The following is a 54870-nucleotide window of genomic DNA, read 5'->3' as shown; positions in this document are numbered from 1 at the left end:
AAAGCATCCGCTAATCCTATCGTAACGGTTGATTTTCCTTCTCCAGCAGGAGTTGGACTCATAGCTGTCACTAATACTAATTTGCCTTTTTTCTCTTTAGAAATTCGATTAACATCAATTTTTGCTTTATATTTCCCATAAAACTCGATTTGTTCATCATTTAAGCCAATGCTTGAAGCAATTTCACGAATTGGTTTCATAACAGCTTCTTGAGCAATTTGAATATCTGATTTCATTTATACCCCTCCTTGAACTAACTATAACGTTGATATTTTCTTTTAAATGCATAATAAGTAATGGCTAATGGAACTAAGGAACCAAACCACGCTAAAGGATTAGCAGTTGTTAATCCAATATAGCCAAAAATTTTGGTTAACACTAATGCAGCAAAAACTCGCATCATTAACTCCATAATTCCTGCAATTGTTGGAATCACAGTTTTTCCTACCCCTTGTAATGTATAACGATAAATAAATAATAAAGACAAAATAGCATAGCATGAAGAATTCGCTAAAATATAAAGTCTGCCATATTCCACTACCGATTCATGCCCTACACCTACAAACATTCTCATAAAATGTGGACTAAATAGAATTAAAATAAAGCCTACACAAAAACTAAACGTAAGGGACAGTTTAATACAATCTCTAACACCTTTCCAAATACGATCATATAATTTTGCTCCATAATTTTGAGCTGAATAAGTCGCCATTGTAATTCCAAATGACATCATTGGTAATATTCCTAATTGGTCAATCTTTTGTGCAGCTGTATATCCAGCAACCGCTTCATGCCCCAATTGATTTAAAACAATTTGAACAGTTATCGTTCCAATCGCAATAATGGACGATTGAAATCCCATTGGAAAAGCAATATTCATATGATGGAGTAAAAAATCTTTTGTAAAATGAACTGAATCTTTTTCTATATGTAAAATTGGAATTTTCTTTTTAATATAAATATAACAACAAACAGCAGAGAATAATTGACTTACTACCGTTGCAAATCCAGAACCTCCAACTCCCATCTTAAAATAAACAATAAATACATAATCTAACAATATATTTAACATACAAGAGAGAACTAAAAAATATAGCGGTGTATTTGCATCACCAATTGCTCGAATAATGTTTGATAATAAGTTAAAAGCAATTTGAGCAAAAATCCCTGCAAAAATTACCATTAAATATTCATAAGCATAGTCAATAATTTCTGGAGGAGTTTGCATAATTTCTAATATTTGACGACAAAATAGCATACTGAATGTCGTCAATAATATCGTTGCTCCTATAGAAATTAAAGTAGAAACATAGAAACTTCTTTTTACTCCTTGCATATCTTTAGCCCCATATTTCTGGGCAAGAGGAATCGCTAATCCAGCGGTCATACTAATGGCAAAGCCAATAATAAAGAAAACAATACTTCCAGTAGAACCAACTGCTGCAAGTGCTTGTACCCCAATATATCTACCAACAAAATAAGTATCTGCCATATTATAAAATTGTTGAAAAACATTCCCAATTAATAAGGGTAACGTAAACCGAGAAATTAATTTCATCGGATTTCCAGATGTCATATCCTTCGCCATTGTACTCCTCTTTTCTATATACATACTCAATTTTATAGTATACTAAAATATGTAATTAAAATAAACATTGTTATTTCAAAGTTTTAAAGTGTTTAAAATAAACAGTCAACCAAAAAATCAACCAGTAAGACGGAATAGGTGCTATTTTTAGTAGCACCTTAATTTTTTATAATTATTTTAATCTATATTTGTTTTGTTTATCCATTCTAAACGATTTTATCTTCCGGCTGGTACTTTTTCAGTTGTTTTTAGGCATAAAATTCACTTCCATATCCGCCACTTCCCTTTAGGACGATTATACAAAAAAATAACCCTGTCCACAATATAGTGAACAGGGTTTAGTCAAAATTATAAACACATTATTTAATTAGAAGTGGATTCTGCCTTTTTCATCCACTTTAATATTGGCTTTTTCTAAACGCTCGCCATTTTCATTGAAATAGTACCACTCTCCATCGATTTGACGGCATTCACGGCTTACCATATCGCCATCATTAGCTGTTAGATAGTACACTTTATCAAAGTATTCTAGCCATCCCTCATGCATAGAGCCATCTTCATGGAAGAAGTACCATTTACCATTGATATTCTGCCAACCTTTTGCCATAGCACCGTCAGCTTTTAACCAATACCATTGATTTTCTTGAGCAATCCATTCATTTGTTAAAATGTAGCCCTCTGAGTCAAATTTATACCATGCTCCATTGATTTCCTTCCATGCATTAACTGGTATACCGTACTCATCACGATATGTCCATCCGTTCTCATCTTCAGTCCATCCAGTAGCTTCTTCTACTGTATCTTCATCAAATGGGAAGCTAAACCACCCGACAATACCGTCAAAGTTACGTGTATTGTATCGAGCCGGCGCTCCTACTTCTAAAGCATCGGCGTTACCATCGATATTTTGTTCGATTGTTTTCATTGTATAACCGTCGCTATCCTCAATCACTACTCCAGTATGACCGTATGGATGACCATACATTTCTCTAGTGTCCATAACGAACACATCTCCGGCTTTAGGATTGATATCATCATTAGCATTGTATTTTACAAAAAATCCGTTTGCGGAAGCACTATCCAATAAATCAATAGCATTGCCCCACAAACGAATTTTAAAATATTTTAATCCAATGTATACAATTAAATCCGCACATTGCATACCGGCGTATCCATCCGGATTAACTCCAATTCCTCGATTTGCTAAATTTTTACAATCATCTACTACTTGTTTTCTTGTTACCATTTCTTTTCCTCCTAAAATAAAATAGAGGCAGTTGCACCTTATGCATTTCTGCCTCTTTATTTGATTAGTGGAGCGTGTCCATTCTAATCTAATCCTATTAAAATTACGGTAAAACTGTAGGCCATTCATCTTCAGTAATATAATTTACCGCACTAACTCGAATATCTCCGATATCTCTGTCAGTTGGAATATTCTCATTGAATGTAAACTGCATATAATTCGAATCCGATTGACCGCCAAGATACCAAACACCATAAGGACGCCCACCATCATTAAATGTAGAACCTACTAAAGAAGCTTCACTACGGAATCCTTCAGGAATACCACCAACAGGTAATACTTTTGCCCCACGGTCACCACTACTACCGTGACCCACATATCCTGGACCATTTCGTCTACCAACACCGAACCAACCCCATTGAAGTCCTCCAAATTGATAAGTCACAAGGTTGTTTACTCGTCTGATTTTAATAAACGAGTTACCTGCTCTTGATACACTCTTTAGTGTTCTCCAACCAGTATCACCAATTAACACTTTCCAACCTCTGTCACCATCTCGAGATTGTTTAATCCATTTTAACGCCCCATTGGTCACTTCAGTATCGACATAAGTTGTCCCGATTGGAGCCGTTACTCGTCCGTTCGGCATTCCAGTACCATGGATTTCGTAACCTGCTTTAGCTTCCAAAGCCGTAATTTTGGTTGTTTGTTCGAGCATTTTCTTAGACACTTCACCGAGTGACTCGGCATTCACTAAATTCATGCTCGTTAATTCCTGTTTAGAAACTAGAGTGCTTGTATCTACTTGAGGTGGTAATTCAGACTTTTTAACATAACCATCTAGTGATTGGTTGTTAAGATACTGCTTTGCTTCAAGTTCTTGTTTCGTTACAAATGGACTTAAATCAACCGTCGGTTTATTTTCAATAGTCTGCACTCTAGCTTCAACTGCATTCACTTTAGCATTCGTTGCTAAATTACTAACATCTTGAACATAATGTTTAGAGTCTAATTCGTCTCTAGTTACAAAATGACTCGTATCAACTTCTGGAACGCTTATTAAATAGTGCTTATCCTCTAGCTCCTGTTTCGTCACTAGATTTGAAGTATCAACTGTTGGTTGACTATTACGGACGGCTTCTAATTCTTGTTTAGTTGCTAAGTGGCTTAAATCTACTGGTGGCTTGTTTTCAAGTGTTTGCACTCGACTTTCGACCGCCTCAACCTTTGAATTTGTCGCTAGATTGGTAATATCTTGATTGGTTAGATAATGCTTGTTTTCTAATTCATCTTTCGTAACAAGATTTGCTAAAGATTGATGAGCATTCAAAAAGCCTTTTTGTTCTAACTCCTCTTTTGTCACTAAATGTTCCAATGACTGATGAGCATTAATGTAGCCCATTCTTGCTAATTCATCTTTGGTAACGAGATGAGATAGTGATTGGTGTTCAGTTAGATATCTACTACTTTGAGTGATAAAACCTTTCAAACTTTCTTGCACTTCATGGATTTTGTCTAAAAGTGGCTTATCGTTATATGTACCATTAGCAATAGCTTTAGTTTCTAATGCATCAATACGATCAGTAAGTGGTTTGCTATCAAATTGAGGTGGAATTTCAGATTTTTTAGCATACTCAGACAAATCTGGGGCAGTGCTTAAATAGCCCTTTGCTTCCAACTCATCTTTAGTGACTAGTTTTGAAGTATCGATTTGAGGTCTAGCTTCTAAATTCTGTACTCTTTCAGTCACTTGAGTTAATTCAGCCGTTCTAACAACATCTTCAATTTCGTGTTTTGTTGCTAGATTACTTAAGTCGACTGGAGTTTTATTCTCAAGTTGCTGTACTCTACTTTCAACTGTTTCTACTTTCGAGTTAGTCGCAAGTCCGGTAATATCTTCTCTAGTCAGGTAATGACTATCCTCAATTTCTTTTTTCGTGGCTAAATGAGATAAGTCAACTGCTGGCTTTTCTGCCAACACCCTAATTTTTTCGTTGACAGCATCTAAATTAGGCACTACTGGAATTTCAGATTTTAAAGCAAAGTTATGAGTATCTGCACTCGTTAAATATCCTTTTTGTTCCAGTTCATTTTTAGATACAAGCCCCTCTAATTGCTGTTGTGTAGCCATTTTACCAATACTGGTTTCTATCGTCTGGAATATTGGTGTTAATTCACTTTTCGTTGAATATTGTAATAAGGCTTGTTTGTCAGCCTTTTCTTCAATCGCCTGTCTTAACTCAGTATCATTGTATACAGTATCGTTGTCAGTCTTGTTTTCTAACGTTTGTACTCGTTGGGTAATTGCTTCTACTGTCTGAGTATCAGCTTTAGTAGCTATCTGACCTCTAATTTCTGCATCATCATAGGTAGTACTATTACCTGAATTGTGTTCCAACGCTTCTACCTTGCTAGAAATTGCTTGAACGGTTTCTTTATCAGCTTTCAGCTCGATTTGTTGCTTGATTTCGGTATCATCATACAATCTTTCATTAGCAACAATCTTCTTCAATAATTCAGTGATTTCTGACTTCGTTACAATATCCGTCAATGGAACAATTCTTTTACTTTCCATTTCCATTACTGGTAAATCACGTTCTTTGTCAATCTCAGATACATGGACATCGAACATAAAACGGTACACATCGTTTGATTTTTCGCCATTTTCGTAATAGATATAACCGGCTACTTGCTCATCTTTGATAATCAAACTAGTATCAAAATTGACGATAATTTTATCGTTATCTACTCTACCTCTTACTTCCAGATGACGATTTGTGCGTTTAAAATGGAACAATACAATAATATCTTCGGTAGGAACACCATTTTCTACCGTGAATTCAAAAACTGCATTGTTCTTATCGTGAGAATAAAACTCCTCAAATAATTTGTTTCTACTATCCCTCTTCTTTGTGGTTAAGGAGATTGTTCTTTTAATAATCTTTTCCATTCAATCACCCCTTAAAATAAAAAAGGACGAGCGTTTAACTCGTCCTCAACTTGATTAATACTTAATTGCTTTGATTTCATTCATGCCATTTACAACAGACTCGATCAATGCTTTTTTAGCTTCAAAACTTAAGTGAATGCCATTTTTTTCTAACTCAGCTGTCAATCGTTGTTCAGCTTCATTGAATTTATCTCCACTTGCATCTTTCACATCTTTATAGATTTGTTCTGTCGCTTGCACGACTGTTTTAGCAATACTTTTAATTAATTCATATTGTTTAATATCCGTTTTAGCTTTAATGTGTTCCGTCTTTGTTTCTAAGAAAGTTTTCAATTCTTTAAAAGCTAAACCTACTAAAACTACTAATACACTAACTGCACCTTGAACAAAAACTTGTGTTAATTCATTCATATTCTTACATCTCCCTTAATTCTAGTTTCATAAATTGATTAAATAAGTCTTCAATATAGCCATTACCACCTAAACTTTGATACGACTTGTAAAGTGCCGTTATACGTCTTGTATCTGCACTTGTTCTATACCCCCGTTTGATAATAGCCGTCAAATCAACTTCTAAACGATATCTTTCCGTTTCTAAAATCCCACCACCAACAACCACAACATCATTATTCAATTGTTTTACATCCGATTTTAGATTTTTAATATCTTTATTTAAGTTGCTAACATCATTTTTTAAATTGCTAATATCAGAATTTAGCAATTTAATATCAGAATTATTTTTCTTCCCAATTTCAGTGATTTCATCAACTTTTAACTGAATTTTATTGACTTTTTCACTTAATTCATCTGTTGCTTTTTTACTTGCAGTTTGCATTCTAACTGTTGCGTACGAGAAAACCGCTGGTATCAACGTTGGAATTAATGCAAGTACAATTGTTTCATACATCCATCTACCACTTCCTTGCTAAAAAATAGGTAGAGGAATACTCCCCTACCTATTAAAAAAGGCTAAGCTTTCTTTTCGACTAGCTCGCCTTTTTCATTAATTAAAAATCCTCGGCGTTCTAATTCAGCACGAACGCCATTTTTTAGGAATGGTGGAACTTGGTTGAATTTACGACGACCGCCTAAAATTCCATCAACAAATAATAATACTAATGCCATGTCTTTCACATCCTTTCTACCCAATAGAATTGTTCCCGCTAATTGTAGTCTCTGCATTATGTTCTTCAACTTTTCCATTGCTTTCATTATTACCATCTCCTTGTACTGTTGTTGTTACTGCCGTTGGTGTTGCTACTGGTTGTGGTTCAGCAACTGGTGTTACTGTCGTATCAGCCACTGGTGTCGCTGTTGGTTCAGTAACAACTGTAGCTGTTGGTTGCGTTGCTTCCTCATGCTTTTCTTCAGTAGTTGCCACTGGTTGTGCTACTTCGTCATGGTGTGCTTCAGTAGTAGCAACTGGTGTTGTTTCATGATTTTCTGCTGTTGATGCAACTGGTTCTGTTGCTCCTTTGCCATCCAAAGCATGCAAACGTTCTTTAATTCCAGCAATATCAGCCGTTAACGTTGTCGTTAATTCCATCATCGCATCAGAATTAACAATCGTACGACTTGTTGCTTGTTCTAATTTATTTTGAGCTTCAGTAATGATATTTTGCATCTTCGCTACTGCACCGCTCGGATCTAACTCGATTAAAGCTAAATCAAGCACTTTTTTAATCAAAATATCATCCGCTTCATTCATTAAATCGCCTTCGAACTCACGTTCGTAAAACGTGTACGGTACATCTCGTTTAACGATGACGACTGTTCTTCCTGGTTTTGTGTATTTATTTGTTAAAATATATTCTTGCATTATTTGTTCCTCCTGTTATCTAATTCTCTTATAATGATTCACAACACTGTATCCGTTTAATGATGATAAGAACCTATCTCTTTCTGCTCTATTTTTAAAAGTTAATTGTTCACCATAAGTAACAGCATCATATCCATTGTGAACTATTAAGCTAGCTGAAGTGATATCAAAACTTTTTCCGCTTACTTCAACTCTCGTTACTTGGCTTAATTCATGTTGTTTATCTCTAAATATGAAGTTTTTACTGTAAAATGAAGCAACAGAATTTACACCGGTTTCTCTCCATCCATCTGCATCAACACTTCCAATAAAGATTCCTCGTACATTATCAGAAGATTCCTTTCTTTTTTTCCACACCAACTTATTACCAACATACCTCTCGATAATCTCATGACCACCTATATATATCCCTTCTCTTACCATTTGATTACCTCCTAACCTTCAGAACAATCGTAGACCGTGTTAGAGTCTTTATAACTTAAAGCATTGTACTGAGATTTTGTGCCATACCACCATTTCATTGGCTGGTTTCCGTTTTGATTGATAATTTTAGTGGTTACATCAACTTGATTGATATTCAACCCACTAGTATTTACACTTAATGTTCCGTAAGCATCAATATTAATTGTCGAACCATCCGGTTTTACTACCCCAACACTTCCACGAGTTGCGGTTTTAGCTTTGATTGCACCATTATTAACCTCAGTAGTAACGTTATCTGGTCGAACAATTCCGTTTGAGCTTGAGGTTGCTATTGAAATATTTTGTTGCGGTGTTGCAAATAATCGTTTTAACGTGGATATTAGTACTTTATTCAGTCTTGTTCCACTATGGATTACAAGCACATCATTATCTGATACGTTATTTAATTGTGGTAAATCAGGCACTTTTCTTACTTGATTACTCATAATTGCCATTTATCTATTCCTCCATTTCGAATTTGTATTTCCAATCTGCTACTACTAGATTATTGTTTTCGTCAGCAAGCAAGACATCAGCGTTGTCTTCAGCTTTAATTGGTACATAGAAGCTATTCTGCAATACCATTTCTTCCAATAATGCTAATCGTTGTTCTTGCTCGTTGAGTTCTTGTTTTGTAGCCTCATGGTCTGTATAAGTCGCTTGTTTTACGTTATCCACATTCGACAAGCCTACTTGGTCTTTAGTTACATTATGAGGATTATTAGTATTTCTAGTATGATTGTTTAAATCAGTTTTACTAGCTTGTTCCACATCTAAAACATTCCCTAATCCTACTTGAGCTTTTGTAACATTGTGAGGGTTGCTTCGATTATTGACGTGAGCCGATATATCACTGTTATTAGCTTTATTCCTCGTTACTTCGTCGATTTTTTCTGCTAATCCGTCAATGTCTGCAACTTGGTGACGGTGTTGTTTATCCGCCTTTTCTTCCCATCGTTGAGCATCTTCAGTACCAATAATATCGTTTGTTCTCCATTGCTTAACCATTCGTTCTCACCTCCAACTTGTACTTAAACCTAGTATTGGTTTCGATAGGTACATACAAGTCCATACGAGATAATACTTGAGAGGTATTATCTAATATTTCGATTTTGGAAATTTCTCTAATTCCATCCGGTACTTGAAAATCAATCAATACATTGTTGTCTGTTCTTTGCTTACGGATAGTAACAACGGTCGTATTATTCAATCTTGCTCTATCTATTTTGTTTATTACATTTTCAGCAACGTAATTTGTTAAAACATTTTGAAGCATTAAATAAACACCTCCTTTTCATTACTTTCATATTCAAGTGGCGTTACTCCAACTATCGCACTACCAGCTCTCGCAAATTCGAGATTAGATTTAAACAATCGTTCTTTTAAGAATAAATGTTCAGTTGCTGTTGGAACGTGAGTATATCCCATGTTTGCCGGTTTAATAGCGTTAATTAATACTACTGATTCTTTAAACAAACCACTCGTTTCTGCTCCGGACTCGACATACAATTCTTGTTGAGCAAAATCAACATGAGCAGAATACTTCCCCTTTCCGAACAAGTCATCCAGTTTATGAACTAAAAACCACCATGAAAATGGTGGTCTCATATTAATTCGTATTAAAATTCTTTCTCGTCGCCACTCTATAGAGTCGTCTGCACTAGCTAATAAGCCAAACATTTCCTCGTATTTTTGCAAAGTAGGGATATCGCACTGCATAATAAATTGATTTTGGATAAATCGTTGCAATGCAACTCTCCCATCTTTAAACAGAGGGTTTTCAGTCCTCATCAACTCTTTCATATCACGTACTCCATCGTAATAATCCGGAACGTATTTCTCTAACTTCACTTCTTTACTCATCGTATTGTCACCGTGCCTTTATACGGCAGTTGTTGTAACTGCCCTGTTAGCGTTAAAGTGATATCCTGATTTAGATTGTTTAGAGTCATGTTGTCGATATTTGCAATTCCATTGATTTGTAAGAGTTTAGCAGACAATTGAGAACGATAAATCTTTGAATGATAGGTATTTACATCGGAATAGTTACTCCAGTTTTTCCTTAGTTCTAGAAATTGGTCGTCAATTGCTTTTTCAATCGCCGTTTTCACTTGATCTAATCGATATCCAGTGATTAATTCCACGCTAAATGAAATATTAATAGGAAACTTTGTAGCCGTTCCTACTGTTACTCGGTGATTAATCGGTGCTAAACCAACACCTTTGCCCGTGTATTGCAATGGATCAAGGATATTCTGTACTTTCTGGATAGTCTCACTTGAAGCCGGATTAAGGTCATTATCTAAAACAACCACCTTAACCGTACCCGAGCCGTTCCATACTGGATAAACCTGTACTGCTCCAACACCGTCAATTTCACGAGTTTTCTGTACATATTCGATGAAATTACCACCAAATGGCTTTTCATTAACGTAAATCAAGAACCTTTTTCTTAATTCATCGTCGGTTTCTCTGTCTTGTCCGGACGTTACAATCTCTCCAATCGTGGCTACTGCTAAGTTACGGTAATTTTCTAATGGAAGAATATTCCCAAAGTATCGATTACCGACAACTCCAGCAGTTTCACACTCCACCTCATACTTACCAACCGTGTCAGTCGCTTTAACGACTTTATAAATCAATGAAGCATCATCAATTGTTGCAAACCTTGCTCCAATCGCCATAGGTACACCGTGGTGTTCTTCGTTTGAAAAAGTGGCGTATCGGATAGCTTTTTTAGCCGGATAACGGTGTAAACCAAATTCTTCAACCTTATAATCTAAATACTGACCTATAGCCGTTTGAGGAAACGTGTCTAGTAATAGATTTTTCAAGTCTAAATAAAAACCGGCTAACTCGTAACAAGCCGGTGCTAATGCATCATAAATAATTGAACCCTCTCGAGTGTCGATATTTTCGTTTACTCTTGAGAGGGCTTCTTTCATTAGATAATCAAATGTATATTTTTCTAAAAACTCACCTATCATCGATTTTCACGCTCCTTTCCACGTTAAATAATCCTGATATGGTATGAACCACAAAAGAACAATGTAAGCTATCTTTACTGACTTGATGCACTTCAAAATCAGTGACTTTCTGAATTCGAGTATCAACCAGTAAAGCTTGAGTAATTGTTCGTTCTAGATCCGACTTCACAAAATCATAGTCTTTACCAATGAGTCGCTCTAACTCAACGCCATAATTGGCTGAATAAATGACCCATTCAAAACGCTCAGTATTCAATATTTTTTCAACAGCTTGCCTCATAGCTTCTAAGCCATCAACATAACCATGAATACGACCGTTAAAAACTCGATATGTTTTAGATGGAAGAATGACTTGTTTGATATTTCTGATATCAGGCATTTCATCACATCCTTTGTAATATATAGTATAGTTGTCCGGATTGTCCCTTAATCATCAAGACTTTATCCCCAACTATTAAATCTCTGAAGACTACCCATAGCTTATTATCGCCATTTGTATCTCCAACTTTTAAATCTTTAACCATGGGACTTAAAACAAGAAAACTTTCAGGTATTTCAAGCTGATTATTGACCTTTACTTTCATCGGACTTGTTGAAGTCACCGTTCCAAATACTATATCTGTATTATCAGGATTATCTGTCATTCCTTTGAGCAATGCTCTTGCTAATAATTCGCCTGCCACTAGCTATTCACCGTCCTTAATTCTAATTCCATGGTATGAACCTTACCCCACTTGTGAGTACATTTTTTAACAATTGCTAAGCTATTTTTTTCTATTCCCTCGCTCTCTAAATCCTTAAAATCGAGCTGTACGCTATTTCCAGCACTAATCCCAATATGACCTAGGCACGGCACTTTAAACGTTTTTTTCGGGAAATTTTTAGCTTTAAGCAACATTTCTGCTTTTTGTTGAATTTGACTCTCATTCATTTTTTCATCGACTTTCTCGTGGAATTGTAATTTCCCCCAAAGTCCAACGTTTTTAGAGTCTTGAACAACGTAAACTTCTCTTTTTTTGGTCTTTTTGTTATCTTTTGTCAATTTTACATAGTTGTAACTGTCGTCAATCGAACCCTCAAAATCATAGTCAGTTGCTACTGAGTCGTCTCCAATGACTAAATCAGTGACAAGTGAATTAAGTGAAATATGTTCGAGTGTTCCAAAGTTATCACGTATGATATACCACATTCCCCCATGAATTAGCGTTAAATCTAAAGCGTTCTGGATCATAGCAAAGTACGTTTTCTTGTCTTCGATTTTCTCCGGACAAGTCCAGTTGCCCTCATCAACAACTTTATACTCTAAATGGTTGATTTCGCATATTTGAGCAAATATTTCGTTGCTTTTTGAGGCTTCAAAAACAATCGTATCTGAGTTTTTCAAGTATCTCATCTGGTCGTAAGCTGTTATTTTCCATTGCTTTTTCGATGAACGTTTCTTTTTGAAGAGTTTCCCATAAAAGATACCTTTATCATCTACTTTGAACCGGATGATATCGCCATAGTTACACTTCACTTGTTCATCAAGAACCATAGTAAATTCAAACTTACTAGGCTGAAAATCGATAGTGGTTTCCCACTTCAATTCTGTAGCCAAATCCGTAATATCGAACACTTTTCCATCATTTACATCTTGAATAAGTAATTCCATCATAGTACTTGCACCGAACTAGCCGTCACCCAACCACGCCAACCACCGTCCAAAGTAGTAACATGGTAAGGATGAGACCCCTCCATATTGATATAATTCACTAACCTAGTAGCATTAGACTCAGTTTGACCGGGTCCCTCTCCATAACTATCACGGTGTAATTGACCGTTTACCAGCACTTTACATCCAATTGTTACTTCTTTGTTCGTACTAGGCTCTTGTTCTTGTTGCGACTGACTGGCAGTTTCCGTTTTATCTTCAGTTACTTTCTTTTCAATTTTGACAAACCTTGCTTTGAGCATTTTGTATTCTTTAAACTCAATCTGATAATAGACATCTTCATGAATTCCGGCTTTTCTTGAATGCTCAAAGGACTCAATCGTTGCTAGGAAGTTAATACCAACGTCAGAAATAATCAAACGACAAGGCTCCTTGCCATCCATGATTTTCCTAAACATTGATACATAAGCATCCGGTGCTTGAGCCGTTTTTCCAATAACATAAGACCTGTTTGTGTCTCTCGGAAAAAATGATTGAAAATTGACATTAGACAGTTTTGGAAAACTCATTTGATTGATTTCCCCTAAAGAAATACTATGAGCTATCTCATTATCCGCACTATGTTTAATCTTCAATTCTTCCGGATTGACAGGTATTTGAGTGACTTGCCCTTTATATTCAACATAAATTCCAATTGCTATAATAATCACTCCTTTCAAATAAATTTATCCCTAATTAAAGGGCTAAACTCTATGCATAACCTAAGTCACTATTGACTAGATTAAATATTTTTTCCTCTACTTTACCAACTAGATCATTAATATCTTGTTCAGTAGCACTATTGTTAGACTCGTAATGTACGCTAACTTGAGGCGTTAACACTTGATAATCAACGACATACTGACGTTCCGCAATATCTCTCATCATCTTGATATCTTCGTCTTTCAATTTGATTTCATCTTCAACTTTACCGACATTACCAATATTTTTGCCTTTTCCTAGTTTATCTCCAACACCACCAACGCCTCCACTTCCTGGAACTAAAGCGTTTTGTTGGTCGAACTGACGGGCTAAGTCGTCGTAATGAGACATTTTATTAGCAAAATCCCCAAATTTATCTATAGCACTTTGACCTAAGCCTTTTGTGCTATCGAATGCACTGCTCGCCATTGACATCGGATTAGCGTAACCTAAGATTTCTCCCATTGGTTTAGGATTCATTTTCCAACTATCTAAAGATTCATAGTTATCAGGTTCTTCTCCGGCACTAAAACTATCCGCAAAACCACGAATAGCATTCCCTACGCTAACTCCACCGCCACTGCCAATTTCTGACATCGTGGATAGTGAAAATCCCGGAATTTTATTCAAGGCACTAATGACCCAGTTAATCGCTCTAATAGCCATATTCGCTCCGGTAATAAATGCTTGACCTATTGCGTTTCCGACTGCACCAGTTGCATCTACCACATTTGCAAAACCATTGATAATATTTTTAATCATATTAATAAACAATCGTTTTACAGCGTAAATAGGATTTCTCCAAACATTTAAGAAGAATTCTGCTACGATTACAAAATGATTATGTAACATTGCAAGAATACTTACGATAAATTGGAATAGCATCGCAAAAAGATTAATTGCAAAAGCTATCACATCATAAATAATCGTTCCTAAAAAGACAAAACCGGCAACAATTCCGGCGAGTACATCTAATGCTGAAATTCCAAACATTTGCATTAGTAAAATAATCCCCAATATTACTCCGGCAATAATAAGATACGGCAACAGTAATTCCCATGAAGCGACCATCATCGCTATATGAGTTGCTACCCAAACAGCCCCCATAATAGCTACTGCTATTGCTACGGCTGATAATACAGACATTACGACATCCATGTTGTTAATCATCCATGAAAAACCATCTCGAAACAGATTAAACAACCACAGGGCTACATCAGCTAGGGCAAACATTGACATTTGTAAAGCTTGCATAAACGTTTGACCCTCAACGCTAGAGATAAACTCTTGCCATGATTGAATCAATGGTTGAAATGCATACATCCCAACGTTTTTAATCTGAGCAACCATATCACCAAACGTCATAGGTAATCGTGCAAACTCTTCATTGGTTGCTACTGCCGAGCCTAACAAGGCGTTTTTCAGTGCATCTCCTGTCAATTCTCCCTCTTTAGCCATTCCCCTTAATTGCCCCACACTTACGCCTAAATGTTGAGCGAGTTTCTGAGCAACGAGAGGTGCATTTTCCATCATTGAGTTGAACTCGTCCCCTCTAAGCACTCCGGAAGCTAAAGCTTGAGTGATTTGTAATGTACCGGCTTTCTGTTGTTCTAAACTTGCACCGCCTAACTTATAAAGCTTGTTCAGTTGTTCAGCAAACGCAATAGCTTCATCATTATTCTTGAATGCTTCTCCAGCTTGGGAACGCAATTTCGCTACCGAGTCAGCCATTTCTGAGAAACCTGACCTCGAGCGGTTCGCTGCCGCCATTAAGCTATCTTGCAATTCTTGACCGGCTTTTGTCCCGTCAGCCACTGTATTCAAACGAGCCATAATCTGTATGAACGTATCGGCTTTAGACACCAATCCACCCATCATAGATCCAATAGCCCTCAATGCTTGAATTGCAATCTGAAAGTTAAGCAATCTAGACATGCTTGTTAATCTAGACAACATCATTTGACTAGTCGCCAAACCGGCGTTTAATCCAGTTGCACCGGCAGTTGGTAAAGAAGAGGGGGCTTTAGGTACGGTAACCTTTGGCACTTGAATTGACCTCGAGGCAGTCATACCTAAACGACGTAAACTAGCATCTAACTCACGAACTCTAGTCGTTGATTGGTTAAATCGTTCAAACTGATTGATTGTTCTATCAATAGAATTCCCGACTCTATTCAACGTACTAGTGAATTTATCTTTTAAAACGAGTGATTGTTCCAACGTTGCCATTATCTTCTGCCCCTCCTTGCTTTACTTTCCATTTTCTTTTGTTCTTTTTCTTCAGCTTCCCTATATACATCGATAAAAGCGTATATCATCGCCTTTTCTCGTCGAGGTAAGCTATCAAAAAAGGATGGTGTCCACCTAAATTTATGCAAAGCATAATATGCATAATTTAATTCGGCGTCGCCATCCATTAATCGTTTTTTACTTCTTCTACTAGATCGTTCACATCTTCATCAAAACCATTGATTAACTTAATTTCGTCACCTAATGTTGCATACTCTCCGGAACGTAACATTTTTTTCAATGTTTTAATTGCATCACCAGTTGTTCCATAAGCCTCTTGTAATTCAGCGTTATGCAAGTCAGGCGTTACCACACATTCAATAACTAGACTGTTAATGTATTGGTCTTGATTAAATTCAGAAACTGTAATTCCTTGACGATTTTTTGTTTTACGTGTTGCACGTTTCTTCAATTCATCATTTACACTTTCATCGATACTACGGATGACAAAAGGTGATTTGAAACGTTTGAAGTGTACTTCCTTTGTTTCATTTTGTTGAACGTTTGTTAATAAAAAATCTTGAATACTCATTAATTTTTCCTCTTTCCTTTACAAATTTACCCTAAAGTTGGTGTTTTGAAGCTTTCTAGTAAATCCACATCTTCAAATGTGAAGTTAACTTCTTCTTCTAAGAATTCATCTTCAACATTTAAATTAGCCATTACAACTTCATCTAAGTTACATTCTCTTAATACAGTAGTTTGACGACCAATTGAACTTGTTGCATCGTCATTCGTAATCTGAATATCAAAGAACGTATCTCGTCCGTTTTTCATGTAATCTAACATCATTTGTTTAAATTGTGACGTTACACCGTAAATCGTCATCTTACCCTCGCCCTCAAAACCTGTTGATTTGTTTTGAGTGCCTCGACGGTTCAGTGTACGCACTTTTTCTTTTTGTTTCTTAACAGTGGCTTTTAATTCTTTCACGTAAAACATGAATTCGTTACGACCGTTGATTTGAATAAACGCCGTACCCTCTTGACCACTGATCACGTCACGACCTTTTAAGTAAGCCATTTATATTCCCCCTTTACTCTACTACTACTGTCATGTAAAGTTTTTCCATGCTATCGATTGGTTGAACTTTTACATTGACAACCACTGCATCTTTGTCTTCGCCTCTTAGTACTTCGATATCTTCAACCGCAAAGTTTTCAATAGCCCCACGAGCTTCTAAATCTCGGAAGTATTTAATACGATTAGCTTTGAACGCTTGTCGTCCATCTTCATTGTTGTTTACTTTTCCTAAGAAAAATTCAGTGAATGCATAGTGAGTGTCGTTTACGATATCATCAAGGGTACGTAATACACGGTTTTTCTTGAAGAATTCGTTTTTCTCGATCGTGAACGATACTAAAGAGTTAATATCTTGTTCTACGACTGCACGACCTTTTTTATAAGTGAATACAAACTTACCTTTTAATAAGGCATCGATTGTTTCTGTATGAGTCAACTTACCGTCAACATCTACTGAGTCGTCGTATTTTGCATACGTTAACGATTTTTCGATACCGGCACTAGCACTAGCACTAGCTACCCATACAGTCGCTTTTGTTTTATCAATAACAGTGCCGTCAGCTAAAATAACGCCGTTTGATACGTTAATAACTGCCTCATTATCTGCATCAGAATCAGCAATAACTAACTGAGCATTTTTGCCCTCATCCTCACGCATACGTTTGATGAAGTTAATACCAGCTTTCTTAATCGTATTATCACTTGTTGGTAAGGCTAAGTAGTTGAAATCAGCCGTTTCTAATGCTTTAAAGTAGTCTGTATAGTCGCTTGAGCTTACAGTGCCGTTAGTACCGCCTGTTAGTTTTGCTCCGGCAACTTCAGTAAGTGTTCCAGTACCTGAAAACTCTACTAATGCATTCGGCTTCAACTCGTTTAATGTTTTAACCGTTTGACTGTTAATCTCAACTGTATCTAGGAACGTTAATACATCAAATGCACTTGAATTATCTACGTTTACTCGAACAGTAACCGTGATATCATTACCACGAACACCACCAAATCGAGCTTGAACAGTTACGTTATCTCCTAAACTAGCATTAGCTTTCTCACCGCTATTTAAACGATATAAAAGCACTTCGCTTGAGCGTTTAAATGCTTCATTCAATAGCAATAGCTCTTTTGCTTCTAATTCGTAACCTAATTTCTTGAATAAATCGTCACCACGACGGATTTTCATCAACTTTTTAGACTCTCCAAAGTTTAATTCAAGTGGAAAAGTCGCAATCCCATCGCCATTAGGTCTACGAGTATTGATATTCTTTGACTTTACGTTAATGTACGCTCCGGGTCTCACTTTATTTTGTGTTTTCCAAATTCCGCCTGCCATTAACCAATCACCCTTTCTTTTTCAATTTCTAATAATTCTCTTGTTTCTTCTAACGTGTACAATTCATTCTTTTTCAGAATTGCCGGAATCATATCTTTTTCAATATTCGTAAATTCTGAACTCATAAGAATGCTTTCAACGCTATATTTCACGCTATTTACTTGTTCTTCGTTCATCTTTCAACTCTCCCTCCACACGTTTTAAAATTCGTTGTTTCACTTCTTCGATATCCTCTTTAAGTCTTGTTGTTGCCGTAAAAGCGTAATGCAACACGTTGTCTACTACTTCAAACTCTTTGTTGAAAATATGAATTTCAGGCAATCTATTCATCTTGCAACTCAATTCATCGAGCATTTCATAACAAGAACTAGCTTTGTGTTTCTTTGGATAATAAGAAATCACTACTTGACTAGTAGTAAGTACGTAATGATGAGGCTCTGATTTGAACTTGGAGCTAATAACGTGTATAAAAAAACAAGGTTCTTCAAAACCTTGTTCCACATCATCAATTCGTATTGGTATATCGGGATATAACCCATCTAAAAATGTAGCTATCTCATCGATTAGATGATATTCATTTTTATTCATTCAACATCATCACCTTTCTTAAGTACTCTCTAAACTTCGCATTAATCCGGATAGGCATTCGTTGCCCAACCTCACTCACGGAAGCCCTCAGCATAAATCTGCCTCGAACTCTACCGCCATTTCTTGTTCTATGACCCCATTCAACGTGTTTTGCATAGTAAACATTGTTATAAACATCTTGCTTATACGTATTTCCGGAATGCTCTACCTTGCTCTTTTTCCATCCTTTTTGCAATGTTCCACCTTGTTTCCCGTGGTAACTAGCCCAAAACTTAACATGTTTTCCACCTTTGGTAGTGAATTCTACCCAATGGTCTTGATATACCCCAACCGGTGTACGTTCAATGACTGTCTTTTTGAGCTTTGTTCCCTCTTCATTTAAGGCTTTTGTCATCATGTTGCTAATCGCTTGAGGTGCCGTATTCTTGTGGTATTGCCTTGCAAAATTAGCAAAGTTACTAAAATCTAAATAGGCTCTACTCATTACGATTTTCCTTTTAAGTTGATTGCAATTTCTTGATGGTGCCAATATTGATTGATAGGCACGTTAGAACGTTCATATACTTTAATATGACCGTTTCTATCGGTTATTTCGATTTTGCTTCCAGCTGGAATATCATGCTCTAAACCACAAAATAACTTCATATCATAGCCGTTTGCTTGATAATCAGTACCATTCGTGGACTTATTGCCATTTTGAGAAATACGACAAGGTGCATTCTCGAACAAAACAACTTCTTTTTGACTTGTTATCCCTTTGTTTTTCTCCTTAACATACCCCGTAACCGTCATTTTAGAGTCGTATAAGAAGTCAAAGGGCGATTTTTTATTCATCATAGTAATTTACGATAACGATACAAACTCGTTTTAAATTGCGACAATTGCGACGGTGCTTGTCTGATTGCTTGTATCATTTCAAAAGGACTAGATTTTGCTATAGTAGTATCTCCCATCGTTACAGATTTGATATTGAAATCATCGGTATCAGTTAGATCTAATACCTTTGTTTTCGTTGTCGCCTCTTCAATATATCGATTTGTCAAATCTACCCATACCATTTCTAGTCCTTTCGGTACTTCCTCATCATGAATAAAATTTAAAATATCTTCTTCAGCACGTTTTAAAGCGTGGAATAGTACATTCTCGTCAATGGTGTTGATATCTGTACGCAAAGAAACAAGATAATTCACCAATCGTTCCTCATTCTCTGTCATATCATCTAAAATCATATCAACACCTCATTTCTACGCAACTTTATGGTTAATAGCGATAATACCAACGTTTTTAGGTTCGTAAACACGTTCCCAGTTTTTGATATTTTCTAAGTCGCTGTTAGATGGTGTAATGTTACCTGGAGTCACTTGAGCATTTTTCCATTTAACGCCGTAAGGGTGTAATACTAATGCTTGACGAGTGTAAATCATGTCGTTACCTTTTGCATGGTCACGAGCCACTTCAAACGTTGTTAATCCAGACGGTGTACCAGTATTACGACCAATAGCACCTTGACGGAATAGGTAAGTTTTGTATACCCCTTTAGCATCCGGTTTAATACCGTCATCCACAATTACACGATATCCTAAGTAAGTAGCAAAACCAGTATTTGCTTCAGTTGGTTGGATATATTGGATTAAGTTATCTTTTTGTAATTTTGTATATACTGCAGAGTGCATTGCAATTGCTACAATTTGACCGGCATAATCGCCTAATAATTGTTTTGCATCTAATACCATTCCGGCATCAAGTACTTTAGTAGACGCATCTAATACGTGTGTATCGTATAACGTACCTTTTGTTGTATCTTCAGCTTTATTAAACAGACCACCTAATACAGATAACAATACTTTTTGTTCTTGTCGTAACCAGTAAGCACCAATACGAGATAAGATAGCTTGTACTGGATCACTTCCGGCAACAACACCGGCTAACTCATTGGCACCCCATCCACGTCCACGGTACAGAACGCAAGCATTGTCGGCACCAGCAACGATTTTGCCTGTTTCTAAGGCTTTATCCCCGTCGCCTAATACTTCAGAGTCGCCTGTTAAATCATTCCAAAAAGGCATATGGACTTGTAATCCACCGGCAGTAATATTTGTTGAAACTCGTTCATCAGCTACTGCAATACCACTCTGAATAAAAGCAGAATGCTCAGTAGTATATTGTTGCATATATTCGTTGAATACCTCAGGGGTAACAACATCTAAAATTTTAGTTAATTCCATATTTATTCATCTCCACTTTCTTTTTTAGCTCTTAAGAATTCAGTCATATTGAAATCTTTTTTCTTCATTTCATCGGCTAGAGTACCCACTCCACTTTGGGCATTATTGCCACCAGTAGGCGTATAATTAGCCTGTTTATCGCCATTAAATAAAAATGGTCGGCTTTCTTTTTGTTCTGAAATTTGTTTAGTTAGACCACTTAACTTCCCATCTTTCAGCTCCACCTCATCTTTATTAATGATTGTTTTGAGTAACTCCACATCACGTACACCGGATTTTGCTAATTCAGCTTCAATTAGTCTGTCCTTTTGTTCGTTTGCAAGTTTCTTTTCCCACGCTAGATTGTCTTCTTGATACTTTTGCTGTAAGGCTTCAAATTGTTCTTTAAAACCGTCAGCATCAATTTTTGCATTCTTCAAAGTCTCTAAATCGGCATCTCTTTGTGTCAGCTGTCCACGCAAATTCTCCAATTCAGCAGTATTCTTCTCGGCTTCATCCTTAAAACGTTGAATATCAGCCCCATTTAACGCAAAGATTTGATTGATTTGTTCATCATTCAAACCTAGTTTTTCTAGCTGTTCTTTCTTCATAATTTCTCCTTTCACGCTAAGCTTTTATAGGTGTTCTCTATCACCAGTCGTTTCTGCCTTGTTAGGACTGCAGATTGTCCAATATTTAAACCTTTTTACGCCTTGTTCAGGGCAAACAAAAAAGCAACCATTAATTAAAATGATTGCTTGTTATTGTTTTTTTAGTTTTTCGGTATTCTTCTACCAATCTTTGGAACGCTTCTTCATCGCTGTATTTCAAATCATAGAACTCAGCAAAGGTTTTAGGCATGTTTTCCTTACCTAATACCTGTCTAAACTCAAGAAATTGTACTTTAGTACTTCTTACTCGTTGCTTTTCCTGTCGTTCTTCCTTGAGCTTATCCTCAATAGTATGAATACCATGTTTATCAAGCTGTTGCTGTCTCCACTGCTCGTAAGTAGTACCTTTTTTAACGTTGTACGTTTTTCCAGTCTCCACATCTTTAGCCGTTCGAGATCCAACATCTTCAATAGCCGGTACTGTCGTACATCGGCAATGAGGATGCATAGTAGGATAATTAATTCCCCTTTTAGCATCTTTCACTTTGAATATTTTTCCATCCAATTCGCCACAAATTGGGCATGTATGAACTTCCAATGTCGCTAGATACTTGTATCTTTTAACATTATCATCTTCATACTCTGCCATTGTCGCTTCAGCTTGAATATTATTTGTTTCCGTTTGAAGCACTGTAACTGCTCTATGTCTAGCTACTTGAAATTCAACTACTAAAACTTTGGCATTATCAGATGGTGGTATGTCTCTAGCTAACGAGTCACGAACCAAATGCTCAACCTTACCAACAACTCTATCCATATTCAAGCCCCAAATACGCTCTGAAAATCTCTTTCCGTCAAATGTTCTTGAGATAATGTCATCAATTACATTTTCGTCTAGCCGTTCAGGTTTTATAACTGGCTCTTTACCAGTCTCTTTCGCATATTTAAACTTTCGCTCTAAATACGTTTCTTGATACGTCCCTTTTAAATGCATTTCGATTTTATGATTGACTTTTTCAGTTACATCAATCATTGTCATCTTGTTTTCAGTCGTCAAAGCTTCAATTCTCGTTGGATTGGCAGATACTTGTACTTTTTCTTCATGTTCCGGATATTTTTTCTTGAATTTCTCCACATTATTAAAGAATTCTTTCTTTTCTCCAAAACTTAAAACAAAGTTTGCTAAAAACAAAGGTAATTTACCCTCTTTTGCATACTTCTCACTAAACGCTGTTATTCGCTCTGTAATCGTTTTGTACGCTCTTTGGTATATTTCATCAATATAACGCTCTAAACTCTCTAGAGTATCGATTTTTTCAATCTCTGCTAACAATAAGCTCTTTTCATGTTCACTAAGGTTTTCTAATGAATTGATGAAGTCAATCTTTTCTTGTTTCGTAAGCTTTCTACTCATTGATTACATCTTCTTTAGACTGCATTAACTGCATTTCGTACATACGTTCAGTTTGTTTTTGCTCATCTTCTTCTAGTAAACGTAATTCGTCTTCCCAATCTTCAACAATTGGATTAGATTTTGCGATATTCTCTCTAGAAGTAATAGCAGATAATGAAGAAACGACTTGAGCCATTTCTGTATCATTGTTGATACTGTTTCTTGTCCATGTTTGCTTGATTTTAACATCTTCTTTAGCTCCTAAATATCTTAAAATTAGCTTAACAAGAGTAGCATAACCACTTCTAAACTGAGTTTCCATGTTCCCCACTTTCAATTCAAGTAAAGAATACAAGAATTTTAATGCAACGCCTGAGCTATTGCCTAGTTTGTCAGTTTCCGGATTAACTCCCTGACCACTAATAAAGATTTGTTGTTTTGTTCTCTCTAGAATTAACGTTCTTGCCTCTGCCGGAATATCAATAGCTAGAGTCGTTACGTTCGACTGGTCGCCCATTCCATCATTGTCCATCTTAATTAGCTTGTACTGCTTCAAATCTTGTAAGAACTCTTGTTTATCTTGCCCACCGTAATTGGTAAGAACAAAGATAACTTCTTGCACATCGTCCGTGTCATTCACAAAACCACTATAAACCTTGTCGTATACATCGACTAAGTCCTTAATCGGCTTTAGGTCGTCCGTTTCTAACTCATTGTTTTTAAACGGAATAAACGGAACTACACCAAAGTCATGAGTAAACGTGCTTGAAATACTACTCTCTCCATTGATTGAGTCTGTATACATGATTGAGTTGTACTCTTCCAACGTTTCAAGGGACTTCCCTTTTTCATGTCGATAAGTAGTACACTCTTTGTCATTCCAGTACTCATACACTGTATAAACAAGTCCATTAGTTTCATCAATTGTATTGTACGTTCTTAATACTCCTAGCAATTTCTTATCCAATGAACGTGAATAAATAGGGATAATCTCCTTACTATCAACACAAGCATACTTAAATTGACGAGTTTCAGCATCAATCCATACATGAAGCCACGCCACACCGGCGTTACCGGCATTTAAACATAATTGCTTACTAATACGCTCGTAATCATCGCCTAACACATCAACAATTGCATCGTTTAAAGTCTTATCGTCCACATCAAATGTTGGTGGATAAGTTAACGCATAAGCCTTTTTCTGATCCAATAGTAATTGATGCCAATTATGACTAATACGATTATCAGCATTTCGCATGGCATTTTGTTCATCTTTTTTCTCGTTTTCGTCATTTTTTCTATCTGCCGGTCGTCGTTTACGTTTAATATCATTCTCGTTCAAATAATATAATTCCGCTTTTCTAACCTTTGATATAAATTGACGGTGTTTAGAAATTAAATTGCTAATAACCTTTTTCAATACTTCTATTTCCAAACTTCCATACCTCCAGTTTTAAACAGTACAGTAAAACAAAAATATCTAAGTGCATCCATTGCATGGTCATGTTGCTTCACTGGCTTATCTTCACCATGCAACGAGGCTTTCTCGTCCCACACATAAGAATGAAATTCCTTTAACGTATTCTTGCAATCCTCGTGTACTGCAATCTTATTCAAATTCAGCAATGTTCCAACAAATCGTATACCCTCAAGAACATTATTCCTTGCTTTCTTAATCTGATACCCACGTTTCTTCAATTCAGCAATGAAAGAAGAAGCCGATGGGTCGATAATGATTTTATCTATCTTTGTATCGCCTAGCCACGCTTCAAAATCGTCAGCATATTCACTGTTAGTTTTTTGTACGTGTTCATCTCTACCTGAATAGTAATACTCTCTAGTTAAGTAATATTTACCAGTAATATCACGTTCCCATAACAAAAAAACGGTAGCGTTCTGCATACCGTAATCGACAGAAACATATTTATATTTAGGGACTAATTCAGGTAACTCATTTACAACATGTTCCTCTTTTCTAAACATGTCATAAACAATTCCCTCAGCAATCGTCCATAACCCTTGTATATATCGTTGATAGAATACGCCATGGTACTGACTTCTATACCTTGCTTTGATATTTTCAGCAAGAGAAAGATTATCATCCATATCAAAATGTAAATAAACTAGCTTCTTCTCTTGAGCTTTGTCTATCCAACTCGTTTTAAACCAGTGATAAGGACTATCAGGGTTACAGTTAAACCACCATTTAGAACCAGTTACTGAGCAACGCCCTGTACCTTGATTGACGAACGATTCCGGCATTAACGCTACCTCATCAAAGAATATTCCAGCTAGGGTAATCCCCTGTATTAGATCCTGAGAACTCTCATCTCGTCCGCCAAAAATATAAAAATCATTGGTAACATTACCTTTTCTAATCTCCAGTAAATTATCTGTACGATGATAGTAGTAACTGAAGCCTCTCGCATCTAACATAACTAGAAGAAACTTCAATACGTTACGATTGAATGAGCCGATTGTTTTCCCACACATTGCAAAGTTTTGATGATTAAATGTTGTCATTGCCCAAATAATAAACGCCAAACTCATTGATACAGTTTTACCTGAACGGATAGCTCCATCCGCAATAATCCCCTCAGATTGATAAACTGGTGAGTTATCTAACCACCACGTAAGCACCTTTTTTTGTTTAATGCTAAACGGTTGAAATTTAAACAGTTGTTGTTTCTTTATTCTTGCCATGTCTCACTAACTGCTCCTTTCAATGCATCAACAAATCCGTCATCATATACTTCTTCATCGATACCCTCGCCTAACATCATAGCCTTACGTTGATTTTCTAACTTCAATGCTCTGATACGTTCTTTTTGCTCTTGCTTATCAAGCTTATCTTTCGCAACTTGATTACCTGTTCGTTCAATTAGCTCTACTGCTCTCAAATCGCCTTTCATCGCTTTTTGTACAGTCATCAATGCTATTGCCATTTCGTTTGTGTTGTCATAGCCCATCGTTTCTAACATTTCAGCTAGTTGTTGATTTTGAACTTTAGAACTTAAGACTATTTCCAAAGCTTTTTTAAATTCCGCTTTTTTTCTTCTTGCTTTGCCGGAAGCAACGCCGGCTTTTTTTGCACTTTCTCGGCGTTCGCTCGGCGTTCGATCTGATTTTTTTATTAAGTTTTCTTCATTCGCCATCGCCCCACTTCCTTTGTTCTATCTGTACTCATAAAAATATCCAAATTTCTTTGCATTCCGTTTCAACCATTTATCAACGGACTTGCTATAATCTGAACCACTTGTTTTCGCATTATTTACTGCTTTTTCAAACTCTTTAGCTTTAAAATTATGTAATTTTGTAATTCTGTACGCTTTTGTTTTGTTAGTCGCTACAGCTGAAACCATATCTTTCAAAGAGGCAAATGTTCGCAAATCTGCACCAGAAAATGCTCCACCACTAGGATGATTATGTATTACAGTATACTTTTGATTAATACCCAATACTCCCACTGTATCTTTTTCACCTTTGCCATAAGTATGAGCAAATCCTTGCGAGTCTACTGCGGTAGTATATTCACGTTTAGCATCACCATGTTTTTTAATAAATGTTTGAATAACTCCCTCAACACTCACACTTCTTCCTTGATTATTTAAATACGCAGGATGCAATGGGATTGTGTTTGCCTTTTCGCCATCTCCAGAACTATCTCCAAATAATTTAGAACCTTTCGAACTACTAGCACCACGACCACCTTGTAACTCAAATGTTATTTTTCTAATTTGAGAAATAATCTTTTTATCGTTATATACTTCCTCATAATCTTTATAAAAATAACTTTTACCAGTTTTCTTGTTATACAATTCTAAATCACTGAATAAAATATATTTTTCTAAATCAATACTATTCACATATTTAAAAATTTCTTCTAAATCAGTTAATACCTTTTTCATTACTTCATCCTCTTTACAATTTTGGGCATAAAAAAAGACACCTACCAAAGTAGATGCCGATAATAAATAGTCGGACGGAGTCGCACCGCCATCTCCTTTCTATTTCTAGAAAGGCGTCTTCCTTCTTGGACAACCGCCCTATTTATTGTCTCTATTATACCAAGTTCTTTTTACTCTTTCAACTATCGTTTGTTCTTTTTTAGTTAATTTTCTGTCTCCATTTTCATTATGAATGTAACCTTTATGTACATGAGGAAGAACTTTTTCCCCGTCAATAATATGAAAATTTCCCATCAAATCTATCTGCCGTCTTCTTTTATTTTGTCTATCAAAAAATGTAATATATTTTAATTCATCCTTTTCATTCACTGTAACATATATTCTCCCTTTCGTCATAGTTTCCATTGGAGCCTTTGCGTTTCCAGTAACTGATTTTACAAATTTTATTTTTCCTTTTTGAAGAACTGTATAGAATTCTGTCCCGTATGGTTTACCGTTTTTACTAACTCCAAATCTAGCACCACGACCACCCATTAATTCACTCTCTCTTTCATTTGTTTTATCGCTGTATTCTCCACATAAACCACTTCAATATCGCCATAATCATATTCAACTTGACCGCCATATACGATTATTCTTTTAGGTGCTAATCTCTTAATCATCTCATCAACACCATTCTTCCAAATACTAAACTGTTCATCATTCTTCTTTACGCCTATAGTGCTTATCGCTAGAGTTGCATTCTTTGGCAATCCATCAAAACAAAACTCAAAACTACTTTCCAAAGCCCATGAAACTGTAGGTATCACGACTAGTCCATAATCTTGCATAATCTGTCCAATCAATCTAGAACGATACACATTCCATACTTGCATAGAAACAGGCATATCCAGATATAAACTAAAATCAGGCGTTAACACACAATCAAAATCAGTCAATTTCTCAATGTACATGTCCGGTTTCTGCCAAACTCTCTCAAATTGATAATCATCTAAAAAGAAATGTACGCCTTTGTCCTTGTCAGGCTTATTCAATACGTAATTAAATCCTTGTAAACCACTAGGAATATGGTCTACTCCCTCTAATACAGGTATATCATATTTTCCCTCTACTCGTCTAGGGTCGTACTGGTCTAAATTATATTGATATACTGTTGCATCTCGATGGCTTTCCGTCACTTCTTCATCATCAATGAACGCTTTTACCTCTTTCTCATTAAAGGATGGTATTTCAAAACCAAAATCTGTCATATCAATATCACTAGCAGTTAAGGCTAATAATTCATGGAACAATGTTTCATCATCCCAACCAGTATTCATTGTTAGCTTATTATGAGCTAGTATATAAGCTTTCTTTTGTTCTTCAGTTAAATGACTCAATCTGATACAAGGTACTTTCTGTATACCCATTTCTTGCAAGGCGTATAGTCTACCATGACCCTCGATAACTGTATTGTTTTCATCAATGGCTATTGGATCATTAAAACCAAACTCTTCTATACTCTTAATAATCTGTTCAATCTGCTCTTGAGGATGAGATTTTGCATTATATCTGTATTCAATCAACTTATCTACTCGCATTAATTCTACTTCCATACAAAATCCCCCTTTCAAACACAAAAAAAGCGTTGAAAACAATCAACGCCAAACTACTGAGATAATAGGAGTCGAACCTATCCGCAAACGTAAAAACGGGCAATCCGTTGCTATCTCAAACCAAAAAATATATAACCTTAGAATAAGGTCGTTACAAGTGTTTCCGCAAATGTAACTCTTTAGAGGTGTAAACTCTATTATGCATATACCAATACCGTATTTCAGGTATTAAATAAAATAACTGGACTCGAACCAGTACCTACTTTCCAGTCGCTCTTCCAAATTAAGCTATATTCCGGCACATACACAAAACTAGCAACCGATGCACAAATAGATTGGGAATTTTAACCAGAAATTTAAAGGAGTTTTAATCAACAATTCATAAACAAATAACTTTCCGATTGCTAGTTTTCTATATGTATTAATGGAAATGGGAGGGAAAAATTATCAAAAAACCTCCCTATTCCACACTACTATAGTACCTCTTTCTCTCTAGCTTCTCCTTGCAATTTTCTAGCAAGTTCCTAGCAGTTTACTTTGTTAACTCTCCCAAATCTAGTAGTAATTCATCTATGTTTAGTCCGCCCTCAAAAACTAATAGCGAACCGTTACAAAAGCATTCTGCAAAATACAATAAACCTCTTTCTAGCTCTCTATAAAATTCTGATTCTGAAATATCTAATGTTACATAGATGGCTATATCACTATCATAATACTTACAGTATTTCATAATTAAGATTTGTCTTAAATATGCATTACTCATTCTATTAATGGCTTTCTCGATATCTTCCACCATTTTTTGAGCCGTTAGTTTTCTTTCGATATGTTTTTCTAGCGATTTATTCACTGCTCCAGTATACGAACGTGGCTCAAATGAGTACGTTGCTGTTACTTTGGATACATATTCTTCACCGGCAATTTTTTTCAACTGCTTGTAAGCAGATAACATCATTACGACTTTTTCTTTTGTTGCTCTTTTATCTAATTTTCTAACTAATATTGTAGCCACTCCCCTATCTTAATGTTATAATGTAATTAATCTAACTGGTTGCCACTTTCGATAAGGGAGTGGTCTTTTTTTATTCTTCCTTAGTATTCAACCGTTGCCAAACCATACTCCACCATTTCACAAACAATATCTAATGCAGTTCTTATATCTTTATACTTGCAATTAGCATTTTTATGAATCCTTGAGTCATCATCTCGCCATGGTAATATATCTATCACGACAGGGCTTATAAAAATTATTTCACAACCTTTACTAACACAAAGATAATAGCAATTATTTTTTCCATATTCACCTTTACATTTCTTAAATCCGTATTCTTCATAGGTTTCTATTGGTTTTGTAAGTTTTAACATTTTTATACCTCATATTGATTACTTTCGATATACCAAACTAATGTTTCCAGTTGCTTTATCGCACCACTAATTTCATCTATATCTGTCTTTGTGCTAAACATTCCTTGTTGTAAACACTTCTTTTTATGATGTAATTCTTTTAAAATAACATCCACTAAATCTTGATATTTTTTATCAATGGATTTCTCTATCAAATCACAATTTACTTGTGGTGCTACTTGTCCTTGACTTTTGAAATTATGTTCTCTTTCAAGTAATCTTAATTTTTCCAATGCTTGTTTAATCATTGTTCTCACTCCTTTAAATCAATCGTTGGGTCAATAGCTTCTCCCGAACCACTCTCATCTATCGTTAAAATTTCAGCAATTTCATTCAATAAATTTTGAAATCTAGCAATAAAATCTTTATCAATTTCCTCCCAAATATTCTCGGGAATATCTAAGTCCGTTTCTTCCTCAATATAGTCATAAATCAACTCTATCATTTCGTCGGCATATAACGCTGGCTTCCTTACATTTGGTACTTCATAAAATTTTCTATCATGAAACGACATACTATTCCATTTTTCTTTAATCTCTTTAACTTTGATCCATTGATTACTCTCTGTATTAAATAATTCTCCATCTTTTACATCGTTTATGCTAATCATAATCACACCTACTTACTTTCAGTAATTTTGAACGGCAGTATACTTTCAGGCATATAATTAATTTCATATTTGTATTGATCTACCGTTGCTCCATCTAAATCTTCAACAACATACATGTTCCAATTGGTTAATTTAACAATATGTTTCTTGTACTTATCTTTATCTGTTTCTACAACTATTGTTAATGTACTCGTTGAGTCTTTACTACTGGTATTATCATAAATTGAAATTCTACCAATCACTTCAAATTCCACTTTATCCGTCCTTGTATTAATGACTGCAACACGTCTAACCACATTAAAATTGTCTGCTTCTTTTGAAATGTTATTGGACACATGGTCAGCTTCTGTACATGACGCAAGCAATATTGTTAGAAAGGATAGCAATAATAATATTTTCTTATTCATTTCTCATCCTCCTAAACTCGGATTAATCGCTTCAAATCCAAAATCATCATATTTGATTGCATCATTTCGTATTACTTTCCCGTTAACAATGGTTATATATTGTTCAAACGCCATACCACATTCACTAGCATAGATATTAAAATCAATGTTATATTTTTTACTATGACTAGTTAACAATTCACCGACGTCTATATGCCAGGCTTGCTGTATTTCGAGATTCAAATAGCAATTTGCTTGTTCGTTATTATAAAAAGTGATTTCTTTATCTAAAAAGAAGAACCGACGACTATTTCTTAAATACAACTTTTGATTTTTCTCTTGTTTAAGAATATATTCATATTCATATTCATCATTTTCAAAAACAGCTTCGCTTGTTGTTAGACTATAAGTTTTATCATAAGTCCATATAGCAACCTCGTTTTTAAAAAAGTCTAAAACATCTTGTTTCTTACCTCGGATTTTCATCCATCCACTACACCAGTTTGGCATTTATTCCACCTCCACAAACAATCGTTTTATCTCATCTCCGAATAGTTCAAGGGCACGAGTTGCATCGTCAGAATTTTTGAAATAGCCGAATAATTCAAAACCATTTGTTACTACTAAGGTCGCAATAAATAATCCGTTTGAAACATAATCGTAACGAATAGAATAATTGCGTGTTTCATTATCTTTATTCCAATCGCCATTGCATTTGTCACGGAATTGTCTGAATCGTGTTAACAATTCACGTTTATCATGCTCACGTTCTGCTTCTTCTTTGGTTTGAAAAACATTACCTTGAGAATATCTTTCAAAGTCCAAATCGTGATTATCCCACATAGATCGATATAAATTGCCACCAGAACCAATCGTCCAATAATTTTCAAATTCTTCAAAATTGTATTCAAACTCTTCTGTTTTTTCTTGTTTTAACATTTCTATCTCTTTCATCAATTCTTTTACTTTGTCTTCTAGTTCTGCAATTGTACTCATTTCTCTTCCTCCACGAATAGACATTTGATTTCATCGCCAAATAGTTCGATAGCACGTTCTGCATCTTCTCGTTCTTTGAAATAGCCTAGCAAACGAAAACCATCAATGTGTCCCGAATTAAATATTGTAAAAGTACCAAAATTATAATTAAATTGAATACTATGTTTATCTTGTGACACATCTTTAAAATCTGGTTCCCAACCTCTATTACATCTATCTCTAAACATTCTGAATCGTGTTAGCAAGGAGAGTTTTTTCAATTCTTTTTCTGCTTTTTCTTCAGTTAAAAAAATATTACCTATCTCACATCTTATTTTATCGATACTATCGTTATACCACCAACTACAACAAATCTCCCCTCGACCGTTTATAATCCAATACTCCTCACGTAAGTTCAACGTTGGGTATTCAATTCTAGTTGGATGCTTTTCCAATTCCAACTCTTTCTGCAACTCTACTTTTCGTTCGTCTAATTCTGTTATCTGCTTTTCTAATTCTGTAATTCTACTCATATTCTCCACTCCTCATACTAAAATAGTGATTTTCTTTGACGAATCAAATGCCCGTATAGTCTGTCAATCTCATCTTCAAATAACTCAAGAGCTTTATACCCATCTTCCCATTCTTTAAAATATCCAAATAACTGAAATCCTAACCATATAGTCGTTTTTTCGACTTCCCAACGTGCGTGATCTCCATCAAATTGTATATAATACTTATCTTCAAATCCGTCATAAAAATCAGTCGTCCAATCTCCATTGCATTTATCTCTAAATTGATTAAATCTCAATAGTAATTTACGCTTATCTCTTTCATTTTCAGCATCTTCTTGGGTCGTAAATAAATTATTTTGGCAAAACTGTTCTTTCTGAATATCCTCGTTTAACCATTTACCTTTTTCAATAAACCCTGTAGGGTTTAACAACCAACAATCTTGATTGAGTTCAAACGGATAGTTAATATTAGCTTCTCTTTCTTCAGTTTGTGCTTTTTCTAATTCAGAACGTAAACTAGCAAGTTTTGACTCTGTATTACTAATATGTTTTTGTATTTCTTCTACTCTGCTCATTCTTATTCCTCCACATATAATCGTTTGATTTCGTCGCCGAAAAGTTCGATAGCACGTTGAGCATCCTCACTATTTTTGAAGCATCCAAAACTTTCAAAAGGTTGCACATACGTATACCAATTCAATACCAATTCACTTGACTCATGATTGAACAAAATACAAAATTTATCTTCACATCTATCTTTCCAATCTGGTTTCCAATCACCATTACACTTATTTTTAAACTGTCTAAAACGTTTGAGTAAGTTGCGTCTATCACGTTCACATTTTGCTTTTTCTTTAGTTTTAAAAATATTCCCTTGTGACCACTGGGCAAGTTCACAATCATAATCTTCCCAACAATCACTTGCAACACGTCCATCATTACACAACACAAAATATTGTTCTCTTTCTTCAAACGGACATTCAATCTCCGTTTTCTGTTTCTCGATTTCCAACTCTTTCTGTAATTCTTGTGTTTTCTTTTTCAACTCTTCAATTTGCTTTTGAATTTCTTCTACTCTACTCATCTGTTACACCTCCTCAATTAACAAACGTTTAATATCATCCTTAAACATGTCTAAAGCATCGTAAATATCTTGAAGTTTTTTGAAATATCCTAACGGCGTAAATGCTGTAGCCTCACTAGTAAAGTTCACTCCCAGATTTCCATCTTTGAAGTTATAATAAATATAATATTTATCCTCATTTTGATTTTTCCAATCAGGCTTCCAATCCCCATTACGTTTATTTCTAAAATTAGTGAATTGTATTAGAAATAATCTCTTATCACGTTCAAACTGTGCTTCTTCTTCAGTCTCAAAAACATTACTAAACATAAAACTTTCAAATTCTGATGGCGTATCTTTCCAATCCGACCCTATAACATCTCCATCATGACAAATCCACCAGTATATATCACCATATCTAAACGGACATTCAACATTAGAGGCTTTCTCTTTTTTCTCCTCGATTGCTAGTTTGTTTTCCAACTTTCTAATTTGTTGCTTTATTTCAGATATTTTAGTCATATCCATCACTCCATTCATCGCTATATGCTTCAATCTCTTCTTCTGTCAGTACACCATCATCTATCTTCTTGTTATAAGCCACTAGCTTTTCTAAAAACGCTTGTCTAATTTTGTAACGTTCCTTATCCAAAAACTCGACACAAGTGTTTGTTACTTGCAAACAATCGTCCACGCTAGCAATATTAAAATCTATAGTAACTTCTGCTGTATGTACAAACGCCTTATGACATCTCGGACACGTTGCAAAGCCTTCATCCATAATCCCATCTGACGTATCATAAACATCATCAATTGACAATTCTTTTCCACAATACGGGCATTCATCCCAATTAAACATTATTTGCACCTCTAACTATATCTTTACGAATTTATTTATTCTTTTTAGACTAGATAACCAACATCTTTTTGTTCTTAACACATCAATCCAACCAGTAAATTCAACTCTGCAAAATTCTTTAGTAATGAATACTTCTTTGATAAACCTAATTTTCATTTTGTAAATTTTGTGATTTTCTACCCCAACTAGATCGAACAAATCATCCAAATCAATCTCAATCAACTGTTTCATATCTTTGTTCATTTGCTCTATCCCGACTTCTTCAATTTTCTCATCCGTAAATCCTAGAAATTTAGCAAAATCAATATAGTTAATCGTGATAGTGTATTCTTCTTTTGGTAATCGTTCTTCAATGTATTTTGCTATAGTCATTATTTATCACCATTATTTACACAATCTACTAACCAATTTGCATTCAGTTTTCTCATTGTGGTTGTTTCGTCAGCAAATTTAATCATAAAGTGTGCACCACACCAAAAAATCGCAACAACAATATTACAATGAGCAAACAAGTTATCTATATCGTCACTTTCCATACTTGCCGTATAACTTAACAAACGCTCTATTTTTTCTTTTAATTCTTGAAGCACTTCTTCCTCTTCTTGATTTGTTACGTTGGCATACTCCATATATTCTTTCAACGTAAAAATGGCTTCAATTTTATCTTTCCCTAATTTTTCTTGTAAAAACTCTTCTAATAATTTCATAATTTTTCTATTCTCCTTTATGATAAAAATTCTTCAACTGTCATATTGCCCATTTTTGCAATTTCTAAAATTTTAAATACATTAGGCATACGTTGCCCATTTTCCCAACGGCATACTGTTACATTAGTAACGTTCAAAGCCTTGCCAAACTCAATCATAGTCAATCCGCATTGTTTTCTGACTTGTTTTATTTTCTGCCCTACTAACTCACGTTCTTTTCCTGTACCATCTAATTGACCTAATGAGTAAGCTAATAACTCGTTTTTAACATCTTGAATATCATTCATATTACTCAACCACCTTGTATGGAATATCTATAAGATTTTCAAGCATTTCTTTTTTACATGGTATTGCTATTAGATATTTATTGTGAATTTTCATATATCCCAAGCCACCACGAAAACCTATTAATAACCATTTACTTTTAGCTAAATACGCTTGTCCAATTCTTGTTTGTAACCATTGTTCAAACTCTTCTTCATCTTTAAAATTTTTTAATTCCAGAATATCCTTAATATCAAACTCTATTATCGTTACATTTCTAGACATTTCTTCCCATGGTATATAAAATAAAAGTTCCATATTCACACCTCTTCCGCAAACCAGTCAAAGCCGGTTTCCTCTTTAATCATCGCTAAAATCTCTCTATAACTTACATACTTATCAGCCATACACCTTAATTGGTGCTCCACTTTTTCTTTCACATCAGTTAAACGCTTCTTGCCAAATCCATAATCATCATGTAATACTTTCAAAAATCCGGCGACAATCGTGTTTAGGACAATTCCTGTTATTTCCATTTCTAGATCATAATCACGTTTAACTGGCTTATTTTGATACTTTTTCGCTTGTTTTTTAGTGATTTTCACGTTTCGACATCTCCACTAGCGTAAGTACTGCATAATTTGCAATATCTAGTAACGTATCTTTAATTGACTCATCTTGTACTTGAGCTTCTTGTTTAATTAGTCGTTTGAAACGTTTTAATTTATCATTCAATCGAACAGCAGAAGATACCAATCCATATTCTTCAAATGTTTCACCAAAACTATTGCCATAATCAGCATTTTTACGTTCATAAACGTTATTCATCCACTCTGTAACTTCTTTAAATTCCATAATTTTTCATCTCCTAAGTTTATTTTCGTTTGTTTCTAGCAGAATACTTTTTAATCGTTCCGTCATACATTGAATGACGTACAATCTCTCCAGTTTTCTTGTTTTTCACTCGTTTAACGCCATCAATCATCACATACTCAATATTTTTAAATACAGGTTTCTCATACTTGTTATCCATACATTTCTTTGAGCCTTTCCAAAATCTCGTCCGGCTTTTCTTTTACGTAATAAGCCGTACCAAAGGTCGTACCCACAAGTGAGCCATCGTATCCGTTGTCTCGAACATATCCAAAGCATTCCACATTGATATAAATTTTCGAGTCATCAAAACTCAACTGTAGCCCAATGAAGCCTTTTTTTATCACGTTAGAACGGTAAGTCATCGTCATTCACCTCAAATCCACCATAAGTTTCAAAATCATTAAATTGCGGTTGGTCGTTACTTTGTTTCTTCTCTAAGAAAGTAAAACTTTCTGCCACAACTTCCGTCACATAAACGGTCTGCCCTTGTTGGTTAATATAATTTCTAGTTTGAAGTCGCCCTTCAACGCCAATCAACATGCCTTTTTTTCCGTATTTTTCTAATGTTTCAGCACTTTTACCCCACAACTGACAATTAATAAAATCTGCCTGTCTTTCTCCATCTTGAACAAATTTTCGATTAACTGCTAAACTAAACGAGCATACGCTTTTACCCGTTGGAGTAACTTTCAACTCGATATCCTTTGTAACTCTTCCGGTTAATACAACGTTGTTTATCATTATTCATCTCTCCTAAATATTTTTTGTATTCATGAATATCACTCTTTTCAAGAGTACTTACTCGTTCCATTTCTTTTGTTGCTTGTTCTAACAATGGTTTAACGCCATCTTGTTGTTCTTTAATGGTTTTAGGAATGTAATAACCACCCTCTCCATATCTCGTTCCAATAATCGGGATATTGTATTTCATCACTAACCCACGAACAATACGCCTAATATCTCGAGCATTCTTTTTTGTTTTTTCTTCTAATCTCTTTGTCGTGATTGCATTGTTAGCCCCAACTGGAATTAACTTCAACAAATGCAATTCATAATCTTTCATCTTGTTTTTATCAATCATATATCCACTTTTTCCCTCGCTTTTTAACTGTTTTTAGCTGTTTTTTGAATTTGTACTCAAACATTTTTTGTTTTAGTCTAAATACGTCTGTTTTCATACCTTTCACATCAACATAGATTTTTTCTCCGTTATTTTCGTATACGATGAAATCAACAACGTAAAATATCGGTCGCACTTTCGTTCTAGTCGATGGTCTGGTATAGCCCTCTTGCAATAGCATTCGTTTCTGTCGCTCAAATCCTAGAATAAGCTTGCTCTTTTGCAATAGCTTTAAGTGGCAGTAGTATTCTGCCTCTACCTTGCTATCGAACGTAATACCGTCAATTTCGGTCTTCTTGTTTCGGTATTTTGATTGTGGTAGTCGTATCATTCAGCCACGCTCCTCAATGCATTTAACTGATCACGTAATTTCTGCTCTTCTTCCGGACTCAGTTTTGTTTCTTTCGTTTCGTTCGGTTTATTTGCCCAATCAGGAACAGTAGCAACTCTGCCTGTTCTTTGATAGCTATTGCCTCGTTTTTCATTTGCTCTAATAAATTGGACTCGTTCAGCCTCAGCCTTTTCTAAACTATCAATGCCCTTTCTCGCCCAACTTTGCATTATTTTCTTTGCATAGCCGTATTCTTTGTTTTGTTCTAAAGCACGTTTTAAAGCTTCAAGTACTAAACCGTCGCCAATGTCTCTAATCCAGTACAGGATATCTTCTTGAATGAATGACGATAGAATGCCAAAGTTCTTTTGATAAAATTCAAAAACATTTTCTGTTGTTTTGTTGTCGTCGTTGTCAGAAGAATTTTTATCACTCATCTCTGTATAACTACTACAACTATTTAATTTACTTTTATTTAGTTTTGTTTTATTTTGTTTATTTAACGGCGTACTATCTTGTGTACTACCTTGAGTACTACTTTGTGTACTACCTTGAGTACTACTTTGTGTACTATCTTGTGTACTCGTTTGAGTATTTTTCTCTAATTGAGTTGGCAAATTAGTACTTAAAGGCTCTATTTCAGTATTATCTTGCGTACTGTTTTGTGTACTATCTTTTGTACTAACTTGAGTACTATCTTCATATAATTTCTTCAATCGATAGCTTCCGGCTCTTGTTCCATTGCTCTTGAATTCGATTAATCCTCTTTCGATTAATTCTTTTCGTGCTTTCTGTACGCCCTCACGGCTCATTTGAGAGAAGAGTTCTAATCTGATAGAGGCTACTTCAAACCATTCAATCCAACCACAATCATTATTTACGTTCAGCAATGCTTGAAATAACATGTATTGCCCTTTAGAAAGAGGGTCTCTCAACTGTAGTTGATTGAGTGCTAATACTTGTTTCAAGTAGTTCATCTTGTTCTCCTTTCTGCCCAATACCAAACTCTCGTATATGCTCAGCATCAAGTTTGATTGGCACAATATGGTATTTCTCCATCATTGCCTTAAGCCCGATGGTATGGCGTTCTGTATGGTGTTCACGACACAAGCAAAAGTAAAATCTATTTGCATGATTAATTTTTTTACGGTTGTTTCCCATTCCAACTGCATCGACATGATCCGCATCCGCATGTTGCTTACCGCAAACAAAGCACGTTCTATACTTCATAAATAAGAAATATATTCTTGCTAAATCAGCAGATTGTTGGAATTCTTTGAAGTGGAATGGGATATCATTTTGAAAGCAAAATTCAATTAGTAACTCAATCATTTGATTTGCTTCTGTTACACTAGCACCGTTCAACGCTAGGCTTATTGTTTCTGTCCCATAATAAGCACTGTAATAATTTTTGAATAAGTCTTTGACCCATTCTGGTGGATAACCTGTATAGTCGCTAATATCTCGGAATAATGCATAGATAAATTTCTGTTGTTTAGGAGTTATACTCCTATCATCAATCACTTGTACTAATACCTTGATAAATCCTGTATCGCTTTTGCGTTTTGCTCCCTCGATATCAAACTTTTTCTCTAATTTTATTTGAATATCGTTGTTGCATGTATTTGCTATAAAACCTTCATATTTCATTAAAAAATATCATCCACAATTGATGGTTTTCCGACTAATTCAATTCCTGTATCATTTAAAAATTGCTTGAATAGAGATTTTTGTTTATCAGTCATACGTAACATAACCGCCCAAATGTCTGCTGTTTCATCTGTTTCGTCTATTTCTTCCGGTTCTGAGACTTTTACTACTGGTTGAGGCGCTTGTACCTCTTCCATTTTTTTCGCTTCTTTCGCTTGAATTTCTACTAAATAATCGACTCTTTCCATCGCTTCACTCAAGCTCATTGTTTTCTGCCAATCTAGTAATAATTCCGGTGAAATTCCTTTTGAATTGCAATATTTTTCAAATACTTCTTGTTCATGTTGAGACTTCTTGTATTCTTCTTCAATTCTGATTACTTCACTCTCAATCACTTCAAACACTGACTTTTTAGTTAGTTTTCGTGAATATGTTTTTGGGTCAATCATTGAGATATCAATATCTTCACTAGCTAATCTGCTGTACTCATTAATTGCTTCTTTTACCCATTCTGTTTTTGCGTACTCAATACCATCATTAAGATAATTTTTAGATCGTTCAAACAATCGTTTTAACGAACGTTTTTTACTTACTAACTCGTTGTATTTTGCTTCTTCAACTTCAAATACTTCATCAATTCGTTTTTGATATTTTGTTAATTGTGATTTGATTGATTTTGCACTTTCAACACTAGCTTCATCTGCCGTGATAACTAGTTTGTCAGCACCTTCAAGCATTGCTTCAAGAGTACCGTATACTACCTCATAATTTTTGACTTCAGGATATCCTGCTAAGTCATAACTGATTTCTAATCTGTCTAATACTGCCAATTCATTTGTCTCTACCATGTTTTTGCTACCCCTTTATCTTTTGATTTTTTCATGTAAATAATTTTTAACTCACCTAATAATTGACTGACTGGAATATCAACTAGTTTTCCTACTTTATGTTTGTCACATAAATATTTCTTTACTTCAGTAACATCTACCCCTAATTTTTCAAACTCAGTCCAGTATTTTTCGATTTTTCCTATCGCATCCTCTTGTATTACTTGCTGTTTAGCTTGTTGTTGTTGCTCAACTTGTGTATTCAATCCAGTTGCTTCATTACCGTCATCATCTTTATCTGAAGTGATGCCAAAGATTGCACTTAATGCATATCGTTTAGCATAAGTGATTGCACTTCCTACTGCTTGAGGCTTATTACTTTCCGGCTTCATTCGTACTGGAGGAAATTCGATATACTCTCCAGTTGAGTGCATTACTAACGTTGCTACTTCAATACTTCCAGTTTCATCGCTACTAGCAAATTGCATGAATGAAATCCCTAGTGGTGAACCTGTTTTATTAATTGCCTCTACCACATTTTCTAGTGGTACGTATGGTTTCTTAAAAAATGGATTATTTGCATCTTTCAAAGGTTGTTTGATAGCTTTTTGAAATTCTGCCATTGCTTTTGACAAGTTTTGAATACTTTCTGATTTCTTTAACATTTTTATTCCCCCGCCGTCATTAATACTGGTGCTAATACTTCTTTTGCATATTCTTCTAAATCATTCTCTAGGATGTAATCACCATATAGATAATAGTAACTATCATTAGAGTATATTTCGTCTCCTCGCCAGTCATAAGCTAAAAGGTACGGTTCATCTTCTTCAGTTTCGAATATATACACTGGTACCCCTCTGCCGTATTTTGTAATTAGTTTTGCTTTAACGTAACATTCCAAATCATTCTCTAAGATATAATCACCGTCATATTCGTAATATCGATCGCCATAATAAATTTCAACTCCTCGCCAGTCATAAGCAAATATTTTTGGCTCTGGAGGTTCTAAATAACAATTGTGTTGTTGTTCAAATGTTGTAAACATGTTATAATCTCCTTGTAAATTATTTATATTTTCTTTAGTCGACAATTGCAGTTGTCGGCTTTTTTGTTTTGCTCGGATAACCGATTTCTTGTAATAATTTTTGAATTTGTTCCATATATTTCCATGAAGAATGAGGCTTCATGTACTCTACTAGTAACTCATCAATAATTTCTAATTTTTCTTTTATTGTCATATCTACCTTACTCATCTCTCACCAACATATTGTCCAGATTGAATTAGTTGCAATTTCTCGTAATGTTGATTTGTCGCCCCTATGAACAAAGATAGTAACAGGAATAACAAAACTAAAAATGCTGTAAAATAGGCAAATGCTTGTGCAAATCTGATTAAAAACCATTTATTAAATGTTTTTCTTTTTTGTCTTCTATATTCTTTTCTCGTCATTTTTTCACCCCCCATTTTTTCCAGTTCGTTTTATAATTTCATGTACTCGTATCACGCTCTCCAACTCATTAACTTTGTTTTGCAAAATTCTCTTATCCATCCATAATTGATAGATGACTGAATACGATAAGAGTATTGATATTAGCAATAAGCAAATTGCAAATGTTTTTACTTTTTCCATTTGTTTCCCCCTTGATTTTTAACCGTTCCGTCTCACTGGTTGGTTATTTTGCATTTTTTAAATATTCGTTCACTTGCTTCAAACTATAGTAAGTACGATTGCCTCTTCTTATTTTCGGAAAATCTCGCCTATCTAAGAAATGTTTGCGACAAGTTGATAACTGTTTGTAAGCCGGAAAACATCTTTTCCAAACTTGCTCAGCCGATAGAATTTCATCATTGTTTTTGATTTCGTCTACTACTGATTGGTGAATTGTATCGAACAGTCTATCTACTAATTGATTGGTTATCGTTTCGTACAATTCCTTATTCTCAATTGTTATATGCATTCTTACACCTCTTAAATTACAATATACAAACTTCTACTTTGCATTTCGTAAAGTACTGTTGTAAAAAAAATAGTCTGGTTTCACACCAAAATAATCAGCAATTTTAATCATTACGTTATATGGTGGAATTCTCAATCCGTTTTCAATCATTGAATAGTAACCGTGATTGATACCAATAGCATTCGCAACTTCTTTTTGAGTTTTCGAACCTCGTTTATCGATTAGCTTCTTATTTTTCACTTTCACACCTCACTTTGCTATCTGTAAATTCATTATAGTTTACACTTTGCAAATTGTCAACAACTTTTTTGACATTTTGCAAAGTTTCTTTATTTTACAATTTGTAAATGTTATAATTTACTAAAAGTAAATCACGAAAGAGGTGTTAGTATGAGTTTTGGTGCTAAATTGAAAGAATTGAGAATGAATAAAAAAATGCAACAATCAGAATTAGGAAATCTTTTAAATTTATCGCCGTCTACAATCTCATTGTATGAAAGCGATAATAGAAAACCTACTCCTGAAATCATTACAAAAGTGGCAGATATATTCCATGTTAGTACAGATTATCTATTAGGTATCTCTACATCGAAGAATAAATATTATGATCTAACAGAAAAAGATGAAAAAAACATTGAGAAAACTCTAGAAAAGTTAGTTGAAGAGTTAGATAACGGGCTGTATTCAAAAGATATGGAAGAATACGACGAAGACTCTAGAGCTTTGTTAATCAATGCTTTGTCAATGGGATTAAACATTGCTAAAAAAGAAGCTAAACGCAAGTTTACTCCTAAAAAATATCGAGATTAAGGTAGGTGTTGCCATGGATATTAGCGATTATATAAATAAATTAGTTCGTAAGCATGGTACAAGCAATCCTTTCAAAATTGCTAAAGAAAAAGGAATCGTTATTCTTGAGGTCGAGTTGGGCAATATCAATGGATATTATCGTAAATGTAACAATATTAAGATGATATATATTAATAGTAAGTTGGAAGAAAATAAGAAGCTATTTACTTGTTGTCACGAATTGGGACACGCTATCCTACACCCTAACGAACCGGCTTTATCATTAGGGATAAATTCTAATCGTATCAAGATTGAAAGTGAAGCGAATGAGTTTGCGACTCAACTTCTATTGTATGGAAAAGATAAATATCTGTATGAGTCAAAATATCAGTTATTGCATGCTTATGGAATTGAAGAAGAAATGGAAAGATATATTTGAGGTGGAATATTTATGAGGAAGGTAATATTCGGATTTTTATGTTTTTGTTCTGTTATTGAGTCTATTAATATTTTGTTTATATCAAACAAATTAGGGATTTTTGGTACTATTCTTATGCTTAGCATGTCATTAGGGATGACCTACTTCTTTTATCACTTAGCTACTAAAGATAATAGAAAGCCTATCCATAATCAAATAAAAGCTACTGTTCAGGGTACTTTCATACCACAAACACCAGTTTATAATCGACATAAGGCAGATTTGGAAGATTTGCCACTTATTACTGATGAACAATTAGAAATCGAACGAGAAAAAATCAAAGCAAACAAATTAAAAAGAAGATTTACTTTTTCCGATTTTGCATTAATGTTCTTTATGCTTTCTATTCCAATTTTCGGTTGGGCATATATAGTATATCGAGTAGGTAGATATCTAATGAAAGAAAGATATTTCATGAGTAAAGAATTTATTCAACATAAAATGCAAATCGACGTATTCGTAAAAGAATACAATGATATTGCTAGATACGTTGAGAAATTTCAAACAATTAGCCTTCAATCGAACAGTTCAGATAAATATAAGTATGCTCATTTGGCTACAGGGAGCAACACTAGTGCTTATAACATTCAACGAGATAGAAACGTTGTTAATCAATCGAGATATGTACACAATGCATCATTACAGGTTGTTAGAAATGCAGAGTTAGAACCATTCAAATATTTATGTAAGTATTTCGACTTCAAACCTAATGAAGAAAACTTACAATATATTCAAGATTTAGGTGAACAAGTATCTCGTTTCTTAAATGCTAAACGTAATTTAGATGGTCGATACAATCGAATTATAGGTAGTATCAGACCACCATATTTCATTCTTGCACATTACAAAGATGAGTTATTACACTTAATTGATGTAAAATTGCCTCGTATTTCATTCAAGTTCCCTACTTACACTTTCCAGTATGTTAGTGCCGGTGGAAACTCCAGTCAAACTACTTCAATTACATTAAATGAAGAAACAATTGAAATGTTAATTGAGTATATGGACGAACAAGTGAAATACAAAAACAGTGCAAAAGCTCAACGATCATTAATGACTAAAAAATTACGTGAATACATTAAACGTAGAGATGAATATACGTGCCAATCTTGCGGTGCTTCCACTGCTCAACAAGACTTACTACTACTTGAGGTAGACCATATTATTCCAGTTGCAAAAGGTGGATTATCTACTGAAGATAATTTACAAACTCTTTGTTGGAAATGTAATAGAACAAAATCAGATAAGATTTTGTCAGTATAAACAATTTAAAGCTTGTTTTTCATTGTAAATTCAAGCTTTTTAACTAAATTATCACGAACATACGTTCTTTAAAGGAGGTGTTGCCCTACCCTTTCAGCCAAAATCGTCTCACTGGTTGGTAAAGAAAGGAAATATAAATATGAAAAATAGAAAACCAACAAAATACGCCGGAATTTTTAGTTATGAAAGTAAAGGAATGAAACTTTATGGACTGAAATTCTCGCACAAAGGAACGCAAGTTCAAAAGCAAGGATATACTAGTTTGGTTACAGCTAGACAAGCTAGAGCAGAAATCTCAACAGCTATTGAAACTGGAGAGTATTTCAAGAAAGAATACACGCTAGATGAGTATTTTGAGATATACTCTAATCTGAAAATTAAAAGTGGTAAATGGAATAAAAGTTCTGAAAGAACATATACAACAGCCTATAATATGATTAGTACTGACCTTAAAAAAAAGAAGTTGGAAGAAATTTCCAGACAAGATATACAAATGTTTAATATTCAATTAGGTGAAAAATATAGAAGTACAACTATAGCTGCCACTTTAGGATTGTTATCAAGCGTTTTAGAACATGCTTACCAAAATGAAGTATTAACGAGAAATAGAGCGAAAGGTATTGAACCTGTTAAAAGTAATAAACCAAAATTCAGCAAAGAATTATCTCTTGAAGACTTCAATATTATTAAAAAATATATTCATGATCATTATGACATTATGGTGCAAGTGTCGTTTATGTTATTATCGTACGGATTAAGAAGAGGTGAAGTGCTAGCAATTAGGGAGTCGGTGGTATCGTTCAAAGATAATGTTACTAAAATCCATATAGATAAAAGTCGTACAGCATTATATCCTGATGGAAAAGGTACAAAAACTGGTAAAAATCGAGATATATTTATTACTGAAGATGATACAGAATTGTTGAAAAAGGCTATTAAATTAAGCAAAGAGCGTTATATAGCAAACAAAAATACAAGTTATACAAAAGATGCATGGTTACTTGTTGGAAAAAACGGAGAGCCTTTCAGCACTCAACTACTTAATAATATATTTAAACATATCAAAAAGAAAACTGGAATTAATATAACTCCCCATATATTAAGACACTTTTTCGCTACTCAAGCACAATCAACAAATATAAACCCTAGACTCATTGCAAACTTTTTAGGTCATGCAAATGTTTCAATGACAGACCACTACTCTCACCCAACGGACGAGGGGGGAATACTTGTAATGGAAAAAGTCAACCAAAAAATCAACTAGTAAATACAACCAAAAAAAGATACAATACAACACCGTATTTTCATTTTGTTTCTTTAGAAAAAGTACAAAATTGCGTTTTGATACGGTATTGTATACGTATCTAATCTTTATCGCCTTATAGTATACTAAAATATACAATAATATAACAGTGATACCCTCAGAAAAATTTATAAACTCTATAAAAATAGCGGTAACATTTCTCTTTTTTAGCCCTACAAATTATGTTACAATACAAACGAAAAGAGGCGAAGATTTATGGTTGAATTTGATAAAGAAAAAATTGCAAAAATGCAACAATATTTAGCAGAAATAACAGATCCAAACTTCCAAGGAAGTGCTACAGACAAAAGAATGGCTGTAGCAGAATTATTTAATTATTATCATTCAGATTGGCAGCAAGATGCCCTTCATTTTGTTGATAAAAATTTAGAACTATTTGATGATCAAAGAATGCAAGAAATTTTTAAATCGTATAACTCTGGAAGAAAAAGTCCTCAAACGGTCATTCGTCAAGAAGCAAAAAGTAAATATAAACGACCAATGAGACCGGGTGAAGATTAACAGAACTCATTACTATACTATAAAAGGCTTAAAATCTACTCATGATTTTAGGCCTTCTTTTCTATTCATTATCGAATTCCTAATGCAATTCTCGCATAACGAGACATTTTTTCTGGAGACCAAGCTGGATACCATACTAATTTAACATCAATCGTTTTGATTTCTTCGATTCCCTTTAATGCACGATGAATTTCATCAGTAATAATATCTGCTAATGGGCATCCCATTGTTGTTAGAGTCAAATTCACTTGGCAATGTCCTTCTTCATTTAGCTCTACTCCATAAATTAATCCTAAATTAACAATATCAATCCCTAATTCAGGGTCAATCACTGTTTCTAATGCTTCTAAAATTTTTTCTTTCATTACTTCTGCTGTTTCACTCATACGATTACTCCTCTACTAATGTTTGTTTTAAAAATTCTACAGATGCTTCTATGGTTTTAAACGTAACAAAGTGTGGCACTTCAGGAGTTTCAATCCATTTCACACGATTTGCATATGGTTCATCTTTAATCTTTTCGTAAAATGCACGATTTAATGCATATGGTACTTTTTTATCTTCTAGTCCATGCCAAATTAATACTGGACGACCTGCAATTGTTTCAGGATTATCTGCTAATGATAAACTTTGTAACATTGGAATATATTTATCCATTAACTCTGGAGTTAATTCTACTGCTGGTTTATCTTTCATCCAAGTAGAAGTAAGTGACCATTTTGCAAATTCAACTGGATCTGCATTCCCCATTAAACTAACTGCAGCGTATAAAAATGGAAAATGTTTTAATAATGCGTAAGTTGTCATTCCACCCATACTAAATCCAATTGCTCCGATTTTATTATCGACTAAATTTTCTTTTTGATAAGCTCCGACTAATGTTGGAAATTCTTTAACATTTTGCCCAATAATTTCCCATAATTCAAAGCCATTTAATTCAGATGTTTTTCGCTCACCATGATATAGCTGATCGGGTAAAATCGCACGCATGCCATTTTTTGCAAGCATTGCTCCGTAGTGAATACAATTTTCCTTACTTCCAGTCCAACCATGATAACAAACAACTGTCGGAATCATTTTATCTTTATTTTCTTCTTGAACAATTTCTAAAATTGGAATATTTTCAATAACTTTTTCTTGAATAATAATCATAACTAACCTCTTTCTTCATATTTTATAAAAAATATGGTACACTCATAAGGATATTGTAACTAAATTGACAAGTTGCCGTCAATTAAAATCGATTAAATAGATGACTACAGGAGGAAAAAATGAAACCAAAATTAATTGCACTAGATTTAGATGGCACAACATTAAATGGACAATCTGAATTTAATCCTATTACTATCCAAACTTTACATCGTTTAACAGAACTTGGACACAAAGTTGCAATTGTAACAGGTCGCCCTTATAGAAGTTCTAAACATTTATATGAAGAACTAGGTTTAGGTGGACCAATTGTGAACTTTAATGGAGCTCTATGCCATATTCCAACTGACGAAAATTGGCAAGGAGAATTTCACGTAACATTAGATGAAGAAATCGTTTTTGATATGTTAGAATTTCATAAAGAATTAGAATGTGATTATTTCATGGTCGAAGGAAAGCATCATTTATATGCTACCATTGAAAATATTCCCGATTCACCCTACTATCCAAAAGATCAACAACCTATTTTATTACAAAAAGATACGAAGTTAGTTGAAAAGCCAACAGCTATTACCGTTTTTTCTAGTATTGAAAAACAACCTTTCATTAAAGAAAAAATTAAGCAACGTTATGGACACACGATTGATGTGCGTACTTGGGGAGGCGATATGCCTTGCCTAGAGATTGTAACTTATGGTATCGATAAGTCTACTGGAATCCAACATTTATCTCGATATTATGGAATTCCAACGGAAGATGTTTTAGCTTTTGGTGATGAAGATAATGACTTAGAAATGATTGAATTTGCTGGGCACGGCGTTGCGATGAATAATGCCATTAATAGCCTAAAAGCAATCGCTGATGATATTACCCCATTACCACATGATCAAGATGGATTAGCTCACTACTTAATCAATTATTTTAAATTAGAAGTGTAATTTAATTTCTTACATACAAAATTAAAGGAATTTTGATACTCAAACTGATTCTCCGATAGAATTATTTGCATATTTTTTATATTCTGTTATACTTTAGATACAAAAAGAGCCGAGCGGGAACTCGACTCTCTTGTAGACCGTTAAAAAGACGGTGGCTAATTAAGTGACTAAAATAACATCACTCAACTCGTCAAAGTTGTGAGCGGTGTTATTTTTTTGTCATTATTTCTATGATTTTGACAATTAATGATAACAATGCCAATTGTAGCACATAGTTACAGTACGACAAGTCTTATAAAATTCAAAAAGAAAAATTTTCTTTGTAGCCAAAGTAAAAAAATCCATCATGAGATGAATTTTTTTACAGGCAAACTTCGAGACCAAGGCTCGAAGTTTAGCCATGAGACTCGCTATGCGAGGCTGCTGGCGGCCTAGCTTACAAAGGGAATTTTTTCTTTTGAATTTTATATACGCAAAACAGTCATTTCTGTGCTTCTTCAATTGGATATGAATAGATTTCAATATGATTTCCTAGCACTTTAATTTCAACTGGTAAATCATCTGATTGATCTCCATCAATATCTGATTCGATTTCAATATCAGAAGAAAATTTAATCGTTTTTGCTTTAATATATTCAATACTATCATTTTCTACCACATCCCCTTTTAATAAATCAGGAATTAATGATAATTTAGAGAAAATAGACGCATCTTTTAAAATTAAAATATTAGCATAACCTACTTTGTTTTCATCAAATATTTTTTTATCAGAGAAATAATTCGATAATAACACTAATACTTGACTAGCTTCTCCTTCATAGTTGCCATTTTCAGTTTCAACTTTAATATTAAAAACTTCATCTCTAATAACAGATTTTACTGTATTAATCGCATATGCAAACATTCCAAATTTTGTTTTATCTTCAATTTCTACATTATGAATTGCTTCTGGTAATGAACCTACGCTAAAAATATACCCAAAATAATGATCATTTGCTTTCCCAATATCAATTTTATTTGTTAAATTAAAATCTAACCCTTCGATTGCTTTGTCAATATCTTGATCAATTTGTACTAATTTAGTAATTAAATTACCTGTTCCTCCAGGAATAATCCCTAATTTTGGAATATATTCTTTTTCAGCAATCCCTGAAATAACTTCATTCACCGTACCATCTCCACCGAAAACAATCACAGCCTCATATTTTTCTTTGGCTGCTTCTTCAGCAAAATGAGTGGCATCTAAAGCTTTTTCAGTAATTCGTATTTCAACTACTTCAAAATATTCTTTTGCTTTATTTTCAATTTTTTCTTTGTAATTTAATGCTTGTTCTCCCCCAGAGGTTGGGTTAATAATAACCATTGCCTTTTTCAAAATCATCCGCTCCTTAATTTTAATCCTTATAATTTTTATAAGATATTAAAATTATATCATAAAAAAAAGAAGACGCATTCTAACTTGCCTATAAATTTAAACTACTAAAATTGATACTAGAAATTACGCTCATCTCTTATAAAGGAATTTCGTTACTCAAACTGATTCGCCAATAGGATTCATCAAACTAAAAGTAAGATGCAGATAGAATTATTTGCATATTTTTTATATTCTGTTATACTTTAGATACAAAAAGAGCCGAGCGGGAACTCGACTCTCTTGTAGACCGTTCAAAAGACGGTGGCTTATTGAATGACTTAAATAACACCACTCAACTCGTCAAAGTTCTGAGCGGTGTTATTTTTTTGTCATTATTTCTATGATTTTGACAATCAATGACAACAATGCCAATAGTACCATGGCAAAGGTTCCTATCAATGTCATTACTTCATAGCTTGACAAATCGCAACCTCCTTCCTAGTAGCTTTAATTCAATGCTCATAAGCATCACCTACCTTATTAAGAGATTGCCACCGCTTTCAAACTTTCTACGCATATACTCTACCATAAACATTTCTAAAATGGAATGGCTCTATTTTTAATCTTTCGAGTTATAATTTAGTTTTCCCCTATCTAAGTTTTAGAACAGAATTGTATACTTATCAAAACAGTTGAAAAATTATGCTCATCTCTTATAAAATTAAAAAAAATTCCTTTTGTAGGCTAGGTCACCAGCAGCCTCGCATAGCGAGTCACATGGCTAAAATTCGAGCCTTGGTCTCGAATTTTGCCTGTAAAAAAATCCATCTTCACGATGGATTTTTTTACTTTAGCTACAAAGAAATTTTTTCTTTTCAAATTTTGTATACGAAAATCATTATTATACTTCACTTGGCTTTCTTGTCTTCTTATATTGAACAATAAAGATTACTAAAGCTAATAAAATTAAACTTGTAATAAACATTAAACTATATTTTCCAGCAAATGGTAATCGATCCATATTCGCTGAAAAAATTCTTGCTACTACTGTTGTAGAAATAGCCCCAGTAAACTGTTGTAAAGTATTGACAATACTATTTCCATCAGCCTGAACATCCTTGTCTAATTGCATTAAACAAAATGTTACATTACTTCCCATCACAAATCCATTTCCACTCATTAAAATAATATTCAATGCTAATAATGGAAGAATCGCTAAATGTTCAAAGAAGAAGCTAATCAATACTCCACCAATACTCGCTAAAATCAAACCTGTTAATAAAGGTTTCAACGGACCTTTAACATCAAACCATTTACCTGAAACAGGAGCTAATAAAGCAACCATTGCTGCACCTGGGAACATAAATAGCCCTGCAGTTGTCGCACTTTGATTTAAACCTAACTGTAAATAATTCGGATAAACAAATGACAAACCTAATACCGTTGCTTGGAATGCTAACACTACATATAACATTCCATTAAAGGTATGATTTTTAAATGGTGCAAAAGATAATAAAGCATTTTTACGATTGAAGTATTCAAATAATCCACCCGTTACTACTGCACTTAATAGCCATACAAGAGATAAATGTTCAATTGCCATTAATAAACTAGCTAAACAATTCGCTAAGAAGAAAAATGCTAGTAGATTAAATGGTGATTTTTGAATACTTTTCTCTTTTGGAATCGCCCATAAGCCAATCACTAAAGAAATGATCAAACATGGAATTAAAATCCAATAAATAAATCTCCATCCTAAAGTAGCTGAAACTATTCCACCAAAAGTTGGTCCAATCGGTGGAGCTAAGGCAGTTGTCATAGAACCTAATCCAATGACTATACCATGCTGTTCAATCGGTACTTGAGTTAATACAATATGGAACATTAATGGTAACGCAATTCCAGTACCAACCCCTTGTAAAAATCTTCCAAATAATAGCATGATTAAATTTGGAGAAATACAATTGATTAAAACTCCTATAATAAAAATTAAATTCGAAGCTAAAAATAATTGTCTTGTTGTAAAATTACGTACTAAATACGCAGAAATAGGAACAACAATAGCAATAGCTAATAAATAACCTGTTGTAACCCATTGAATTCCAGATGAAGTCGTCTGAAATTCTTGCATTAATGTCGGAAATGTCACATTCATTGCCGTTTCAATTAATACACCGCAGAAACTCATAATGGCTGTCGCAATTACTGCTGGCAATACATGCCATTTTTCATTATTCATTCATGTTTCATCCTTTCAAATTATTGCTATACATTTCACTAAAAATCCATAGCCAAACATCTTACCATAATTCACTTATAAAAAGCCACTGAAAACTATTTCAAGTACAAAGAAAAAAGACCAGACAAAAGCCTGGTCGTTTCTATTCATTCAATTATTATTTTTCTAATGCTTCTACTAACAATTCCACTTGTTTATCTAATTCAGATTTATCTTCATCTGTTAGAGTTAAAACACCTGTTTGGAATCCTGCGCCGATGTGAATTCCCACTGTTTTTTCTAGTGGATTCATGCGCATTTTAATAGCTAATTCTGTTAAAGCACGTAAAACATTTGCCCCACCAGAATGTCCAGCTGCACTACTGAATGCAATTAATTTGCTATCAATGTAAGCCGGAGGTGCATAAGAAGTAATATCTAATGAACGAGACATCCAGTCTAAACCATTTTTTAAACTTCCTGGTAAACTTCCGTTATATTCAGGAGATACAATCCAAACAGCTTGAGACGCTTCAAAATCTCCACGATACTCTTCTATAATAGCAGGAGCTGGAAATTCAATATCTTGATTGAAAAATGGTACATCTTTAAAACTAATTTGTTTTGTTAGATAACCTTTTTCAACTAATTTTTCTTGTACATAATCAATAATAGTTTGGTTAAAAGATTCTTTTCTCAATGAACCATTAATGAATAATACTTGTTTTGACATTGCAAACTCTCCTTCTATTTATTAACGTTTTTTCTTTAATTTTTTCAATTTATTTTGTTTTTGACGACGAGCATATTGTTGCATAGCAATTTGACCTAATTTATTACGGCCTCCACCCATGCCTAATTGTCCCATCATCGATTCCATAGCTTGCATATTTCCATTTGACATTTGATTCATCATTTTTTTAGACTCATTAAATTGTTTAATCAAACGGTTTACTTCTGCTAATGGACGAGCTGAACCTGCTGCAATTCTTTTACGTCTTGCTTGTGATAAAATATCTGGATTTTCACGTTCTGCTGGCGTCATTGATAAGACAATAGCTTTCATACGTGCTGTATCTTTTGGATCCACTTTTAAATCATTTAATCCTGGAATTTTATTTAAACCTGGAATCATTTTTAAGATATCTTCCAATGGTCCCATTTTATTTACTTGATCTAATTGGTCGATAAAATCATTAAAGTCAAATGTATTAGCTTTAATTTTATCTGCCATTTCTTGAGCTTTTGCTTCATCAAAATCTTGTTGAGCTTTTTCAATTAAAGTCATAATATCGCCCATACCAAGAATACGAGAAGCCATACGTTCAGGATAAAAAATTTCGAAATCTTCTAATTTTTCTCCACGACCAGAGAATTTAATTGGTTTGCCTGTTACAGAACGAATCGATAGAGCTGCACCACCACGAGTGTCCCCATCTAATTTTGTTAAAATAACCCCAGTAATATCTAAACGTTCATTAAATGTTTCAGCAACATTCACAGCATCTTGCCCTGTCATTGCATCGACCACTAATAAGATTTCATTTGGATTTGCAACAGCTTTAATATTTTGTAATTCTTCCATTAAAGCTTCGTCGATATGTAAACGACCTGCCGTATCGATAATGACTAAGTCACGACCTTCAATCGTTGCACGTTCAATCGCTTGTCTAGCAATCTCAACTGGATTGACATCTGTTCCTAATGAAAATACTGGATAATTTAATTGTTTTCCTAACGTTTGTAATTGATCAATAGCGGCTGGACGATAAACGTCGGCTGCTACTAATAATGGACGTTTATTTTCATGTTTAGCTAAAAATGAAGCTAATTTACCAGCAGTTGTTGTTTTACCTGCCCCTTGTAAACCGACCATCATCACAACAGTAGGTGGTTTTGGTGAAAATTGGAATGGAGCTTGTTCTCCCCCCATTAATTCTGTTAATTCTTCATTAACAATTTTTACAACTTGTTGTGCTGGAGATAAAGCTTCTAATACATTAGAACCTAAAGCACGTTCATTTACTTTTCGTACAAAATCTTTTACAACTTTAAAGTTAACGTCTGCTTCTAATAAAGCTAAACGAACTTCACGCATCATTTGTTTTAAATCAGCTTCGGTAATTTTTCCTTTTTTTGTTACCGAACCCATCGCATTTTGCAAGCGATCTGATAATCCTTCAAATGCCATTTTCTCACTCCTCAATCAGGCTTATTTATTCATTTCTTGTAAGTCTGTCATCAATTGTTGCAATTGATGATCATTTGGATAATGTTCTTTGATATGCTGTTCAATTCCATCATAGATAGCTTGTCTTTTATAAAAATCATTTACTAAATGTAATTCTTGTTCATAATCTTCTAATAATTGAGCAGATCGTCGAATATTATCATATACGGCTTGTCGACTAACCTCGAATTCTTCTGCAATTTCTCCAAGAGAATAATCTTCTCCGTAATATAATTCCATATATCCTAGTTGTTTTTCAGTCAAAAGTTTGCCATAAAATTCTAACAACAAATTCATCTGAGTTGTCTTTTCAATTTCCATTGCCATCCTCCTGTCCTTAAACTCACTTTCTAATTATAACAAAAACTAGCGTTTATGCCAATTGCAATGAAACTATTGCTGTTATCTATGGCACAAACGCTTTTATTATAAAAAATATTTTTATATTCAGAAACTCTAAATATTTGAACTCGATAATTTGTTAGTCGCATATCGAGGAGCGACAAATATTTGAACTTAAACTTATTTTAGTTGCCTATTAAGTAGCAACAAGTATTTGAGATATTTCTATCTTTAAAAAAAGTATAACTTTAAACAATTTAAATATCAATTATTCGAATTATTGATAATGGTATAGCAATGAAATTTAGAACTATTTTTCAGCTTCTAGAATTTGAGCTATTTTTTCAAACGTGTTTCCA

At 34.3% G+C, this 54870-nt stretch carries 82 protein-coding genes and 1 tRNA gene (1 of these 83 only partly in view); 6 read left to right on the top strand and 77 right to left on the bottom strand.

Annotation, left to right across the window (positions count from 1 at the left end; translation table 11 throughout):
- The 69 genes from RYL55_RS00960 to RYL55_RS00620 all read right to left on the bottom strand — a co-directional run.
- Positions 1-236: the beginning of a formate--tetrahydrofolate ligase gene (locus tag RYL55_RS00960; protein ID WP_315006484.1), read on the bottom strand. The gene continues 1432 nt to the left of window position 1, outside the view; the window shows 236 of its 1668 coding nt (coding positions 1-236); its start codon is at positions 234-236; the stop codon falls past the left edge of the window.
- Positions 237-253: 17 nt separating this feature from the next.
- Positions 254-1588, bottom strand: coding sequence for an MATE family efflux transporter (locus RYL55_RS00955; RefSeq protein ID WP_315006482.1), 1335 nt, complete (start codon positions 1586-1588; stop codon positions 254-256).
- A gap of 367 nt (positions 1589-1955) precedes the next feature.
- Entirely contained in the window at positions 1956-2834 is an 879-nt protein-coding gene (locus RYL55_RS00950; RefSeq protein ID WP_315006480.1) for a CHAP domain-containing protein, read from the bottom strand.
- Positions 2835-2937: 103 nt separating this feature from the next.
- Positions 2938-5631, bottom strand: coding sequence for a hypothetical protein (locus RYL55_RS00945; protein ID WP_315006478.1), 2694 nt, complete (start codon positions 5629-5631; stop codon positions 2938-2940).
- A 207-nt stretch (positions 5632-5838) separates the two neighbouring features.
- Entirely contained in the window at positions 5839-6195 is a 357-nt protein-coding gene (locus RYL55_RS00940; RefSeq protein ID WP_315006476.1) for a phage holin, LLH family, read from the bottom strand.
- A gap of 4 nt (positions 6196-6199) precedes the next feature.
- The gene (locus RYL55_RS00935) at positions 6200-6619 is read right to left on the bottom strand and encodes a hypothetical protein (protein ID WP_315006474.1); all 420 of its coding nucleotides are present in this window, start codon (positions 6617-6619) and stop codon (positions 6200-6202) included.
- A gap of 134 nt (positions 6620-6753) precedes the next feature.
- The gene (locus RYL55_RS00930; protein WP_315006472.1) at positions 6754-6909 is read right to left on the bottom strand and encodes a hypothetical protein; all 156 of its coding nucleotides are present in this window, start codon (positions 6907-6909) and stop codon (positions 6754-6756) included.
- 16 nt (positions 6910-6925) lie between these two features.
- Positions 6926-7603, bottom strand: a complete 678-nt coding sequence (locus RYL55_RS00925) for a hypothetical protein (RefSeq protein WP_315006469.1) — start codon at positions 7601-7603, stop codon at positions 6926-6928.
- A 15-nt stretch (positions 7604-7618) separates the two neighbouring features.
- Complete coding sequence (locus RYL55_RS00920) at positions 7619-8026, bottom strand: hypothetical protein (RefSeq protein ID WP_315006467.1); 408 nt, start codon at positions 8024-8026, stop codon at positions 7619-7621.
- A gap of 11 nt (positions 8027-8037) precedes the next feature.
- Positions 8038-8520, bottom strand: coding sequence for a hypothetical protein (locus tag RYL55_RS00915; RefSeq protein WP_315006465.1), 483 nt, complete (start codon positions 8518-8520; stop codon positions 8038-8040).
- A 4-nt stretch (positions 8521-8524) separates the two neighbouring features.
- Positions 8525-9073, bottom strand: coding sequence for a hypothetical protein (locus RYL55_RS00910; RefSeq protein ID WP_315006463.1), 549 nt, complete (start codon positions 9071-9073; stop codon positions 8525-8527).
- Positions 9066-9341: a hypothetical protein gene (locus tag RYL55_RS00905; RefSeq protein WP_315006462.1), complete on the bottom strand. Its 276-nt coding sequence runs from the start codon at positions 9339-9341 to the stop codon at positions 9066-9068. The genes RYL55_RS00910 and RYL55_RS00905 overlap by 8 nt, the downstream gene beginning before the upstream one ends.
- The gene (locus RYL55_RS00900) at positions 9341-9928 is read right to left on the bottom strand and encodes a putative phage tail protein (protein WP_315006460.1); all 588 of its coding nucleotides are present in this window, start codon (positions 9926-9928) and stop codon (positions 9341-9343) included. Before RYL55_RS00900 ends, RYL55_RS00905 begins: the two co-directional genes overlap by 1 nt.
- On the bottom strand, positions 9925-11052 hold the full coding sequence (locus RYL55_RS00895) for a baseplate J/gp47 family protein (RefSeq protein WP_315006458.1): 1128 nt from the start codon (positions 11050-11052) through the stop codon (positions 9925-9927). Before RYL55_RS00895 ends, RYL55_RS00900 begins: the two co-directional genes overlap by 4 nt.
- Positions 11042-11431: a DUF2634 domain-containing protein gene (locus tag RYL55_RS00890; RefSeq protein WP_315006456.1), complete on the bottom strand. Its 390-nt coding sequence runs from the start codon at positions 11429-11431 to the stop codon at positions 11042-11044. Before RYL55_RS00890 ends, RYL55_RS00895 begins: the two co-directional genes overlap by 11 nt.
- A 4-nt stretch (positions 11432-11435) precedes the next feature.
- Positions 11436-11735, bottom strand: a complete 300-nt coding sequence (locus RYL55_RS00885; RefSeq protein WP_315006453.1) for a DUF2577 family protein — start codon at positions 11733-11735, stop codon at positions 11436-11438.
- Positions 11735-12706: a hypothetical protein gene (locus RYL55_RS00880; RefSeq protein WP_315006450.1), complete on the bottom strand. Its 972-nt coding sequence runs from the start codon at positions 12704-12706 to the stop codon at positions 11735-11737. Before RYL55_RS00880 ends, RYL55_RS00885 begins: the two co-directional genes overlap by 1 nt.
- Positions 12703-13422, bottom strand: coding sequence for a hypothetical protein (locus RYL55_RS00875; protein ID WP_315006448.1), 720 nt, complete (start codon positions 13420-13422; stop codon positions 12703-12705). Before RYL55_RS00875 ends, RYL55_RS00880 begins: the two co-directional genes overlap by 4 nt.
- Positions 13423-13453: 31 nt before the next feature.
- On the bottom strand, positions 13454-15673 hold the full coding sequence (locus RYL55_RS00870) for a tape measure protein (RefSeq protein ID WP_315006446.1): 2220 nt from the start codon (positions 15671-15673) through the stop codon (positions 13454-13456).
- Between the two features lie 187 nt (positions 15674-15860).
- Positions 15861-16265, bottom strand: a complete 405-nt coding sequence (locus RYL55_RS00865) for a phage tail assembly chaperone (RefSeq protein WP_315006444.1) — start codon at positions 16263-16265, stop codon at positions 15861-15863.
- Positions 16266-16291: 26 nt separating this feature from the next.
- Complete coding sequence (locus RYL55_RS00860; protein WP_315006442.1) at positions 16292-16756, bottom strand: phage tail tube protein; 465 nt, start codon at positions 16754-16756, stop codon at positions 16292-16294.
- A 13-nt stretch (positions 16757-16769) separates the two neighbouring features.
- On the bottom strand, positions 16770-18083 hold the full coding sequence (locus RYL55_RS00855) for a phage tail sheath family protein (protein WP_315006439.1): 1314 nt from the start codon (positions 18081-18083) through the stop codon (positions 16770-16772).
- A complete protein-coding gene (locus RYL55_RS00850) occupies positions 18083-18259 on the bottom strand; it encodes a hypothetical protein (RefSeq protein ID WP_315006437.1) in 177 nt (58 codons plus the stop codon). The genes RYL55_RS00855 and RYL55_RS00850 overlap by 1 nt, the downstream gene beginning before the upstream one ends.
- Positions 18237-18671 (bottom strand): DUF6838 family protein, encoded by a 435-nt coding sequence (locus tag RYL55_RS00845; protein WP_315006435.1) that lies wholly within the window; start codon positions 18669-18671, stop codon positions 18237-18239. Before RYL55_RS00845 ends, RYL55_RS00850 begins: the two co-directional genes overlap by 23 nt.
- A complete protein-coding gene (locus RYL55_RS00840) occupies positions 18664-19155 on the bottom strand; it encodes an HK97 gp10 family phage protein (protein WP_315006432.1) in 492 nt (163 codons plus the stop codon). The genes RYL55_RS00845 and RYL55_RS00840 overlap by 8 nt, the downstream gene beginning before the upstream one ends.
- Positions 19155-19463: a hypothetical protein gene (locus tag RYL55_RS00835; protein ID WP_315006430.1), complete on the bottom strand. Its 309-nt coding sequence runs from the start codon at positions 19461-19463 to the stop codon at positions 19155-19157. The genes RYL55_RS00840 and RYL55_RS00835 overlap by 1 nt, the downstream gene beginning before the upstream one ends.
- 41 nt (positions 19464-19504) lie before the next feature.
- Positions 19505-19900, bottom strand: coding sequence for a hypothetical protein (locus tag RYL55_RS00830; RefSeq protein ID WP_315006428.1), 396 nt, complete (start codon positions 19898-19900; stop codon positions 19505-19507).
- Between the two features lie 15 nt (positions 19901-19915).
- The gene (locus tag RYL55_RS00825) at positions 19916-20896 is read right to left on the bottom strand and encodes a major capsid protein (RefSeq protein ID WP_315006426.1); all 981 of its coding nucleotides are present in this window, start codon (positions 20894-20896) and stop codon (positions 19916-19918) included.
- A gap of 2 nt (positions 20897-20898) precedes the next feature.
- Positions 20899-21486 carry a phage scaffolding protein gene (locus tag RYL55_RS00820; protein WP_315006423.1) on the bottom strand — a complete coding sequence of 196 codons (588 nt, stop codon included), beginning with the start codon at positions 21484-21486 and terminating at the stop codon, positions 20899-20901.
- A 130-nt stretch (positions 21487-21616) separates the two neighbouring features.
- Positions 21617-22900: a minor capsid protein gene (locus RYL55_RS00815; protein WP_315006420.1), complete on the bottom strand. Its 1284-nt coding sequence runs from the start codon at positions 22898-22900 to the stop codon at positions 21617-21619.
- Complete coding sequence (locus tag RYL55_RS00810) at positions 22893-24314, bottom strand: phage portal protein (RefSeq protein WP_315006417.1); 1422 nt, start codon at positions 24312-24314, stop codon at positions 22893-22895. The genes RYL55_RS00815 and RYL55_RS00810 overlap by 8 nt, the downstream gene beginning before the upstream one ends.
- Positions 24305-25582 (bottom strand): PBSX family phage terminase large subunit, encoded by a 1278-nt coding sequence (locus RYL55_RS00805; protein ID WP_315006415.1) that lies wholly within the window; start codon positions 25580-25582, stop codon positions 24305-24307. Before RYL55_RS00805 ends, RYL55_RS00810 begins: the two co-directional genes overlap by 10 nt.
- Entirely contained in the window at positions 25570-26034 is a 465-nt protein-coding gene (locus RYL55_RS00800; RefSeq protein WP_315006413.1) for a stress-induced protein, read from the bottom strand. Before RYL55_RS00800 ends, RYL55_RS00805 begins: the two co-directional genes overlap by 13 nt.
- Before the next feature lie 18 nt (positions 26035-26052).
- Positions 26053-26787 carry a hypothetical protein gene (locus RYL55_RS00795; RefSeq protein WP_315006411.1) on the bottom strand — a complete coding sequence of 245 codons (735 nt, stop codon included), beginning with the start codon at positions 26785-26787 and terminating at the stop codon, positions 26053-26055.
- 138 nt (positions 26788-26925) lie between these two features.
- Entirely contained in the window at positions 26926-27321 is a 396-nt protein-coding gene (locus RYL55_RS00790) for a hypothetical protein (protein ID WP_315006410.1), read from the bottom strand.
- A complete protein-coding gene (locus RYL55_RS00785) occupies positions 27321-28382 on the bottom strand; it encodes a DUF4417 domain-containing protein (RefSeq protein ID WP_315006408.1) in 1062 nt (353 codons plus the stop codon). The genes RYL55_RS00790 and RYL55_RS00785 overlap by 1 nt, the downstream gene beginning before the upstream one ends.
- A 232-nt stretch (positions 28383-28614) precedes the next feature.
- Positions 28615-28680: transfer RNA gene (locus RYL55_RS00780), tRNA-OTHER, on the bottom strand.
- A gap of 234 nt (positions 28681-28914) precedes the next feature.
- Positions 28915-29391, bottom strand: coding sequence for an ArpU family phage packaging/lysis transcriptional regulator (locus tag RYL55_RS00775; RefSeq protein ID WP_315006406.1), 477 nt, complete (start codon positions 29389-29391; stop codon positions 28915-28917).
- 80 nt (positions 29392-29471) lie between these two features.
- Entirely contained in the window at positions 29472-29744 is a 273-nt protein-coding gene (locus tag RYL55_RS00770) for a hypothetical protein (RefSeq protein WP_315006404.1), read from the bottom strand.
- A gap of 2 nt (positions 29745-29746) precedes the next feature.
- A complete protein-coding gene (locus tag RYL55_RS00765; protein WP_315006402.1) occupies positions 29747-30031 on the bottom strand; it encodes a hypothetical protein in 285 nt (94 codons plus the stop codon).
- 5 nt (positions 30032-30036) lie between these two features.
- Entirely contained in the window at positions 30037-30393 is a 357-nt protein-coding gene (locus RYL55_RS00760) for a hypothetical protein (protein WP_315006400.1), read from the bottom strand.
- 8 nt (positions 30394-30401) lie between these two features.
- Positions 30402-30800 (bottom strand): hypothetical protein, encoded by a 399-nt coding sequence (locus RYL55_RS00755; protein WP_315006398.1) that lies wholly within the window; start codon positions 30798-30800, stop codon positions 30402-30404.
- A 3-nt stretch (positions 30801-30803) separates the two neighbouring features.
- Positions 30804-31289 (bottom strand): hypothetical protein, encoded by a 486-nt coding sequence (locus RYL55_RS00750; RefSeq protein WP_315006396.1) that lies wholly within the window; start codon positions 31287-31289, stop codon positions 30804-30806.
- Positions 31290-31775, bottom strand: coding sequence for a hypothetical protein (locus tag RYL55_RS00745; protein ID WP_315006394.1), 486 nt, complete (start codon positions 31773-31775; stop codon positions 31290-31292). It abuts the gene before it with no gap.
- Entirely contained in the window at positions 31772-32287 is a 516-nt protein-coding gene (locus tag RYL55_RS00740; protein ID WP_315006392.1) for a hypothetical protein, read from the bottom strand. Before RYL55_RS00740 ends, RYL55_RS00745 begins: the two co-directional genes overlap by 4 nt.
- A gap of 17 nt (positions 32288-32304) precedes the next feature.
- Positions 32305-32844 (bottom strand): hypothetical protein, encoded by a 540-nt coding sequence (locus tag RYL55_RS00735; RefSeq protein WP_315006390.1) that lies wholly within the window; start codon positions 32842-32844, stop codon positions 32305-32307.
- Positions 32845-32846: 2 nt separating this feature from the next.
- Positions 32847-33353: a hypothetical protein gene (locus RYL55_RS00730; RefSeq protein ID WP_315006389.1), complete on the bottom strand. Its 507-nt coding sequence runs from the start codon at positions 33351-33353 to the stop codon at positions 32847-32849.
- Positions 33354-33356: 3 nt separating this feature from the next.
- Entirely contained in the window at positions 33357-33854 is a 498-nt protein-coding gene (locus tag RYL55_RS00725; protein WP_315006387.1) for a hypothetical protein, read from the bottom strand.
- Positions 33847-34191, bottom strand: a complete 345-nt coding sequence (locus RYL55_RS00720; RefSeq protein ID WP_315006385.1) for a hypothetical protein — start codon at positions 34189-34191, stop codon at positions 33847-33849. Before RYL55_RS00720 ends, RYL55_RS00725 begins: the two co-directional genes overlap by 8 nt.
- Positions 34192-34206: 15 nt before the next feature.
- Complete coding sequence (locus RYL55_RS00715) at positions 34207-34563, bottom strand: hypothetical protein (RefSeq protein WP_315006383.1); 357 nt, start codon at positions 34561-34563, stop codon at positions 34207-34209.
- A complete protein-coding gene (locus RYL55_RS00710) occupies positions 34563-34898 on the bottom strand; it encodes a hypothetical protein (RefSeq protein ID WP_315006381.1) in 336 nt (111 codons plus the stop codon). Before RYL55_RS00710 ends, RYL55_RS00715 begins: the two co-directional genes overlap by 1 nt.
- 17 nt (positions 34899-34915) lie before the next feature.
- Entirely contained in the window at positions 34916-35185 is a 270-nt protein-coding gene (locus RYL55_RS00705; RefSeq protein WP_315006545.1) for a helix-turn-helix transcriptional regulator, read from the bottom strand.
- 1 nt (position 35186) lies between these two features.
- Entirely contained in the window at positions 35187-35480 is a 294-nt protein-coding gene (locus RYL55_RS00700; RefSeq protein WP_315006379.1) for a hypothetical protein, read from the bottom strand.
- A 2-nt stretch (positions 35481-35482) separates the two neighbouring features.
- Entirely contained in the window at positions 35483-35767 is a 285-nt protein-coding gene (locus RYL55_RS00695; protein WP_315006376.1) for a hypothetical protein, read from the bottom strand.
- On the bottom strand, positions 35754-36017 hold the full coding sequence (locus RYL55_RS00690) for a nucleotide modification associated domain-containing protein (RefSeq protein WP_315006374.1): 264 nt from the start codon (positions 36015-36017) through the stop codon (positions 35754-35756). The genes RYL55_RS00695 and RYL55_RS00690 overlap by 14 nt, the downstream gene beginning before the upstream one ends.
- Before the next feature lie 19 nt (positions 36018-36036).
- The gene (locus tag RYL55_RS00685; protein ID WP_315006371.1) at positions 36037-36195 is read right to left on the bottom strand and encodes a hypothetical protein; all 159 of its coding nucleotides are present in this window, start codon (positions 36193-36195) and stop codon (positions 36037-36039) included.
- Positions 36188-36400: a hypothetical protein gene (locus tag RYL55_RS00680; protein WP_315006369.1), complete on the bottom strand. Its 213-nt coding sequence runs from the start codon at positions 36398-36400 to the stop codon at positions 36188-36190. The genes RYL55_RS00685 and RYL55_RS00680 overlap by 8 nt, the downstream gene beginning before the upstream one ends.
- Complete coding sequence (gene ssb / locus RYL55_RS00675) at positions 36384-36779, bottom strand: single-stranded DNA-binding protein (RefSeq protein ID WP_315006367.1); 396 nt, start codon at positions 36777-36779, stop codon at positions 36384-36386. The genes RYL55_RS00680 and ssb overlap by 17 nt, the downstream gene beginning before the upstream one ends.
- Entirely contained in the window at positions 36709-37119 is a 411-nt protein-coding gene (locus RYL55_RS00670) for a DNA-binding protein (protein WP_315006365.1), read from the bottom strand. The genes ssb and RYL55_RS00670 overlap by 71 nt, the downstream gene beginning before the upstream one ends.
- The gene (locus RYL55_RS00665) at positions 37112-37489 is read right to left on the bottom strand and encodes a DUF1064 domain-containing protein (RefSeq protein ID WP_315006363.1); all 378 of its coding nucleotides are present in this window, start codon (positions 37487-37489) and stop codon (positions 37112-37114) included. Before RYL55_RS00665 ends, RYL55_RS00670 begins: the two co-directional genes overlap by 8 nt.
- Positions 37486-38466, bottom strand: coding sequence for a DnaD domain protein (locus tag RYL55_RS00660; RefSeq protein ID WP_315006361.1), 981 nt, complete (start codon positions 38464-38466; stop codon positions 37486-37488). The genes RYL55_RS00665 and RYL55_RS00660 overlap by 4 nt, the downstream gene beginning before the upstream one ends.
- The gene (locus RYL55_RS00655) at positions 38405-39139 is read right to left on the bottom strand and encodes a putative HNHc nuclease (RefSeq protein ID WP_315006359.1); all 735 of its coding nucleotides are present in this window, start codon (positions 39137-39139) and stop codon (positions 38405-38407) included. The genes RYL55_RS00660 and RYL55_RS00655 overlap by 62 nt, the downstream gene beginning before the upstream one ends.
- On the bottom strand, positions 39139-39987 hold the full coding sequence (locus RYL55_RS00650) for a hypothetical protein (RefSeq protein ID WP_315006357.1): 849 nt from the start codon (positions 39985-39987) through the stop codon (positions 39139-39141). The genes RYL55_RS00655 and RYL55_RS00650 overlap by 1 nt, the downstream gene beginning before the upstream one ends.
- On the bottom strand, positions 39981-40631 hold the full coding sequence (locus RYL55_RS00645) for an ERF family protein (RefSeq protein WP_315006354.1): 651 nt from the start codon (positions 40629-40631) through the stop codon (positions 39981-39983). Before RYL55_RS00645 ends, RYL55_RS00650 begins: the two co-directional genes overlap by 7 nt.
- A 2-nt stretch (positions 40632-40633) precedes the next feature.
- Positions 40634-41011, bottom strand: a complete 378-nt coding sequence (locus RYL55_RS00640) for a hypothetical protein (protein WP_315006352.1) — start codon at positions 41009-41011, stop codon at positions 40634-40636.
- Positions 41012-41045: 34 nt separating this feature from the next.
- Positions 41046-41204 carry a hypothetical protein gene (locus tag RYL55_RS00635; RefSeq protein WP_315006351.1) on the bottom strand — a complete coding sequence of 53 codons (159 nt, stop codon included), beginning with the start codon at positions 41202-41204 and terminating at the stop codon, positions 41046-41048.
- A gap of 11 nt (positions 41205-41215) precedes the next feature.
- Positions 41216-41416 (bottom strand): hypothetical protein, encoded by a 201-nt coding sequence (locus tag RYL55_RS00630; RefSeq protein ID WP_315006349.1) that lies wholly within the window; start codon positions 41414-41416, stop codon positions 41216-41218.
- 224 nt (positions 41417-41640) lie between these two features.
- On the bottom strand, positions 41641-41925 hold the full coding sequence (locus tag RYL55_RS00625; RefSeq protein WP_315006347.1) for a hypothetical protein: 285 nt from the start codon (positions 41923-41925) through the stop codon (positions 41641-41643).
- 33 nt (positions 41926-41958) lie between these two features.
- Complete coding sequence (locus RYL55_RS00620) at positions 41959-42165, bottom strand: helix-turn-helix domain-containing protein (protein WP_315006345.1); 207 nt, start codon at positions 42163-42165, stop codon at positions 41959-41961.
- Between the two features lie 150 nt (positions 42166-42315).
- Here RYL55_RS00620 and RYL55_RS00615 point away from each other — a divergent pair, with 150 nt between their 5' ends.
- The 5 genes from RYL55_RS00615 (at position 42316) to RYL55_RS00595 (ending at position 46280) form a co-directional block, all read left to right on the top strand.
- The gene (locus tag RYL55_RS00615; RefSeq protein WP_315006343.1) at positions 42316-42735 is read left to right on the top strand and encodes a helix-turn-helix domain-containing protein; all 420 of its coding nucleotides are present in this window, start codon (positions 42316-42318) and stop codon (positions 42733-42735) included.
- 13 nt (positions 42736-42748) lie between these two features.
- Positions 42749-43153 carry an ImmA/IrrE family metallo-endopeptidase gene (locus RYL55_RS00610; RefSeq protein WP_315006341.1) on the top strand — a complete coding sequence of 135 codons (405 nt, stop codon included), beginning with the start codon at positions 42749-42751 and terminating at the stop codon, positions 43151-43153.
- A gap of 12 nt (positions 43154-43165) precedes the next feature.
- Entirely contained in the window at positions 43166-44455 is a 1290-nt protein-coding gene (locus RYL55_RS00605) for an HNH endonuclease (protein WP_315006339.1), read from the top strand.
- Between the two features lie 139 nt (positions 44456-44594).
- Complete coding sequence (locus RYL55_RS00600) at positions 44595-45719, top strand: site-specific integrase (RefSeq protein ID WP_315006337.1); 1125 nt, start codon at positions 44595-44597, stop codon at positions 45717-45719.
- A 255-nt stretch (positions 45720-45974) separates the two neighbouring features.
- Positions 45975-46280, top strand: a complete 306-nt coding sequence (locus RYL55_RS00595) for a dTDP-glucose 4,6-dehydratase (protein WP_315006335.1) — start codon at positions 45975-45977, stop codon at positions 46278-46280.
- Between the two features lie 68 nt (positions 46281-46348).
- Here RYL55_RS00595 and RYL55_RS00590 read toward each other — a convergent pair whose 3' ends face one another.
- Complete coding sequence (locus RYL55_RS00590) at positions 46349-46666, bottom strand: metal-sulfur cluster assembly factor (RefSeq protein WP_314354924.1); 318 nt, start codon at positions 46664-46666, stop codon at positions 46349-46351.
- Between the two features lie 4 nt (positions 46667-46670).
- Positions 46671-47432 (bottom strand): alpha/beta fold hydrolase, encoded by a 762-nt coding sequence (locus RYL55_RS00585; protein WP_315006333.1) that lies wholly within the window; start codon positions 47430-47432, stop codon positions 46671-46673.
- 119 nt (positions 47433-47551) lie between these two features.
- Here RYL55_RS00585 and RYL55_RS00580 point away from each other — a divergent pair, with 119 nt between their 5' ends.
- Entirely contained in the window at positions 47552-48367 is an 816-nt protein-coding gene (locus tag RYL55_RS00580; protein WP_315006331.1) for a Cof-type HAD-IIB family hydrolase, read from the top strand.
- Positions 48368-48848: 481 nt separating this feature from the next.
- Here RYL55_RS00580 and RYL55_RS00575 read toward each other — a convergent pair whose 3' ends face one another.
- The 6 genes from RYL55_RS00575 to RYL55_RS00555 form a co-directional block, all read right to left on the bottom strand.
- Positions 48849-49742 (bottom strand): diacylglycerol kinase family lipid kinase, encoded by an 894-nt coding sequence (locus RYL55_RS00575; protein WP_315006328.1) that lies wholly within the window; start codon positions 49740-49742, stop codon positions 48849-48851.
- A 357-nt stretch (positions 49743-50099) separates the two neighbouring features.
- Complete coding sequence (locus RYL55_RS08455) at positions 50100-50204, bottom strand: putative holin-like toxin (RefSeq protein ID WP_396276372.1); 105 nt, start codon at positions 50202-50204, stop codon at positions 50100-50102.
- 418 nt (positions 50205-50622) lie between these two features.
- On the bottom strand, positions 50623-51960 hold the full coding sequence (locus tag RYL55_RS00570) for an MFS transporter (RefSeq protein WP_315006326.1): 1338 nt from the start codon (positions 51958-51960) through the stop codon (positions 50623-50625).
- 157 nt (positions 51961-52117) lie between these two features.
- Positions 52118-52672, bottom strand: coding sequence for an NADPH-dependent FMN reductase (locus RYL55_RS00565; RefSeq protein ID WP_315006325.1), 555 nt, complete (start codon positions 52670-52672; stop codon positions 52118-52120).
- A 21-nt stretch (positions 52673-52693) separates the two neighbouring features.
- Positions 52694-54130, bottom strand: a complete 1437-nt coding sequence (gene ffh / locus RYL55_RS00560; protein WP_314112167.1) for a signal recognition particle protein — start codon at positions 54128-54130, stop codon at positions 52694-52696.
- Positions 54131-54151: 21 nt separating this feature from the next.
- Positions 54152-54490 (bottom strand): putative DNA-binding protein, encoded by a 339-nt coding sequence (locus RYL55_RS00555; RefSeq protein WP_006702459.1) that lies wholly within the window; start codon positions 54488-54490, stop codon positions 54152-54154.
- Positions 54491-54870 lie beyond the last annotated feature (380 nt).

The sequence above is a fragment of the uncultured Granulicatella sp. genome (assembly GCF_963515615.1).
Lineage (GTDB): Bacteria > Bacillota > Bacilli > Lactobacillales > Aerococcaceae > Granulicatella.
Note: the sequence above shows the minus strand (reverse complement) of the source record. Positions and strands in the feature narration are given on the sequence as shown.

Excerpts from the sequence above, each read along its gene's own strand:
- RYL55_RS00800 (WP_315006413.1), bottom strand. The coding sequence starts at position 26,034 with ATGGCGAATGAAGAAAACTTAATAAAAAAATCAGATCGAACGCCGAGC.
- RYL55_RS00600 (WP_315006337.1), top strand. The coding sequence starts at position 44,595 with ATGAAAAATAGAAAACCAACAAAATACGCCGGAATTTTTAGTTATGAA.
- RYL55_RS00905 (WP_315006462.1), bottom strand. The coding sequence starts at position 9,341 with ATGCTTCAAAATGTTTTAACAAATTACGTTGCTGAAAATGTAATAAAC.
- RYL55_RS00895 (WP_315006458.1), bottom strand. The coding sequence starts at position 11,052 with ATGATAGGTGAGTTTTTAGAAAAATATACATTTGATTATCTAATGAAA.
- RYL55_RS00605 (WP_315006339.1), top strand. The coding sequence starts at position 43,166 with ATGAGGAAGGTAATATTCGGATTTTTATGTTTTTGTTCTGTTATTGAG.
- RYL55_RS00700 (WP_315006379.1), bottom strand. The coding sequence starts at position 35,480 with ATGGAACTTTTATTTTATATACCATGGGAAGAAATGTCTAGAAATGTA.
- RYL55_RS00650 (WP_315006357.1), bottom strand. The coding sequence starts at position 39,987 with ATGGTAGAGACAAATGAATTGGCAGTATTAGACAGATTAGAAATCAGT.
- RYL55_RS00660 (WP_315006361.1), bottom strand. The coding sequence starts at position 38,466 with ATGAACTACTTGAAACAAGTATTAGCACTCAATCAACTACAGTTGAGA.
- RYL55_RS00855 (WP_315006439.1), bottom strand. The coding sequence starts at position 18,083 with ATGGCAGGCGGAATTTGGAAAACACAAAATAAAGTGAGACCCGGAGCG.
- RYL55_RS00830 (WP_315006428.1), bottom strand. The coding sequence starts at position 19,900 with ATGATTTTAGATGATATGACAGAGAATGAGGAACGATTGGTGAATTAT.
- RYL55_RS00595 (WP_315006335.1), top strand. The coding sequence starts at position 45,975 with ATGGTTGAATTTGATAAAGAAAAAATTGCAAAAATGCAACAATATTTA.
- RYL55_RS00770 (WP_315006404.1), bottom strand. The coding sequence starts at position 29,744 with ATGTTAAAACTTACAAAACCAATAGAAACCTATGAAGAATACGGATTT.
- ssb (WP_315006367.1), bottom strand. The coding sequence starts at position 36,779 with ATGATAAACAACGTTGTATTAACCGGAAGAGTTACAAAGGATATCGAG.
- RYL55_RS00910 (WP_315006463.1), bottom strand. The coding sequence starts at position 9,073 with ATGGTTAAGCAATGGAGAACAAACGATATTATTGGTACTGAAGATGCT.
- RYL55_RS00750 (WP_315006396.1), bottom strand. The coding sequence starts at position 31,289 with ATGCCAAACTGGTGTAGTGGATGGATGAAAATCCGAGGTAAGAAACAA.
- RYL55_RS00925 (WP_315006469.1), bottom strand. The coding sequence starts at position 7,603 with ATGCAAGAATATATTTTAACAAATAAATACACAAAACCAGGAAGAACA.
- RYL55_RS00585 (WP_315006333.1), bottom strand. The coding sequence starts at position 47,432 with ATGATTATTATTCAAGAAAAAGTTATTGAAAATATTCCAATTTTAGAA.
- RYL55_RS00805 (WP_315006415.1), bottom strand. The coding sequence starts at position 25,582 with ATGGCAAGAATAAAGAAACAACAACTGTTTAAATTTCAACCGTTTAGC.
- RYL55_RS00710 (WP_315006381.1), bottom strand. The coding sequence starts at position 34,898 with ATGAAATTATTAGAAGAGTTTTTACAAGAAAAATTAGGGAAAGATAAA.
- RYL55_RS00760 (WP_315006400.1), bottom strand. The coding sequence starts at position 30,393 with ATGATTAGCATAAACGATGTAAAAGATGGAGAATTATTTAATACAGAG.
- RYL55_RS00920 (WP_315006467.1), bottom strand. The coding sequence starts at position 8,026 with ATGGTAAGAGAAGGGATATATATAGGTGGTCATGAGATTATCGAGAGG.
- RYL55_RS00625 (WP_315006347.1), bottom strand. The coding sequence starts at position 41,925 with ATGCATATAACAATTGAGAATAAGGAATTGTACGAAACGATAACCAAT.
- RYL55_RS00615 (WP_315006343.1), top strand. The coding sequence starts at position 42,316 with ATGAGTTTTGGTGCTAAATTGAAAGAATTGAGAATGAATAAAAAAATG.
- RYL55_RS00645 (WP_315006354.1), bottom strand. The coding sequence starts at position 40,631 with ATGTTAAAGAAATCAGAAAGTATTCAAAACTTGTCAAAAGCAATGGCA.
- RYL55_RS00725 (WP_315006387.1), bottom strand. The coding sequence starts at position 33,854 with ATGACTAAAATATCTGAAATAAAGCAACAAATTAGAAAGTTGGAAAAC.
- RYL55_RS00860 (WP_315006442.1), bottom strand. The coding sequence starts at position 16,756 with ATGGCTTACTTAAAAGGTCGTGACGTGATCAGTGGTCAAGAGGGTACG.
- RYL55_RS00935 (WP_315006474.1), bottom strand. The coding sequence starts at position 6,619 with ATGCAAACTGCAAGTAAAAAAGCAACAGATGAATTAAGTGAAAAAGTC.
- RYL55_RS00950 (WP_315006480.1), bottom strand. The coding sequence starts at position 2,834 with ATGGTAACAAGAAAACAAGTAGTAGATGATTGTAAAAATTTAGCAAAT.
- RYL55_RS00840 (WP_315006432.1), bottom strand. The coding sequence starts at position 19,155 with ATGAGTAGAGCCTATTTAGATTTTAGTAACTTTGCTAATTTTGCAAGG.
- RYL55_RS00785 (WP_315006408.1), bottom strand. The coding sequence starts at position 28,382 with ATGGAAGTAGAATTAATGCGAGTAGATAAGTTGATTGAATACAGATAT.
- RYL55_RS00865 (WP_315006444.1), bottom strand. The coding sequence starts at position 16,265 with ATGAGTATTCAAGATTTTTTATTAACAAACGTTCAACAAAATGAAACA.
- RYL55_RS00580 (WP_315006331.1), top strand. The coding sequence starts at position 47,552 with ATGAAACCAAAATTAATTGCACTAGATTTAGATGGCACAACATTAAAT.
- RYL55_RS00795 (WP_315006411.1), bottom strand. The coding sequence starts at position 26,787 with ATGAAAAAGGTATTAACTGATTTAGAAGAAATTTTTAAATATGTGAAT.
- RYL55_RS00790 (WP_315006410.1), bottom strand. The coding sequence starts at position 27,321 with ATGGGTGGTCGTGGTGCTAGATTTGGAGTTAGTAAAAACGGTAAACCA.
- RYL55_RS00715 (WP_315006383.1), bottom strand. The coding sequence starts at position 34,563 with ATGACTATAGCAAAATACATTGAAGAACGATTACCAAAAGAAGAATAC.
- RYL55_RS00690 (WP_315006374.1), bottom strand. The coding sequence starts at position 36,017 with ATGGAATTTAAAGAAGTTACAGAGTGGATGAATAACGTTTATGAACGT.
- RYL55_RS00835 (WP_315006430.1), bottom strand. The coding sequence starts at position 19,463 with ATGACGGTTACGGGGTATGTTAAGGAGAAAAACAAAGGGATAACAAGT.
- RYL55_RS00730 (WP_315006389.1), bottom strand. The coding sequence starts at position 33,353 with ATGAGTAGAGTAGAAGAAATTCAAAAGCAAATTGAAGAGTTGAAAAAG.
- RYL55_RS00630 (WP_315006349.1), bottom strand. The coding sequence starts at position 41,416 with ATGACGAGAAAAGAATATAGAAGACAAAAAAGAAAAACATTTAATAAA.
- RYL55_RS00930 (WP_315006472.1), bottom strand. The coding sequence starts at position 6,909 with ATGGCATTAGTATTATTATTTGTTGATGGAATTTTAGGCGGTCGTCGT.
- RYL55_RS00900 (WP_315006460.1), bottom strand. The coding sequence starts at position 9,928 with ATGAGTAAAGAAGTGAAGTTAGAGAAATACGTTCCGGATTATTACGAT.
- RYL55_RS00655 (WP_315006359.1), bottom strand. The coding sequence starts at position 39,139 with ATGAAATATGAAGGTTTTATAGCAAATACATGCAACAACGATATTCAA.
- RYL55_RS00720 (WP_315006385.1), bottom strand. The coding sequence starts at position 34,191 with ATGTTTAATTGGGATGAATGCCCGTATTGTGGAAAAGAATTGTCAATT.
- RYL55_RS00870 (WP_315006446.1), bottom strand. The coding sequence starts at position 15,673 with ATGGCAACGTTGGAACAATCACTCGTTTTAAAAGATAAATTCACTAGT.
- RYL55_RS00815 (WP_315006420.1), bottom strand. The coding sequence starts at position 22,900 with ATGAGTAGAAAGCTTACGAAACAAGAAAAGATTGACTTCATCAATTCA.
- RYL55_RS00665 (WP_315006363.1), bottom strand. The coding sequence starts at position 37,489 with ATGATACGACTACCACAATCAAAATACCGAAACAAGAAGACCGAAATT.
- RYL55_RS00825 (WP_315006426.1), bottom strand. The coding sequence starts at position 20,896 with ATGGAATTAACTAAAATTTTAGATGTTGTTACCCCTGAGGTATTCAAC.
- RYL55_RS00735 (WP_315006390.1), bottom strand. The coding sequence starts at position 32,844 with ATGAGCAGAGTAGAAGAAATACAAAAACATATTAGTAATACAGAGTCA.
- RYL55_RS00820 (WP_315006423.1), bottom strand. The coding sequence starts at position 21,486 with ATGAAGAAAGAACAGCTAGAAAAACTAGGTTTGAATGATGAACAAATC.
- RYL55_RS00610 (WP_315006341.1), top strand. The coding sequence starts at position 42,749 with ATGGATATTAGCGATTATATAAATAAATTAGTTCGTAAGCATGGTACA.
- ffh (WP_314112167.1), bottom strand. The coding sequence starts at position 54,130 with ATGGCATTTGAAGGATTATCAGATCGCTTGCAAAATGCGATGGGTTCG.
- RYL55_RS00915 (WP_315006465.1), bottom strand. The coding sequence starts at position 8,520 with ATGGCAATTATGAGTAATCAAGTAAGAAAAGTGCCTGATTTACCACAA.
- RYL55_RS00755 (WP_315006398.1), bottom strand. The coding sequence starts at position 30,800 with ATGAATAAGAAAATATTATTATTGCTATCCTTTCTAACAATATTGCTT.
- RYL55_RS00570 (WP_315006326.1), bottom strand. The coding sequence starts at position 51,960 with ATGAATAATGAAAAATGGCATGTATTGCCAGCAGTAATTGCGACAGCC.
- RYL55_RS00635 (WP_315006351.1), bottom strand. The coding sequence starts at position 41,204 with ATGACAATAAAAGAAAAATTAGAAATTATTGATGAGTTACTAGTAGAG.
- RYL55_RS00765 (WP_315006402.1), bottom strand. The coding sequence starts at position 30,031 with ATGATTAAACAAGCATTGGAAAAATTAAGATTACTTGAAAGAGAACAT.
- RYL55_RS00940 (WP_315006476.1), bottom strand. The coding sequence starts at position 6,195 with ATGAATGAATTAACACAAGTTTTTGTTCAAGGTGCAGTTAGTGTATTA.
- RYL55_RS00745 (WP_315006394.1), bottom strand. The coding sequence starts at position 31,775 with ATGAGTACAATTGCAGAACTAGAAGACAAAGTAAAAGAATTGATGAAA.
- RYL55_RS00880 (WP_315006450.1), bottom strand. The coding sequence starts at position 12,706 with ATGATGGAATTACTTATTCAAGATGTAAATGATGGAAAAGTGTTCGAT.
- RYL55_RS00590 (WP_314354924.1), bottom strand. The coding sequence starts at position 46,666 with ATGAGTGAAACAGCAGAAGTAATGAAAGAAAAAATTTTAGAAGCATTA.
- RYL55_RS00955 (WP_315006482.1), bottom strand. The coding sequence starts at position 1,588 with ATGGCGAAGGATATGACATCTGGAAATCCGATGAAATTAATTTCTCGG.
- RYL55_RS00845 (WP_315006435.1), bottom strand. The coding sequence starts at position 18,671 with ATGAATAAAAATGAATATCATCTAATCGATGAGATAGCTACATTTTTA.
- RYL55_RS00680 (WP_315006369.1), bottom strand. The coding sequence starts at position 36,400 with ATGACTTACCGTTCTAACGTGATAAAAAAAGGCTTCATTGGGCTACAG.
- RYL55_RS00670 (WP_315006365.1), bottom strand. The coding sequence starts at position 37,119 with ATGATTGATAAAAACAAGATGAAAGATTATGAATTGCATTTGTTGAAG.
- RYL55_RS00890 (WP_315006456.1), bottom strand. The coding sequence starts at position 11,431 with ATGCCTGATATCAGAAATATCAAACAAGTCATTCTTCCATCTAAAACA.
- RYL55_RS00685 (WP_315006371.1), bottom strand. The coding sequence starts at position 36,195 with ATGGATAACAAGTATGAGAAACCTGTATTTAAAAATATTGAGTATGTG.
- RYL55_RS00565 (WP_315006325.1), bottom strand. The coding sequence starts at position 52,672 with ATGTCAAAACAAGTATTATTCATTAATGGTTCATTGAGAAAAGAATCT.
- RYL55_RS00740 (WP_315006392.1), bottom strand. The coding sequence starts at position 32,287 with ATGAGTAGAATTACAGAATTAGAAAAGCAGATAACAGAATTAGACGAA.
- RYL55_RS00640 (WP_315006352.1), bottom strand. The coding sequence starts at position 41,011 with ATGTTTACAACATTTGAACAACAACACAATTGTTATTTAGAACCTCCA.
- RYL55_RS00850 (WP_315006437.1), bottom strand. The coding sequence starts at position 18,259 with ATGAACGAAGAACAAGTAAATAGCGTGAAATATAGCGTTGAAAGCATT.
- RYL55_RS00705 (WP_315006545.1), bottom strand. The coding sequence starts at position 35,185 with ATGAATGATATTCAAGATGTTAAAAACGAGTTATTAGCTTACTCATTA.
- RYL55_RS00555 (WP_006702459.1), bottom strand. The coding sequence starts at position 54,490 with ATGGAAATTGAAAAGACAACTCAGATGAATTTGTTGTTAGAATTTTAT.